Source organism: Janibacter sp. Y6 (genome assembly GCF_040900765.1).
Taxonomy (GTDB): Bacteria; Actinomycetota; Actinomycetes; order Actinomycetales; family Dermatophilaceae; genus Marihabitans; species Marihabitans melonis.
In genome coordinates this window covers 166,240-222,391 of record NZ_JAKLYZ010000006.1, presented here as the reverse complement: position 1 = coordinate 222,391, position 56,152 = coordinate 166,240, and the positions used below count along the sequence as shown (strand labels likewise).

Sequence of the window (56,152 nt, the reverse complement as noted above, 5' to 3'; positions counted from 1 at the left end):
CGGTCTCGTGCTCTCCGGTGACCTGCTGCTCGACCCCCTTCGCTCCGCGCTCGCCGCCCGCCTGCCCGGGCGGACCGACCTCGAGGTCGCCCCCGCCGCCCTGGGTGACCGCGCCGGGGCGCTCGGTGCCGCGTGCCTGGCCGCCGACCTCGTGAGGAGCGCCCCATGATCGTCACCGTCACGCCCAACCCCGCGCTCGACGTCACCGGCCACGTCGGTCGGGTCGTTGTCGGCGAGAGCCACCGCCTCACCCGGGTCACCGCCCGCGCAGGGGGCAAGGGGGTCAACGTCGCCGCGGTCGCCTCGGCGCTGGGCGTGCCCGCGACCGCCATCCTCGCGGTCGGTCCGGAGAGCGCCGCGACCTTCGAGGCCGATCTCGCCCGTCGTGGGGTGCCCGCCGTGCTCGTCCCCAGCCCGGTGCCGACACGACGGTCGATCGCCGCCGTCGACGCCGACGGCGAGGCGACGGTGCTCAACGAGGAGGGCGAGGCGCCGCCGTCGCAGACGTGGGACGCGCTCGTCGAGGCGCTCGCGCGGGCGTGCGACGGGTCCGACGCACTCGTCGTCTCGGGGTCCGTCGCGCCCGGGTCGCCCGACGGGGTCGTCACCCGGCTGCTGCGGACCGGCGCCGCCGCGGGCTGCGCGCTCGTCGCCGACGCCCGGGGCGAGGACCTGCTGGTGGCGCTGGAGACCGCGCGGAGGGAGGGCTGGCGGCTGCTCGCCAAGCCCAACCTCTCCGAGGCGCGCGAGAGCCTCGGCGACGACGCGCTCGACGCGGCGGCGTGCGCGGCCGCCCTGCTCGACCTCGGCGCGTGGTGCGCGGTCGTCTCCGACGGCGCACGGGGCCTCGTCCTCGCGGTCCGCGACGGGGACGGTGTCGCCAGCTGGTCCGCCCGTCTGCCCGAGCCGGTCCGGGGCAACCCCACCGGCGCGGGCGACGCGCTCACCGCCGCGCTCGCCGCGCACCTCGGCCCGCGGGAGCCGGACTGGGAGCGGGCGCTGCGTGCCGGCGTCACCTGGTCCGCCGCCGCCGTGCTGCGCCCGGTCGCCGGCGAGGTCGACCCCGCCGACGTCGCCCGTCTCGAGACACAGGTCGAGATCACGCGCCTCTGAGGGGCTCGCGCGTCGCTCCCCTCGCCCCTCGACCTGCCACCCTTCCCGCTGAGCACCGCTCCTTGTCCGTGGGGACCGCTCTTCGCGGGCCGGCGAGGACCGGGGCTCGCGGACTGCGAGCGGGGTTCGGCGAAGGGGGAGGGTCAGGGGCGCAGGGGGAGGGTCAGGGGCGCAGGGCGAGGAGGCGCAGGAGGCGCTCGGCCTCGGCGGCCACCGCGTCGCGGCCGGCGCCGAGGTAGGCGCGGGTGTCGACGGTCGGGCGCTCGGCGAGACGTGCCGACATCGCCTGCGTGAAGACGGAGTTGAGGTGCGTCGCGATGTTGATCTTCGTCATCCCCGCCCGGACCGCGCCGACGAGACCGTCGTCAGGGACCCCGCTCGAGCCGTGCAGGACGAGCGGCACGGGCACCTGGGCGGCGATCGCGGCCACGAGGTCCTCGTCGAGACGGGCGGTGCGCTCGGTCATCGCGTGCGAGCTGCCGACCGCCACGGCGAGGGCGTCGACGCCGGTGTCCTCGACGAAGCGGGCGGCATCGGCGGGGTCGGTGCGCGCCCCCGGGGCGTGCACGCCGTCCTTGCCGCCGACCTCGCCGAGCTCGGCCTCGAGGCTGGCACCCGCCGCCGCGCACCAGCCGGCCACCTGGCGGGTGGTCTCGCGGTTGGCCTCGTCGGGCAGGGTCGAGCCGTCGTACATCACCGAGGTGATGCCGAGGTCGAGCGCCTCACGGACGAGCTCGACGGAGACGGCGTGGTCGAGGTGGACGACGACGGGCTGGGCGCAGTCCTGGGCGATCGCGAGGGTCGCGAGCGCCAGCGGGCGCAACGACCCGTGGTAGCGCACGCAGTTCTCGCTGATCTGCATGACGACCGGCAGGCCCGCAGCCTCGGCGGCCGTCGCGTACGCCTCGGCGTGCTCGAGCTGGATGACGTTGAAGGCCGCGACACCGGTCCCGCCCTCGCGGGCCGGGCGCAGGACGGAGGCGAGGTCGACGGCACCCATCGCGGTGGTCAGCTCGCGTCGAGGACGATCGAGCGGGTGAGGTGGCGCGGCTGGTCGGGGTCGACGCCCAGGGCCTCGGCGCGCGCCATGCAGAGCCGGTGCACGCGCACGAGCTCGGCCATCGGGTCGAGGTCACGGTGCTCGACGTGGGCACCGGTCGCCGCGACCTGCTCGGCCAGGCCCTGCGGCAGGTCGCCGATGCCCCAGACGGCGCGCCCGTCCGTCGCGATGCTGATCGGGCCGTGGCGGTACTCCATGGCCGGGTAGGACTCGGCCCAGAACTGCGCGGACTCGCGCAGCTTCAGGGCGGCCTCGTGGGCCAGACCGACCGTCCAGCCCTGCCCGAGGAAGGTCACCTGCTCGGCGGTGAGCAGCGGGCCGAGGTCGGTGACGTCCTGGGCGAGCACCCCGCGGGCGTCGGAGACGGCGCGGGAGAGGTCGTCGCCGAGGCTCGCGCGCAGCAGGGCGAGGGTCGAGGTGGCGAAGCGGGTCTGCACGACGGACTGCTCGTCGACGTCGGCCATCGAGATCGTCGACTCCGAGCGCTCGAAGACGGGCGTGCCCGGCGTCGCGACGAGGCTGACGTGGGGGGTGCCGGCGGCGCGCAGCTGCTCGACGACCTCGGCCACCTCGGTTGTCGTGCCCGAGCGGCAGATGACGACGACCCGGTCGTACCCGCGGTCGAGACGGTGCTCGCTGGCCGCCCACGCGTCGGTGAGGCCCTGCCCGAGCTCCTCGCGCCGGGCGGCGTAGGCCTGGCCCATGAACCACGACGTGCCGCACCCGATCGTCGCGACGTGCTCGCCCGGGCGGGGGAGGAGGTCGGCCACCTCCGGCAGCCGAGCGGCGGTCCGCTCCCAGTCCTGCGGCTGCCCCTCGACCTCGCGGGCCAGATGGGTACGGGGATCGGTCATGGTGCAGCTCCTGAGGCGTCGGTCGGCGCGATCCACCGTGCTGATCGCTGATGCGCAGTTATCAGCCTAACCGCGCACAAGCGCGCACGTCCACTGCCGCTACCATCTGACCATGGCAGACGACGCAGTGCCGCGCCACCGTCCGGGCCCCGGCGCCGGCACCGCCCTGCCCGACGCGCCCTCGGCCACGCCGCCGGCCACCCGCTCGGGGCGCTGGTCGGCGATGCTCGACCTGCTCGCGACGACCGGCCGCCTCGGGGTGAGCGAGACCGCCGAGCGGCTCGGGGTGAGCGAGGCGACGGTGCGCCGCGACTTCGCCGAGCTCGCCCGACGCCAGCTCGTCACCCGCCAGCACGGCGGCGTCGTCGCCGCCTCGATCGCCTACGAGCTGCCCTACCGCTACCGCTCCAGCCAGGGCGACGAGTCCCTCGCCCGGATCGGGGCGAAGGTCGCCGAGCTCGTGCGGCCCGGCCAGGTCGTCGGCCTCAACGGCGGCACGACGACGACCGCGGTCGCCCGCGCCCTCACGGCGCGCGAGGAGCTGCTCGCCGCCCCGGGCCTGAGCATCGTCACCAACGCCCTCAACATCGCCGCCGAGGCGGTGCTCCGCCAGCACGTGCGGTGCGTGAGCCTGGGCGGGGTGGCCCGGCCGGAGTCCTTCGAGACGACCGGGCCGATCGCGATGCAGGCGCTCGAGCAGCTGTGGCTCGACACGGCCGTCGTCGGGGTCACCGGTCTCACCGTGCGCGAGGGGGCGACCTGCGACCTCGAGGACGAGGCCGCCCTCATCCGCGGCATGATCGCCCGGGCCGGCGAGGTCGTCGTCGTCACCACCGCCGCCAAGCTCGGCACGCGCGGCTTCGCGTCGATCTGCGGCGCCGCTCAGATCACCCACCTCGTGACGACCCGCCCGGAGGGTGAGGGTGCCGCGGTCGCGGAGAAGCAGCTGCAGGCGATGACGGCGGTCGGGGTGCAGGTCCACATCGTGTGATTGACCGTGCGCGTTTCGTGACACGAGCACGCACGAACGTCCTTGCGCAGAGTGCATGCCAGGCCTAGGTTGTCCCCCATAGCGCGACCGGCGAGGCGAGCACCACGCCCGCTCTGCCGCCCGCAGCCTCTCACCTGAGGGCGGGTCCGGCACGTCGGCCGCCGTCGACAAGGGAGAGTCATGACGAAGAAGTCACTGGTCCTGGCGGCGCTGACCGCCGGCACGCTCGGACTGGCCGCCTGCGGCGGCGGCACCGGTGCGGGGAGCGCCGACGGCGGCGGCGGGGACGGCGAGAAGGCGACGTCGATCAAGCTCGTCGCGGCCGAGTACTCGAAGGACAACACGAAGGCGTTCTGGGACGACTTCGCCAAGAAGTACAAGGACGAGACCGGCTACGACCTCGAGGTCCAGATCATCAGCTGGGACAACATCGACCAGCAGTCCTCGACGATGATCCAGAACAACCAGGCGCCCGACATCCTCAACCTCAACGCCTACGCGAGCTACGCGAAGGACGACCTGCTCTACAGCGCCGACGAGGTGCTCAGCGACGAGGTCCAGGGCGACATCCTCGACACCTTCGTCAAGTACGGGACCTACGAGGACAAGTTCTACGGCTTCCCGGACCTCTCCAGCGCCCGCGCGCTCTTCTACAACAAGGACCTCTTCGACAAGGCCGGCATCGACGCCCCGCCGAAGACGTGGGACGAGCTCGCCGAGGACGCGAAGAAGGTCTCCGCCCTGGGTGACGGCACCGCGGGCTACGCCCTGCCGCTCGGCCCGGAGGAGAGCCAGGGCGAGTTCTCCATGTGGCTGTTCAACAACGGCGGCACGTGGAAGGACGACTCCGGCTGGACGATCAACTCCGACAAGAACGTCGAGACGCTGAGCTTCCTCAAGAAGATGACCGACGACAAGGTCACCCAGAACAACCCCGGCAAGACCAACCGCGCGGACGCCTTCGACCTCTTCGCCTCCGGCAAGGCCGGCATGGTCGTCGGCTTCAGCCCGCTCGCCGCCCAGCTCGACGAGGAGGACAAGGTCGACTACGAGGCCGCGCCCTTCCCGAGCAACGACGGCACGGACTCGAAGACCTTCGGCGTCACCGACTACCTCATGGCCTTCAAGAAGGACGGCAACGAGGACGCGGTGAAGAAGTTCTACGAGCTGTACTACCAGCCCGACCAGGTCAACACCTTCATCGAGAAGGAGGGCTTCCTGCCCGTGACCAAGTCCGGCGTCGAGGAGTTCGCCGACGACGAGGACCTCAAGGTCTACCTCGACACCCTGCCCAACGCGCAGCTCACCCCGACCGACGACCCGACGTGGGACAAGGTCAAGCTCGCGGTCCAGCAGAACCTCGGCGGCGCCGTGTCCGCCGACGGCGACCCGAAGGCCGTGCTCGACGAGCTCCAGAAGACCGCCGAGTCCCAGCAGTGACCACCCGAGGACGGCGCCGTCGCCGGCAGGTCGGTCAGGTCAGCTCGGCGCAGGCCTGGCTCTGGCTGGCGCCGGCGACGGCGCTGATCCTCGGCATCGTGCTCTTCCCGGCGATCATGCTCGTGAGCGCCAGCCGCGGCGAGTACTCGATCACCGGTCTGCGCACCGGTGACGCCGGGTGGAGCAACTACACGAAGGTCCTCGACCACCCGGCCCTCGGCGTGGTGCTCAAGAACACCCTCGTCTGGGTCGTCGTCGTTGTCGCGCTGACGATCGTCATCTCGCTGGCGCTCGCGCAGCTGCTCGTCAAGGACTTCCCCGGGCGCCGCTTCGTGCGGTGGGCCGTCATCGTGCCGTGGGCGGCCTCGCTCGTCATCACCAGCCAGCTCTTCGTCCTGCTCTACGACTACAACTACGGGATGATCAACCACCTGCTGCGCTCGGTGGGGATCATCGACACCTCGATCGACTTCCTCGGCGACGACCGGCTCACGCTCGCGTCGATGATCGTCGTCGGCGTCTTCGTCTCGCTCCCCTTCACGATCTTCGTCTTCATCGCGGGCCTCAACGCGATCCCGGACGACGTCATGGAGGCAGCGACCGTCGACGGCGCGAGCCCGTGGCAGCGCTACCGCCATGTCACCCTGCCGCTGCTCAAGCCGGCGCTGCTCGTCGCGAGCGTCCTCAACGTCATCTACGTCTTCAACAGCTTCCCGATCGTCTACACGCTCAACGACCGCAACCCCGGGTACGCGCACGACACGACGATCACCTTCATGTACAAGCTCGCCTTCAAGAGCCAGGAGAAGGACGTGGGCATGTCCGCGGCCGCGGGCATCTTCAACGTCATCCTCATCCTCGTCGTCATCGCGATCTACATGAAGGTCGTCAGCTGGAAGGAGGAGACCCGATGAGAGTCCAGGCCACCACGCCGCGCCGTCGTCTCCCGCTCACCCTCGCGGGCGCCGCGGTCGCGATCGTCTTCCTCCTGCCCTACGTCGTCATGGTGCTCGACTCCTTGCGCACGAGCCGCGACGTCAAGACGACCCCGCCGAGCTTCCTGCCGCGGGTGTGGCAGTGGGACACCTACGCCCAGGTCCTCGGCGACGAGCGCTTCCGGGCGTGGCTGCAGACCAGCCTGGTCGTCGCGATCGGCTCGACGGTCCTCGTCGTCCTCGTCGCGGTGCCCGCGGCGTACATGACGGCCCGCTACCGCTTCCGCGGGCGGATGATCTTCCTCGTCGTCGTGCTCGTCACCCAGATGTTCAGCCCGACCGCGCTCGTCGTCGGCCTCTACCGCCAGTTCTTCGAGCTCAACATGGTCAACACCTACGGCGCGCTCATCCTCACCAACGCCGGCTTCAACCTCGCCTTCGCCGTGTGGATCCTCCACGGCTTCTTCTCCTCGATCCCGACCGAGGTCGAGGAGGCGGCGCTGCTCGACGGCGCGACCCGCATGCAGGTGCTGTGGCGCGTCATGCTCCCGCTCACCCGCCCGGGCCTGGTGACGGCGACGATCTTCACCTTCATCGCCGCGTGGAACGAGTACGTCGTGGCGCTCACCCTGATGATCGACGACGACAAGAAGCCGCTGACGGTCGGCATGCGCTCCTACATCACCGGCTACGAGCAGAACTGGGACCAGCTCTTCGCGGCCTCGGTCATCGCCGTCGTCCCGGTCGTCATCCTCTTCGCGATCATCGAGCGGCACCTCGTCGGCGGCCTCACCGCCGGCAGCGTGAAGTGAGCCCGCACGACGACGTGCTCGACATCCATGTCCACGGCGCCGTCGGGGAGCCCTTCGGCGGCACCGTGGAGGGCACCCTCGCCGCCGCCGCGCACCACGGCGGTGGGGTCGTCGCGAGCCTCGTCTCGGGCACGCCCGACGAGATGGCCCGCCAGGTGGGGGTCGTCGCCGCGGCGATGACGAAGGGGGATCCCCGCAGCTCGGCGATCCGCGGGATCCACTGCGAGGGCCCCTTCCTGTCAACCGTGCGCCGCGGGGCGCACGACCCGCACGTGCTCCGCGACGCCGACCCGGCGCTCGTCGAGCGGCTCGTCGGGGTCGCCGCAGACGCCGGCGCCCCCGGCGGGATCAAGCACTGGACCTTCGCCCCCGAGCGCACGAGCGGGGGGCTCGCCCCCTTCGTCCGCACCCTCGTCGAGCACGGCGTCGTGCCGGCGGTCGGTCACACCGACGCTCCCGCCGCGCAGGTGCGCGCGGCGCTCGGGCTCGTCGCCGACACGCTCGGCGCTCCCGGCCTGGTCACCCACCTCTTCAACGGCATGCCGGCCTTCCACCACCGCTCCGGCGGACCGGTGGCCGCCGCGATGTCCGCGGCGGCCGCCGGCGAGTGCCTCGTCGAGGTCATCGCCGACGGCGTGCACGTCGCGCCCGAGGTCGTGCGGATGGTCTTCGAGACCCTCGGGCCGGACCGGGTCGTGCTCGTCAGCGACGCGATGTCGGCGACGGGTCTGGGCGACGGCGACCACCTCCTCGGCACGCTGCCGGTGCGGGTGCGCGACGGCGTCGCGCGTCTCGTCGTCGAGGAGGGGGAGGGGTCGATCGCGGGCAGCACCTCGACCCTCGAGCGCTGCGTGCGCTGGGCGGTCGACGTCGCCGGGGTCGACGAGCAGGACGCGCGCACGAGCGCGACCCGCACCCCCGCGGCCGCGCTGCGCCTCTGAGCCGCCGCCCGACCGGTCGCAGCGCGGGCTCAGCCCACCCGGTCGAGCATCCCCTGCGCGACGTCGTGGAGCAGCGCGCCCGGGTCGTCGACGTCACCGCGGTGCACGACGACGAGCAGGGTGTGGCCCGAGCGCACGAGGAGGCGCTGCTCGGGTCGTCCGCCGGTGGTCGTCGTCAGCCCGAGGGACTGGTCGCCGACCTCGTCGACCGGCAGACCGCTGACCGCCACGTCCGACGGTCCGTCGCCGAGGTCGACCGTGTGCGTGCTGCACGGGCCGACGACCTGTCCGGCCTGCTCGAGCACCGTCTGCGGGACGACCTCGTCGAAGGTGAGCAGCGAGACCTCGAGCCGACGCTCACCACGGGTGAAGGCGGCCGCGCTCGCGACGCCCAGGTGGTCGTCCCGCAGCCCTTGAGCCGCCTCGCCCCGCAGGTAGAGGTCGCGGCACTCCGGCGGCTCGGCGGTGAGCCGGCTCGTGTCGCGCACGTCGACCTCGCGCCAGCTGCCGGGCAGGTCCTGCACCTGCGGCAGCACGACGCGCACCTGCTGGGCGGTGAGCTCGCGCTGCTGGGGGGAGAGCTCGGTCGTCGCGCTGCTCGTGCTCGACGTCGGGGCGGGGGTCGTCGACGGCGCCGCGACGGGCTCGTCCTGGCCGGAGCACCCGGCGAGCGCGACGAGCACCAGCGCGGCGACGGCCACGCGCGAGCGGTGGGTCACCGGGCCGCCTCGGGCACCGCGGCGATGACCTCCTGGGCCGTCGTGCGCAGCGGCGACAGGTCGGTGCCGGGGTCGGTGTGGGTGAGCGTGACGACGACGAGGGTGTTGCCGTCGCGCACCGCGAGCGTGTCGAGGTAGTACGTCTTCTGCTCGCCGCCGGCGGCGCTGGACTGCAGGCTCTTGCGGATCCCCAGGGACTGCTGGCCGACCGGCTCGACCTCCAGCGGCTCGGCCGAGATCCTCTCGTCGAGCTGGGCACCGGCCTGCTCGCCGTAGAAGGCGAAGGCCGAGCACTGCGGCAGCGCCTGCTCCGCCCGGTCGAGCAGCGCCGGGTCGAGCGGCTGCTCGTGGCTCTCGACGGTGATGCCGAGGACGCGCAGCGACTCGCCGGACCCCGTCGTCGCCCCCGCCTCGGCGCGCCCGCTCTGCATCGCCTTCGCGTCGCGGCGGGGCTGCCCGAGCAGGAGGACGTCGATGCACTCGGCCGGGTCGGTCTTGCGCCACCGCGTCGGGGTGTCGTCGACCTGGCTGCGGTCCCACCCGGGCAGCGGCTCGGGGATCGTCCGCGCCGCCTGCTCGTCGTCGAGGACGTAGGGCTCGACCTGCCGGGGCGGGGTCGTCGTCGGCGAGGGTGAGTCCTCGCCGCCACCGACGAAGGGGAGGGACCCGCACCCGGCGAGCAGGAACGAGGCGACGGCGATCGCGGCGGTGCCGCGCACGGCTCGGGTGGTCATGACGTCTCCTCGAGCGAGGTGAGGATCGAGCGGGCGCCCTGGCGCAGCGCCTCGGTGTCGGGCGTGCTCGGGTCGGTCGAGGACGCCGCGACGACGACGTAGGTGTGACCGACGGAGAAGCGCAGGGTGTCGATGTAGGAGTCGGGCCGGCCGGAGACGCCGGTGATGTGGTGGCGCACGGCGAAGGACCGGTCGCCGAAGGTCTCCATCGTCAGCGGCGTCGTCTCGTAGTCGGCGCCGTCGTAGGTCCACGTCGCGCAGCGCCCGAGCGCGGCGCCGGCCTCGTCGAAGGGACCCGAGGGGAAGGGCTGCTCGAAGCTGCGCAGCTCGACGAAGGCGAGCTCGTCCCCCTTCGTGTAGTTCTCGCTCGTCCGTCCGGCGACAGAGCCCTGCGCCTCCCGCCACGCGGGTCCGCGCAGGATCATCGCGGCGCACTCGGGAGGGTCGACGTTCTCGACGTCGTCGATCTCGCCGATCGTCGCGTCCCCGCGCGGCCCCCACCCCTGCCCGAGGTCCTCCGGGGCGGGCCGGGCGGCCTCGAGCTCGCCGCGCGAGTACACCTGGTGCAGGCGGTCCTGCGGGGTGCTCGAGGACGCGGCGGAGGTGGTCGGCGCGCTCGTCGGGTCGTCGGAGGCGAAGGGGGAGCACCCCGCCGCCACGAGGGCGGCGGCGGTGACCACGAGCGCTCGACGAGACATGTCAGCCCTGCGTGAGGTTGCGGTCGACGATGCCGGCGAGGGTGCTCGTCAGCCCGTCGACCCGCTCCGAGGAGGGTGCGACGTAGTAGACGACGGTGACGAGGGTGTGGCCGCGCTTGAAGGCGAGGTAGTCCGCGACCCCGCCCTTGCTCGGCGCCTCGGTGCTGTCGGTGATGGAGAAGCGGGTCGAGTACGTGCGCTCGCCGACCTGGGGCACCCCGAGGCCCTCGATCGTCACGGTGTCGACGACCTCCTCCTCGTCGTCGCCCTCGAAGGTCGAGAAGCGCTTCATCGGCGAGCACCGCCCGACGGCGCTGCCGGCCGCGGTGAAGAGCGAGCCGGGCACCCCGGTGTCGTAGCTGCGGATTGTCACGCTCGCGGAGCCGAACTTCGTCGCGTGGGTGTAGGAGCGGGTCACGTCGACGACCTCGCGCTCGTCGAGGGCCTTGCGCGCCGGGCCGGCGAAGTTGGCGTCGAGGCACCCGTCGGGCTCGGTGCGCTGCTCGGCCACCTCGAAGGCGGGTCGGCTGTCGATGGTGATCTCGGGCGGCAGGTCGCCGACGATGGGCAGCGCGAGCTCGGCCGCAGCCTCGTCGAGCTGACGGCCGCCGGGGTCCTGAGTCGTGCTCGGCGCCTCGGGCTCGGGGGCGAAGGGGCCCACGCACCCGCTCGCCGCGAGGACGAGCGCGGCGGTGCCCAGTGCCAGAGAGGCGCGACAGCTCATCAGAAGCCCGGCGAGACGCTCGAGGACTCCTGCGAGCCGCTCGCCTCGCGCGGGCCGTCGCGCAGGTTGGACTCGGTGGCCTCGGCGGCCATCTCCAGACCCGTCGTCTTCACCTCGTCTCCCTCGGTGTGCATCTCGAGCACCTGCACGAGCGCACCGTCGACGCTGAAGACGAGCCGCTCGAAGACCGTGTCGCCACCCTTCTCCCGCGTGCGGAAACGGAAGGTCCGGTCGCCGTAGGACGGCCCGGTCGTCGCCTCGGACAGGTAGGTGGTGGTGCCCTCCTTGTTGATCTGCTGGTACTCGCCGCACTCGTCGAGCGCCGCGCCCATGGCCTCGAAGACACCGTCGGGCACGCTCTGCTCGTAGCTGGTGATCTTCACCCCGACGGCGCTGCCCTTCGCGTTGGCCGGGATGTAGGTGCGCCGTGCCGAGCCGGTACGACCCTCGGCGAGGTCCTCACCCGCGCGGCCGGAGATCAGCAGATCGCTGCACGTCTTGGGGTAGGTCGCCTGCTCGCCGTCACCAGCGCCCTCACCCTCGTACTGACCCCAGCTGGGTGGCATCTGCCCCTCGCCGGGCAGGTAGCGCTGGACCTGCTCGTCGTCGAGCGAGGACAGGGTGGGCGTCGAGCTCGTCGGCTCCGGGGTGGGGGAGTCCTCGCCGCCGCAGGCGGTCGTGAGCAGGAGCAGGGCGGCGGTGGCCGCGACGACGGGTGTCCTCATGACGACATCCTCTTCAGGGTGGTCCGGGCGACGTCCCGCAGGAGCGGGCCGGGGTCGGATCGGTCGCCGACGTAGTTGACGACGACATAGCTGTGGCCGGAGAGCACGGTGACCCGGTTGAGCGTCGAGCCGCTGCCGCTCACGGTGGCCAGCCCCATGCTGCGGTCGCCGATGGCGGGCACCTGCAGCCCGCGGGTCTCCTGGCTCTGGGTCTGGCCGTCGCTGTAGACGAGGTCGTAGGTCGAGCAGCGGCCCATCGCGTCGCCGGCGACGGTGAGCAGCGAGACGGGCACCGGCTCGTCGAAGGAGTAGACGAAGACGGCGAGGTAGTCGGCGTCGGTCCCGTCGGTGACGTAGTCGTGCTTGGCCTCGGCGACGCGGTGCTCCTTCGCGAAGGCCTTGGCCTGCTCGCCCTGGAGGAAGAGGTCGCCGCAGCTCGTCGGGTCGTAGGAGATCGTGGCGGGCACGACGCGGTTGTCGACCCACCCGTCGCCGATCTCCTTCGCCGGCGGCAGGGCCTTGCGCACCTGGGCGGGGGTGAGCTCGCGCTGCTCGGGCTTGGTGATCTCGGGCTGGACATCGGCGGCGGAGGAGGTCGCGGGCGGCGGTGCCGCGCTCGTCGAGCTCGACGACGAGCCGCCCCCGGGCATGCAGGCGGGTACGGACAGGACGGCTGCCGCGCTCACCCCTGCCCGCACGAGACCCCGTGCCGTTGCGCTCATCGCGGCCCACGATACGTGGCTCCGGGCGACGGGGGCCGAGCGCGTGCCTATCCTGCGGGGAGGACGAGACGACGAAGGGGGACGAGCCGGCATGCGCGAGCGCACCACGACGTGGGACCGACGCTCCCTCCTGCTCGCCGGCGCGCTCGCGCCGCTCGCCGCGTGCGCGGGCGAGCCGGAGCCGCTGGAGCGCTCCGGCAGCGCGTCCACCCCCACGCCGTCGGGCCCTGGGCCGGCGTCCTCGAGCAGTACGACGCCGAGCTCGTCGAGCTCCTCGGCGATCACCGGGTCGGCCTCGGGCCGGCTCGAGCGGGTGGACCTGCCGGCGCTCGACGACCTCGCCGGCCGCTGGGCCGCCTACGCCGCGGTGTGGGTCGGTGGCGAGTTCTCCTCCGACGGGGGCCCGTCGGCTGACGACGGCGACTGGCTCTACGAGGACATGTTCGGGCAGTGGGGCTTCCTCACCCGCTTCGCCGACGGGCGGGCGGTGATGGTCGGCTCGGCGCAGCCGGAGCGGGTGCGGCCCGCGGCGGAGGAGCGCGAGGCCCGCGCCGCGATGCTCGCCGGTGCCCCGTCGTGGTGGGCCGTCGGGCTGCAGCCGATCGACCCCGCGACCGCGGTCCACTACGTCTGCGGGTTCGAGGACGGCCGGTGGCGTCAGGTCGCGGGGGCCTCCGAGCGCGCGAGCGGCATCACCTCGCTCAACTTCGTGCTGCGCACCGAGCGCCAGCTCGTCGACGAGATGGTCCTCATGGCCAACACCGGCGTCGCCGACCGCCCGGCTACCGCGAAGTCTGCCGCCCGCGCGCTCGTGCGCGCTGGCAGCAAGGCCACCGCCGCCCAGGTGGACGCCGTGGGGTCCGACATCCGTGACGCGAGGGCCGGCGCTGCCGCTGCCGCCCTCTTCGCCGCCCCCGGCCGCCACTAGCTCCCGCCCCCGTCGGCTCCCGGTGAGCGCGAATCGCCGCTACGTCGGCGACGTCACGGCGATTCGCGCTCACCCTGTGCGGGTCAGGACCTCTTCGTCAGCGCGCTGCCCTTGTGCGCGGCGGTGGCGCCGGTCTTGTCGGACTTCACGACGTAGGCCGGCTCGTCCGCGCTCGCGGTGAACTTCTGCCCGTCGTGTTGGAAGTCCTTCGTCTTCTTCTCCACGACGGTGCCGTGGGTGGTGCCCTGCGAGGTCTTCCAGCTGACCTCGTCGCCTGTCGAGTAGTCGCTCATGGGCTCATCGTGCCCATCGACGACGCCGAAGGGGGCGACCCGGGTACCCCCCCGGGTCCGCCCCCTTCGCGACGGCCTCACATCCGGTCGATGGTCACCCCGTAGTAGCTCGCCGCGTCGACGACGGGCTGGTAGAAGCTGTACGACCCGGCGCTGTAGCCGCGGTTGTAGCCGCAGTCCACCCCGACGGGGCCGCCGGAGGTCATGCCCTGGGCGAGGTTGCCGACGCCGATGTAGGCGCCGCCGGAGTCGCCGCCCTCGGTGCACACGCTGGCCTCGGCGAGGCCGGAGGTCACGGTGCCGCCGTAGTTGACGGTGCGGTTGTAGGCCTTGATCGTCCCGCAGGTCCAGCCGGTGGTGTTGCCCGCCTTGCAGATCTCGGTGCCGACGGCGTTCTTGCTCATGCCCTTGACGGCGTAGTAGCCCGAGTGCCCGCGGCTGTCGACCTGCGGCACACCGCGGTCCTCGGAGTCGATGTCCATGAGGCCCATGTCGACGCTGGAGGAGCCGGTGCGGAAGCGCGAGCTCGTGCCCTTGCCGATGTGGGTGCCGTTGACGTCGTAGATGTCGGGCAGGCCCTCGACGCAGTGACCGGCCGTGAGCAGCACGTTGTTGCCGCTCGCGGTCTTGCCCGGGTAGCCCAGCGAGCAGTTCGTGCCCGGCGCGAGATCCATGATCCGGCCGGGGTAGACGTCGGCCTGGGTCGACAGGGTGTCGCCCTGGGTGACGGTCACGCCGGGCGTCGCGGCCAGCTGGCGGCGCACCGCAGCGCTCGCGCCGGGGGCCAGGCGCACCGAGACCGTGCCCGTCGTGACGTCCGAGCCGATGCTCGAGATCTCGTCCTTGGCCGAGCCGAGACCGCGCAGGATCGTCGCGGCGCGGGCGTCGAGCTCGCTCTGGCCGGCGGCCCGCGAGGGGACGAGCCCCGCCGTGCGGGCGGCCGAGGCGTCCGCGTCGGAGCCCACGACGACGACGAGCCGCTCGCCCTTGAAGTACGCGCCGTCGACGTCGACGCCCAGCTTCTCCAGCGCCCGCATCGCGGCCTGACGCTCGTGCTTGGCGTCGAGGTAGGACTGCGCCTTCGCGCGGCTCACGCCGTCGCGGGCCATGACGAAGTCGACGAGGACGTCCTCCTCGGCGCCGGGGGAGGGGGCGGACGGCGCGGTGGGTGCCTCGACGGCCGTGGGGGCGGCCTGGGTCGTGGGCAGCGCGGTCAGACCCAGGGCCGCGGTGGCGGCGAGGGCGAGAGCGGCGCGGCCCAGCGGGCGGGGGGTGTGCGACAGGCGGATCGACATCGGTGGTTCTCCTGGTGTCGTGGCCGGGTCCCGGCCGGGAGCCGCGGACGAAGGGGGTGCCGCGGCGCCCCGAACTCTGGCGGCCCCCCGGGCCCGGCGGTAGTGCGCCTGACCCGATCCGTACCTGGCGGAACAGGTCTTGACCTGGGGCAGCACCTGCCGTGGTCTGACGGGGGTGTCCACGGGGTGGGCACCTGACCACCCCCTGACTTGCACCGCCCGAGACAAATCACCTAGTCTGGAACCGTTCCAAAGAAGGAACGGATCCGGACAGGGTCCACCCCCTCACCCCCCATCGTCAGGAGCACATTCGCATGTCGCTGATCAACACCCAGGTCAAGCCCTTCGAGGCCACCGGCTACGTCAACGGTGAGTTCAAGGACTTCTCCAGCCAGGACATCGCTGGCAAGTGGGCGATCTTCTTCTTCTACCCGGCTGACTTCACCTTCGTGTGCCCGACCGAGCTCGGCGACCTCGCGGACTACTACGACGAGCTGAAGGGCCTCGGGGTCGAGGTCTTCTCGGTCTCCACCGACACGCACTTCACGCACAAGGCGTGGCACGAGACCTCCGAGACCATCGGCAAGATCGGCTACCCGATGCTCGGCGACCCGACCGGCCGCATCTCCCGCGGCTTCGAGATCCTCCGCGAGGACGAGGGCCTGGCCAACCGTGGCACCTTCCTCGTCGACCCGGACGGCGTCATCCAGTTCGCCGAGGTCACCGCCGAGGGCATCGGCCGCAACGCCTCCGAGCTCGTCCGCAAGGTCAAGGCCGCCCAGTACGTGCGCAACAACCCGGGCCAGGTCTGCCCCGCCAAGTGGGAGGAGGGTGCTGACACCCTCACCCCGGGCCTGGACCTCGTCGGCAAGATCTGATCCACCCCTCCTGACGCCGTGCCCCGGCCCGGGGACCACCCCTGAGGTCCCCGGGCCGTGGCCACGGCGCCGCTGCACCCCCCTTCGCACCACCCGCACCGCTACCGCCCGAGGAGTCCCCACCTATGGCGCTCGACGCCCCCCTGGCCACCCAGCTGAAGTCCCTGCTCGACAACCTCCGCGAGCCCGTCGAGCTCGTCGCCGCGTACGACGAGCGACCCAAGTCGGGCGAGCTGCGCGAGCTCCTCACGCAGATCGCGGGCATGCACGACCTGCTCACCCTGCGCGAGGCCGAGGGCGACGAGATCGACGAGCGCCGCCCCGCCTTCCGGATCCAGCGCGTCTCCGCGCCCGAGGTCGCGGTGACCTTCGCGGGCCTGCCCCTCGGCCACGAGTTCTCCTCGCTCGTCCTCGCGCTGCTGCAGGTCGGCGGCCACCCGGTCAAGGAGGACGAGGCCACCCTCGCCGCCGCCCGTGCCGTGCAGGGCGAGCACCACTTCGTGACGTACATGTCGCTCACCTGCCAGAACTGCCCGACGGTCGTCCAGGCGCTCAACGCCCTGGCCGTCCTCAACCCGGGCGTCTCCCACACGGTCGTCGAGGGCTCCCTCTTCCAGGACGAGGTCGAGCGCGAAGGGGTCATGGCCGTCCCGTCGATGCGTCTGGACGGCGAGAGCTTCGGCTCCGGCCGCATGGAGCTCTCCGAGATCCTCGCCAAGCTCGACGACATCACCGGCGGCACCGGCTCGCTCGAGGCCGCCGCGGCGCTCTCCGAGCGCGAGCCCTACGACGTCCTCGTCCTCGGCGGTGGCCCCGCCGGCGCCTCGGCCGCGATCTACGCCGCCCGCAAGGGGATCCGCACCGGTCTCGTCGCCGACCGCTTCGGCGGGCAGGTCAACGACACGATGTCGATCGAGAACCTCGTGGGCACCCCGCGCACCGACGGCCCGACCCTCGCGGCCGACCTCGAGCGCCACGTCCACGAGTACGACGTCGACCTCGTCAAGGGCCAGACCGCGTCGGGCATCACCGAGGCCGGCGAGGACGGTCTCGTCACCGTCGACCTCGCCTCGGGCGCCGGCCTGCGCGCCCGCTCGGTGATCATCGCGACCGGTGCGCGCTGGCGCACCATGGACGTGCCGGGCGAGGACGAGTACCGCAACAAGGGCGTCACCTTCTGCCCGCACTGCGACGGCCCGCTCTTCAAGGGCAAGGACGTCGCGGTCATCGGCGGCGGCAACTCCGGCGTCGAGGCCGCGATCGACCTCGCCGGCGTCGTGCGCCACGTCACCGTCGTCGAGTACCTCGACGAGATGCGCGCCGACGAGGTGCTCCAGCGCAAGCTGCGCTCGCTGCCCAACGTCGACGTCGAGCTCGGCCGCCGGACCACCGAGGTCGGGGGCGACGGGGCGAAGGTCACCGGTCTCGTCCACGAGCCGCGGGACGGCGGCGACGCCCTGACGACCGCGGTCGACGGCGTCTTCGTCCAGATCGGTCTGCTCCCGAGCACCGAGTGGCTCATCGGCAGCGGCGTCGAGCTGAGCGAGCGCGGCGAGGTCGTCGTCGACGACCGCGGCGCGACGAGCCTGCCGGGCGTCTTCGCCGCCGGCGACGTCACGACGACCCCGTACAAGCAGATCGTCGTCGCCCTGGGCGACGGCTCGACGGCCGCGCTGTCGGCCTTCGACCACCTCATCCGCACGAGCGCCCCGGCGGGTGCGGACACGACGGCGGCGACGAAGGTCGCCGACGGCGACCCGGTGGACAGCGACCCGACCGACGTGCCCGACATCGCCCGCGTCTGAGCGACCCGGGCATCACCAGCACCCATCTCCACGACCGAGGAGGACCACCATGACCGTCTCGTCCGAGCCGACCGACCAGGGCCCCAAGCCCTTCGTCGTCAACATCGAGCGCGCCACGCTCGAGAACTCCAACTTCCGCACGACGCTGTGGACCGGCGCCAACCTCCAGCTCACGGTGATGTCGATCGCCCCCGGTGACGACATCGGGCTCGAGGTGCACGACGACCACGACCAGTTCCTGCGGGTCGAGTCCGGCGAGGGGCGCGTGCAGATGGGCCCCGCGCAGGACGACCTGTCCTTCGACCGTCAGGTGGGTGACGACGACGTCGTCCTCGTGCCCGCCGGGTCGTGGCACAACATCACCAACACCGGGGTCGAGCCGCTCCAGGTGTACTCGCTGTACGGCCCGCCCGACCACGTGCACGGCACCGTCCACGCGACGAAGGCCGACGAGGCCGCGGACCCGACCGAGCACTGAGCTCATCGAGCACTGAGGAGCACGAAGGGGGCGGACCCGCCACGGCGGGTCCGCCCCCTTCGTCATGCCCGGCGAGAGGTCACCAGACGGCGGCGACCGCCTCGATCACCGTCGGCAGGTTGCGCTCGTCGAGCGCAGCGACGCAGATGCGGCCGGAGTCGAGCCCGTAGACGCCATGCTCCTCGCGCAGCGCGCGCATCTGCTCGGCGCTCAGGCCCGTGTAGGAGAACATGCCGTTCTGCACGACGAAGTGCTCGACGTCGGCGCCCGGGATCGCCGCGGCGAGCCCGTCGCGCAGACGGGTGCGCATCGCCCGGATCCGTTCGCGCATGGAGCCGAGCTCGTCCTCCCAGGTCTGGCGCAGCTCGGCGTCCCCGAGCACGGTGCTCACGACGAGCGCGCCGTGGCTGGGCGGGTTCGAGTACGTCGTGCGGATGATGACCTTGAGCTGGCTCTGCACCCGGGCGGCCTCGTCGGCGTCGGCGCACACGACGCTCAGCGCGCCGACCCGCTCGCCGTAGAGGCTGAAGGACTTCGAGAAGGACGTGGCGACGAGCATCGCGACGCCGGTGCGCGCGAAGAGGCGCACGGCCGCGCCGTCCTCCTCGATGCCGTGCGCGAAGCCCTGGTAGGCCATGTCGAGCAGCGGCACGAGCCCGCGCTCGACGACGACGTCGCGCACCTGCTCCCACTGCTGCGGGGTGAGGTCGTAGCCCGTGGGGTTGTGGCAGCAGGCGTGCAGCACGACGACGGTGCCGGCCTCGGCGGCGCGCAGCGCGTCGAGCATGCCGTCGACGTCGACCGAGCGGGTCTGCGCGTCGTAGTACGGGTAGCTGTCGACGGTGAGCCCGGCGCGGGTGAAGATCGCGCGGTGGTTCTCCCAGCTCGGGTCCGAGATGAGGACGCGGGCGTCAGGGGTGGTCTGGTGGACGAGGTCGGCGGCGATCTTCAGCCCGCCGGTGCCGCCCACGCCCTGGACGACGGCGACCCGCTCGTGCGCCAGCTCGTCGCCGAAGACGAGCCCGGCGACCGCGGAGCGGTAGGCCGGGAGGCCGTCGATCGGCAGGTAGGACCACGGGCGGGTGCCGTCGACGACGCGCTCGTCGGCGTGCTCGACGCAGCGCAGCAGGGGCACGCGGCCGTTCTCGTCGGTGTAGACCCCGACGCCGAGGTTGACCTTCGTCTCGCGCGGGTCGGCGAGGAAGGCCTCGGTGAGGCCGATGATCGGGTCACGGGGGGCCAGGGGGAGATCAGTCAGGAGGCTCACGGGACGATCCTGTCAGGGCCGCGCGGACCGTGGGGATGTCGTCCGGATCACGGCACGCCCGGCTACCGGTCGGTAACGTCTCGGTCATGGCCACCATCGAGCACACCCGGCTGCGCGGCGACGGCGAGCCCGTCGTCCTCGTCCACGGCATCGGTCACCGGCGCGAGGCCTGGGGGCGGCTGCCCGCGCTGCTGCACGCGGCAGGCCACGACGTCGTCGTCGTCGACCTGCCCGGCTTCGGGCGGTCCGGCCCGCCGAGCGCCCCGGACGGCTGGTCGATGACGAGCACCGCCGAGCAGGTCGAGAGGCTCGCCGCCGAGCTCGGTCTCGAGCGCCCGCACGTCGTCGGCAACTCGCTCGGCGGTCTCGTGGCCCTCGAGCTGGCCGGGCGCGGGTCGGTCCGCTCCGCCGTCGCGCTCGCCCCCGCGGGCTTCGCCTCTCGCCGCCATCTCGCCGTCGCCGCGTCGACCCTGCTCGCGCTCAAGGCCGGCTCCTACCTGCCGCAGCGGGTGCACCGGGCGGTGCACCGCTCGCCCCGGCTGCACGCGATCGCCTTCTGGCCGCTGTACACGCGCCCCGAGCACGTCGACCCCGAGGTCTCCCTCGGCGACACGCTCGCGCTGCGCACCGGGCGCGGCTTCTGGCCGCACCTGCTCGGGTCACGTCACCACCGCGTGCCCCGTGAGCTCGCCGTGCCGACGACCATCGCCTGGGGCGAGCGCGACCGCCTGCTCCTGCCCGCGCAGGCGCAGACCGCGCGCGAGCGGCTGCCGCAGGCCGAGCACGTCCTGCTCGCCGGGTGCGGGCACTGCCCCCAGGTCGACGACCCGGAGGCCGTGCTCGCCGTGGCGACCTCGACCTTCGCCCGGGCCGCCGACCCGGCCCCGTCGACGAGCTGACGCCCCCCTTCGCGCTGCCGTCGCGCCGGTCTCAGCGCCGGTCTGTGACCTCGAAGACCCCGTGCGCGCCCCGCTCGGCGTCGGCCATGACGTGGCTGACGAAGGGGTAGCGCCCGGCCTGGACGAAGCGCGTCTCGACGAAACCGCCCTGCGCCGGCAGCAGTCCTAGGGCCTGCGCTCCACCGGCACCCGCGTCGCGCCGGTCGAGCGTGGAGGTGCCCTCGAGCCACGTCGTGTCGAGCTGGCCGCCGACGACATGGAAGGAGGTCGGGCGGCTCGGTCCTGCGGCGAGCAGCCAGATGCGCACGCGCTCGCCGACCCGGGCCGGCAGCGGCTGCGCGTCGTACTGGAAGGCGGCGCCGTTGAAGGTCATCAGGCTCGGCCGGTCGTCCGCGGCGGCCTCTGCGTCGACCGGACGGACCCCGCCGGCGTCCGGAGCCCCGAGGTGCATCTCCGAGGCGACGAGGACGTAGCTGCGGTCGACCTCGGGCAGGTCCTCGGGCTCGATGACGACCGCGCCGTGCATGCCGGCCCCGATGTGGGTCGACATCGGCATCGTCGAGCAGTGGTACATCCACATCCCGGCCCGCGTCGCCGTGAAGGTGTAGGTGAGCCGCTCGCCGGGCGCGATGGTGCGCATCGGCCGGTCGGGGGCGAGCTCGCCGGCGTGCAGGTCCACCGAGTGCCCCATGGAGCCGTCGTTGACGAGGGTGATGACGAAGCGGTCGCCGACCCGCCCGTGGAGCACCGGCCCAGGACCGGTGCGGCCGGACCCGTCGTCGAAGGTCCACCGCGTCGCCCGGACCCCGGGCGCGACCTCCGCGGTCGTCTCGCGCACGGTGAGCGTCACGCGGTGCACCCGGTCGTCGTCGAGCGGCGGGAGGACGGCGTCGGCGGCCTCGAAGCCGTCGGACCAGCGCGCGGTCGGGTCGAGGGCGAAGGGGGACCCTTGCGAGCCGGCCGTGCCCGGACCGGCCGCTCCCGCGGCGCCGTCGTGGCCGGTGTGCCCGCCGCCGTCGGACCCCTGTGTGCCACCTGCGGGCTCGCCGCGGACCGCGACGGTGAAGGTCATCCCCATGAGCCGGTGCCCGGTGACCGAGCAGAAGCCCTCGCGGGTGCTGCCGACGACGCCGAGGTCGAGCGTCGAGCTCTCGCCCTCGCCGATGCGCTCGGAGCGGTGCTCGTCGTCGAAGACGAGGTCGTGCCGGGTCGAGGCGTCGGTGCTGCGCACGGTGATGACGACGCGGTCGCCGGGGTCGACGTCGACCCGGCTGGGCTCGAAGGTCATGTCTCCGGTGGCCGTGACCTCGATGTCGCGGGTGACGCCGGTCGGGGCCACCTGCTCGCTCGCGGCCGCCGGCACGTCCGCGCCGAGCACCGGGGCCGTCGCCGGGCCGGCCGCGACGGCGAGCGCGAGCGCAGCCAGCCCGGCGCCGAGCTGGTGCACCGGGACCGGTGCGTCGAGCACGGCGGCGACCTCCGCGCGGCCCTGGGAGGGCGAGGGCGGGGGCTCCCCCTTCGCCGTGCGCTCGGCGATCGCACGACGCTGCGCGATGCACGCCCGGATGGCCCGGAGGAGCAGCGGGACGAAGACGACCAGTGCGAGGAGCACGAGGACCGAGCACAGGACGCGCGCGCCGGAGGGCACGGGGAGCAGGCAGAGGGCGAGCCCGCCGTTGACGACGACGAGGCGCAGGACCCACCACCGGTCCATCTCGCGCATGCCCGCACGCACGACCGACGGGCCGCCGCCGATGACCGACGGCACGAGGTGGCTCAGCGCGCCGAGCAGCACCTGGAGCATGAAGCCGACGACGAAGACCGCCGCGACGGCGTCGTACCCGGTGGCGGCATCGGCCCAGGTGGGTGCGGTGGCCACCCGCCACGCGACGGCGAGGACCCCGGCGACGAGCCAGAGCAGCCCGGCGGCCACGGATGCCGGGGCGTGGTGGCGCGGCGGCCGAGCACGGGCCGGGCCGGCCATCGAGGACGCCGACCGGGCGAGGCCGGCGAGGTAGACGAGCAGCCCGACCGCGAGGAGCGGCCGGCTGCCGACCAGCGCGGCGGTGACGGCGAGGGCCAGCCCGCCGACGAGGACCGGCAGGGCGGTGCGTGCCCGCCGCTCGGCGTCGGCGTCCATCGGGGCGCGCAGCATCGTCGGCCACAGCGTGACGACGGTCGCGACGACCGTGATCCCCAGCCAGCCGAGGACGTTGACGAGGGAGTGCGCGACGACGAGGCGCGCGTGCATCTCGTCGTCCGGCCCGCGGGCGAGCAGGGTGCCGAGGAGCGCCCCGACCGGCAGGCAGGCCGCGGCGGCGAGGTAGGAGCGCACCGTGACCCGGAAGCGGCCCGGCAGCGCGTGGCGCAGCCGTCGCCACAGGGCGACCGCGTGCCAGGCCACCGCCGCGACGACGAGGGTGGCGCCGACGACCGTCGCGGGCCACAGGCTCGTCGGCACGCCGACGAGCACGAGGACGGCCCCGGCGTGCAGCAGGAGCAGCCGCCGCCCCTGCGCGGCCCGGGGGTCGAGATCGGGCGCGGTCTTGAGCAGCGTCGTCGCGAAGTGGGTGCTCCACACCATGACCGAGTGGCTCATCGCGCCGAGCGCGACCATGTGCACCATGAGCCACGTCGACCCCGGGACGAAGGGGTGGACGAGCGCCGTCGCCGCGGCGAGGACGAGCCAGACGAGCCCGGGCCGGTCGCGCAGGCCCCACGTGCCACGTGTCGGGCGGCCGGGGGCGCCAGGCGACGCCGAGGGGCGGGCCGTCGTGCCCCCGGCGGTGCTCACCGGTGGGCCCGGTGACGCGGTGCGGGCGTGAGCGCGTCGACCCGCTCCCAGTCCTGCGCGGAGAGGCCGACGGCGGCGGCGGGGAGGAGGCCGTTCTCCTCCTTGTGGATGTGCTCGCGCAGGTCGGCGGAGAGGCGGTCGACGACCGAGTGGTCACCCGCGCGCAGCGCGTTCAGCTGTGCGTCCAGCTGCTCGTGCTCGGCGCACAGCCCCTCGACGTGGTCGGCGAAGGTCTCGTCCTCGCGCAGCACGGCGAAGAGGCCGACCTCCTCGTCCCGGGTGTGCGGGTCGAGCAGGCCGCGGACGAGGTCGACGAGCGCGACGACCTGCTCCCGGGGGACGCCGTCGTGCACAGCCCGCCGCAGCAGCCCGGCCGTGTTGATGACCTCGACGTGCTCGGCGGTGAAGCGCCCGACGACCTCGAAGGTCTCGCACCCGCAGTACGTGCACATGGCGTCTGCCTCCTCGTGCGGTCAGGCCCGCGTGAGGCGCAGGGTCCAGACCTCGGGGCCGCGCTCCAGGTAGGTGACCGACCAGGTGCCCGGCTCGCGGGCGTCGACCTGCGCGAGGAGGGGCACCGGGTCGTGGTGCGCGACGAGGTCGATCGAGCCGCCCGACGGGATCGCGCCGAGCGCGCCGATGACGGCGGCGTGCCGGACGGCGTGGGGGATCGACCGCACGTCGAGCGCGGGCACCCCCTCGTCCGTGCAGCCGCAGGCGCACTCGTGCTGGGCGGCTGCCAGGGGCAGGGTGCGGGTCGGCTCGGTCATGGGTCCTCCTGCGTCGTGGGCAGGGGTAGACCCTCCGCCCGATATTTAAGACGGTGTCTTCGTGAAAAATACTCCTCCGCTCGGACCGGCGCCAGCTCGGGGTGCGCCGGGGGAGTCCGGGCTCACGACGGCGCAGCGCCGCACCCTCCTCGCGCTCCAGGAGGCCGGCGGCCCGCGCTCGGTCGTGGAGGTCGCCGCGGCCACGGGAGTGCACCCGAACACCGTGCGCGCGCACCTCGAGGCGCTCGTCGCGTCCGGCCACGTCGAGCGAGCCCGGCGCCATGCGGGTGGCCGTGGGCGGCCCAGCGCCGTCTACGTCGCCGAGCCCTCCGACCACTCGGTGCGCGAGTACCGCGCGCTCGCGACGGCCTTCGTCGAGCAGCTCGCGTCCGGCCCGGGGACGGGGGAGCGGCTGCGCGACATCTCGCACGCGGTGGGTCGTGCGTGGAGCGAGCGCCGCGACGTCGAGCCGGTCGAGGGCGGCGACGCGCGCCCGTCGGTGGTCGGCGCGCTGCGTGGGCTGGGCTTCGCGCCCGACGACACCGACCCCGACCACGTGCGGCTGCGCACGTGCCCCCTGCTCGACGTGGCCCAGGTCCACCCCGACGTCGTGTGCCAGGTCCATCTCGGGCTCGTCGACGGGCTCCTGCGTCGTGCCGGTGACGACGCGACGCAGGCCGGGCTCGCCCCCTTCGCCGAGCCGGGGGCCTGCGTCCTGAACCTCGAGCGGCCCTGACCGGGCTCCCGGCTGCCGGGGCCGGCGATCTGCCGGGCGGTGATCGGCGGCAGCGCCCAGGTCGGTGGGGCAGAGTGGTCCCATGAGTGTTACTCGTGAGTACGACCAGGCTGCTGCCGCGGTGCGGCGCGGCCCGGCCGACCTGCCCGACGAGCTCGACGTCCTCGTCGTCGGTGCCGGCATCTCCGGCATCGGGGCCGCCTACCGCCTGCTCGAGCGCGACCCCGACCTCGACCTCGCCGTCCTCGAGGCGCGCGACAGCAGCGGCGGCACGTGGGACCTCTTCCGCTACCCGGGCGTGCGCTCGGACTCCGACATGTACTCGCTGTCCTTCCCCTTCCGCCCGTGGGACCGGGAGCAGTCGATCGCCGACGGCGCCTCGATCCTCGAGTACCTGCGCGAGACCGCCGCCGACAGCGGCATCGCCGAGCGGACCTACCTCGGGTGCTCGGTCGTCGCCGCCAGCTGGTCGAGCCAGGCGCAGCGGTGGTCCGTCGAGGTCGAGGGAGCCGATGGGTCGGCCCGCGTGGTGCGGGCCCGGTACGTGCACCTGGGGTCGGGCTACTACGACTACGACAGCCCGCACGACCCGGGCTTCGTCGGGGTCGAGGACTTCGGCGGCGAGGTCGTGCACCCGCAGCACTGGCCGCAGGACCTCGACCTCGCCGGGCGGCGCGTCGTCGTCATCGGTTCGGGGGCGACCGCGGTCTCGCTCGTCCCCGCAGCGGCGCAGACGGCCGCGTCGGTGACGATGCTGCAGCGCACCCCGAGCTACGTCATCGCCGTCCCGGCGAGCGACCGGCTCGTCGAGCGCCTGCGCCGCGTGCTGCCCCCCGGTCCGGTGCAGCAGGTGGCCCGCACGAAGAACGTCCTCGTCCAGCGCTTCCTCTACGTCCTGTCCCGGGTGCGCCCCTCGGCGGCGCGGGGGATCGTGCTCGGCGCGCTGCGGCGGGTGCTGCCCCAGGAGGTCGTCGACGAGCACTTCACCCCGCCGTACGACGTGTGGGACCAGCGGCTGTGCGCCGTGCGCGACGGCGACCTCTTCACCGCGATCCGTTCCGGCTCGGTCGAGGTCGTCACCGGGCACGTCGACCGCTTCGAGCACGGCGGGATCCGTCTGCAGGACGGGCGGCTCGTCGAGGCCGACGTCGTCGTCACCGCGACCGGCCTGCGGCTCAAGGCGCTCGGCGGCATCCGCCTCACGGTGGACGACCGCGCGGTCGACATCGGGCGCACCTTCGCCTACCGCGGGCTCATGCTCAGCGGGGTGCCGAACATGTCGATGACCGTCGGCTACGTCAACGCGTCGTGGACGCTGCGCGCCGACCTCGTGTCGGGCTTCGTCGCCCGGCTCGTGCACCACATGCGCGAGCACGGCATCGGCGCCGCCGTGCCCGTCGCGCCCGAGGGGATGACCCCCGCCCCGATCCTCGACCTCACCTCCGGGTACGTGCAGCGCGCCGTCGGCGCCTTCCCGAAGGTGGGCGACCGTGACCCCTGGACGATGGAGCAGAGCTACATGAAGGACCGCCGCGCGTTCCGCGCCGCCGACGTCACCCAGGACATGCACCTCGTGCCGCTCGGCGCGGTGGGCGTGCACCTGCCCACCGGGGCTGCCGCCCCGGCGACCGTCGACCTCCCGGGGTCGTCGAGCAACACCGACGACTCGGTCGGCGACCTCGTCGAGGTGAGGGCATGAGCCGCCCGGCCCTCCGGCGCCCCTCCCGGCCCCCGCTCGACGTCGCCGGTGCGACCGCCGTCGTCACCGGGGCTGCCGGCGGGATGGGCGAGCACATCGCACGGGGTCTCGGCCGTCGCGGGGCGCACCTGGCGCTCGTCGACCGCGACGCCGACGGGCTCGAGCGGGTCGCCGGGCTCGTCGGTGACGAGTCGCCCGGGGTGAGGGTGAGCACCTACGTCGCCGACCTCTCCGACCGCGACGCGGTGACCCCGCTCGCCGCGCGCCTGCGCGATGCGCACCCCGACGTGCGGGTGCTCGTCAACAACGCCGGCGTCGCCCTCGGCGGGCGTTTCGTGCAGACGAGCGAGGCCGACTTCGACTGGCTGCTCGAGGTCAACCTCCACACCCCGATCCGGCTCACCCGGGCGCTGCTGCCGCTGATGATCGAGAACGGTCAGGGCCAGGTCGTCGGCCTGTCGAGCCTCTTCGGTCTCGTCGGCCCGGCCGGCCAGACCGCGTACTCGACGAGCAAGTTCGGGCTGCGGGGCTTCAACGAGTCGCTCGCCAGCGAGCTCGACGCCGAGGACCAGCCCGTCGGTGTCACCTCGGTGCACCCGGGCGGCATCGCGACGAACATCGCCCGCAACGCGCGCACCGCGTCGGGTGTCGACCCCGACGAGGCGGCCCGCGGGCGGCGGGCCTTCGACAAGGCGCTGCGCTACCCGGCGGACAAGGCCGCCGAGGAGATCGTCGAGGCGCTCGTCGCGCGCCGCCGGCGCCTGCTCGTCGGCAACGACGCCCGGGCCCTCGACGCGCTCGCCCGGGTCGCCCCGTCCGGCTACTGGTCGGTGATGCAGCGCGGCCTCGAGCTCGCCGCCCGCCGCTCCCGCTGACCCCGCACCCCGCCCCCCCTCGCCGAGGTATGGCAATCGGTCGGATCTCACGGCGGATCCCGCCCGATCTCCATACCTCGGCGAAGGGGGGAGGCGTGGGGCGAGGGGGGAGGCGGGCGGTGTGACACATGCCGCGCGACTGGTGCATCTCGGCCGATCTCGGAGAGAGTGAGCCCATGACCCTCCCCGCACAGCTGCAGGGCCGGCTCCGCCTGCCGGTCGTCGCCTCGCCGATGTTCCTCGCCTCCGGGCCCGAGCTAGTCATCGGCACGTGCCGAGCCGGGGTGCTCGGCACCTTCCCGGCGCTCAACCAGCGCACGACCGCAGGCTTCGACGAGTGGCTGGGCGAGATCGAGGAGGGGCTCGCCGCCCCCGCGGCGCCGGACGCCCCCGAGCCCGCCCCCTTCGGCGTCAACCTCATCGTCCACCGGACGAACGCGCGCATCGAGGCCGATCTCGAGCGGATCGTCGAGCACGAGGTGCCCCTCGTCATCACCAGCCTCGGCGCCGTCCAGGAGGTCGTCGACGCGGTCCACTCCTACGGCGGGCTCGTCTTCCACGACGTGACCGGTGCGGTGCACGCCCAGAAGGCCGCCGACGCGGGCGTCGACGGGATCATCCTCGTGAGCGCCGGTGCCGGCGGTCACGCGGGCGGGATCAACCCCTTCGCCCTCATCGCCGACGTGCGCCGCGTGTGGGACGGCACGCTGCTCCTCGCCGGGGCCCTGTCGAGCGGTCAGGACGTCCTCGCCGCGCAGGCGGCCGGCGCCGATCTCGCGTACATGGGCACGCGCTTCCTCGCGACGCAGGAGGCGACCGTCGCCGAGGAGTACAAGGCGATGATCACCGACCACACCGCGCAGCAGATCGTCTACACGCCCTCGATCTCCTCGATCCCGGCGAACTTCCTGCGCGGCAGCATCGAGGCCGCGGGGCTCGACCCCGAGCACCTCGCCTCGCCCGAGCGGGTCGACCTGCACCACGTGACCAACCCGCACGACGAGCACGCGAAGGAGAGCAAGGCCTGGCGCGACATCTGGTCCGCCGGCCAGGGCGTCGCCGGCATCGAGGACGTCCTGCCCGTCGCCGAGCTCGTCGACCAGCTCGCCCGTGAGTACGACGAGGCGACGCAGCGGCTCCTCGCCGCGCTGCCCACCAGGGAGGGCGCACCGGCATGAGGCTCGCGACGATCCGCACGGCGGGTGGCACGCGCGCCGTGCGCCGTGAGGGGGACACCCTCGTCGAGACCGGTCACGCCGACGTCGGCGCGTTGCTCGCGGACCCGGGCTGGCGCACGGCGGCCCTCGCGGACGGCCCGACCCACCCGGTCGACCGGGCCGACTTCGCCACGCTCGTCACGGCCCCGAGCAAGGTCGTGTGCGTCGGTCTGAACTACACGAACCACATCGTCGAGATGGGGCACGACCTGCCGACCCACCCGACGCTCTTCGCGAAGTTCGCCGACGCGCTCGTCGGCGCGCACGACGACATCCCGCTCCCGCCCGAGACCGAGGCGCTCGACTGGGAGGTCGAGCTCGGCGTGGTCGTCGGGCAGCGCGTGCGCCGGGCGAAGGGGGAGAGCGCCGAGGCGGCGATCGCGGGCTTCACCGTCGTCGACGACATCAGCTGCCGCGACTGGCAGATGCGCACCGGCGAGTGGCTCCAGGGCAAGACGTGGGACTCCTCGACACCGGTCGGGCCCTACCTCGTCACCCCTGACGAGCTGCCCGGCGGGGTGCGCCCCGAGCTCGAGGTCTCGCTCCACGTCGACGGCGTCCTGCGTCAGCGCGACAGCACCGCAGACCTGCTCTTCGACCCCGTCGCGCTCGTCGAGCACATCTCGACGGTCGTGCGCCTCAACCCCGGTGACATCATCGCGACGGGGACCCCGGGCGGGGTCGGCCACGGCATGACGCCACCGACCTACCTCGCGCAGGGCCAGGTCGTCGTCGCCGAGGTCGAGGGCATCGGCGCCCTGACCAACCGCGTCGTCGCCGACCCGACCGCCTGACCAGCCCGCAGCACCACCCATCAGCCCGAGGCCACGGCCCGGGGCGCGAGAGGACGACGATGACCGAGCGCACGTACGAGACCCTCACCTACGAGGTGGACGACGAGGGGATCGCGACGATCACCCTGAGCCGGCCGGAGGCGATGAACGCCTTCACCGTCCAGATGCACGAGGAGCTCGTCGACGTCTTCGGGCACGTGAGCGGTGACGACGACGCGAAGGTGGTCATCGTCACCGGGGCCGGGCGGGCCTTCTGCGCGGGCATGGACCTCTCGCGCGAGGGCAACGTCTTCGGCATCGACGAGGAGCAGGTCGTCACGCCGGCCGACATCCAGGAGCGCCCCGACGACCCCGAGCTCGTCGACGGCATCCGCGACACCGGCGGCAAGGTTTCGCTCGCGATCTTCCGCTGCACCAAGCCGGTCATCGCGGCGATCAACGGCGCGGCGGTCGGCATCGGCGCGACGATGCCGTGCGCGATGGACTTCCGGCTCGCGTCGAGCAGCGCGCGGATCGGCTTCGTCTTCGGCCGGCTCGGCATCGTGCCCGAGGCCGCGAGCAGCTGGTTCCTCCCGCGCGTCGTGGGCCTGGAGTCGGCGCTCGAGCTCTTCTACACCGCCGAGATCCGCACGGCGCAGGAGATGCACGACATCGGCTACCTGCGCTCGGTGCACGAGCCCGACGAGCTCATGCCGGCCGCGCGCGAGCTCGCCCGACGTCTCGTCGCCGGCCGCTCCCCGGTGAGCACCGCGCTCATGCGCTGGATGGTCTACCGGGGCTCCGCCGCCACCCACCCCTTCGACGCCCACGCCGTGGAGTCGATCGCGATGCAGCAGACCTCGATGGGCGACGGCAAGGAGGGTGTCGCGGCCTTCCTCGCCAAGCGCGAGCCCGACTTCACCGCCCGCGCCTCGCAGATGCCGGACTTCGTGCCGTGGGACAGCCGCGACGAGATCGTCCCCTGACCTCTCTGGGCGGTGGTCTCGAGGCTCCTGCGTCGCACCTCGACCAGCGAGCGTCTCGACCAGCGAGGCCTTCGCCGGTCGAGGTGCGAAGGCCCTCCGGGGCCTGAGCCTCGCGACCACCGCCGGGGTGGCGCGGGTAGCGTGCGAGACATGAGCGTCGCACCCACCCGCACCCTGTCGACCGACCCCGGCACCGAGGTCCCCGTCATCGGCTTCGGCACCTACCCGCTGCGCGGCAGCGAGGGTGTCGCGGCGATCGCCTCGGCCCTCGAGGTCGGCTACCGCTTCGTCGACACGGCGGTCAACTACCGCAACGAGCGCGAGGTCGCCGAGGCCGTGAAGGCCAGCAGCATCGCCCGCGAGGACGTCTGGCTGCAGACGAAGGTCCCCGGCCGCGACCACACCGGCGCGCGCCGCTGCGTCGAGACCTCCCTGCAGGTCATGGACCTCGACTACCTCGACAGCGTCGTCATCCACTGGCCCAACCCCTCGCGCGACGAGTACCTCACCGCGTGGGAGCAGCTCGTCGAGGCCCGCGAGGCCGGCCTCGTGCGTCACATCGGCGTCAGCAACTTCACCGCCGCCCACCTCGACCGTGTCGTCGAGGCCACGGGTGTCACCCCCTTCGCCAACCAGGTCGAGCTGCACCCCTACTTCCCGCAGGAGCAGATGCGCGCGGTCGACGCCGAGCGCGGCATCCTCACCCAGTCGTGGTCGCCGATCGCCCGCGGCGGAGACCTCTTCGAGGAGCAGGCGGTCGTCGCGGCCGCCGAGGCGCACGACCTCACCCCCGGCCAGGTCGTCCTCGCGTGGCACGTCGCCCTCGGCGCGATGCCCCTGCCGAAGTCTGCCGACGCCCAGCGCCAGCGCGACAACCTCGCGGCCGCCTCCGTGCAGCTCGGCGAGGACGAGGTCGCTGCGATCACCGCCCTCGGACGCGCCGACGGACGTCTCTTCGACGCAGACCCCGACCACCACGAGGAGCTGTGACTAGCCTGCGGTCATGAGCGATCTGCCGCAGCTGTCCGCCGAGAGGGTCCACGAGCTCGACCGCGCCCACGTCTTCCACTCCTGGTCGGCGCAGGCGCAGATCGACCCCCTGCCGATCGCCTCGGCGTCAGGGGTGCGCTTCACCGACTACGACGGTCGCGAGTTCCTCGACTTCTCGAGCCAGCTCGTCAACGTCAACATCGGCTACCAGCACCCCCGGCTCGTCGCGGCGATCCAGGAGCAGGTCGCCCGGATGGCTACTCTCGCGCCGGGATTCGCCTACGACATGCGGTCCGAGGCGGCGCGGATGATCGCCGAGCGCGCCCCCGGCGACCTCGACCACGTCTTCTTCACCAACGGCGGGGCCGAGGCCAACGAGAACGCCCTGCGGATGGCGCGCGTGCACACCGGCCGGCACAAGGTGCTCGCCGCCTACCGCAGCTATCACGGGGCCACCGCGGGGGCGATCGCCCTCACCGGTGACCCGCGCCGGTGGGCGAGCGAGCCGGGCATGCCCGGCGTCGTGCGCTACTGGGGACCGCACCTCTACCGCAGCGCCTTCCACGCGAGCACCCCGCAGGAGGAGTGCGAGCGCGCGCTCCAGCACCTGCGCGACCTCGTCGCGGTCGAGGGCCCGGGCACGATCGCCGCGATCATCCTCGAGAGCGTCGTCGGCACGAACGGCGTCCTCGTGCCGCCGGACGGCTACCTCGCCGGCGTGCGCGAGATCTGCGACGAGCACGGCATCGTCATGATCGCCGACGAGGTGATGAGCGGCTTCGCCCGCTGCGGCGAGTGGTTCGCCATCCAGCGCTGGGGCGTGACGCCCGACCTCATCACCTTCGCGAAGGGGGTGAACTCCGGGTACGTCCCCCTCGGCGGGGTGGTCGTCTCGCAGCGCATCCGCGACACCTTCGCCGACCGCCCCTACCCGGGTGGCCTGACCTACCAGGGCCACCCGCTCGCGTGCGCGAGCGCAGTCGCGTCGATGCGCATCTTCGAGGACGAAGGGGTGATCGAGCACAGCCGTCGGGTCGGCGAGGAGGTCATCGGGCCGGAGCTCGCCCGCATCGCCGAGCGCCACCCGAGCGTCGGCGAGATCCGGGGCATGGCGACCTTCTGGGCGCTCGAGCTCGTCCGCGACCCGAGCACCCGCGAGCCGCTCGTGCCCTACAACGCGACGGGCGACGCCGCGAAGCCGATGGCGGCCTTCGCCGCGGCCTGCAAGGAGCGGGGGCTGTGGCCCTTCGTGCACATGAACCGCACGCACGTCGTGCCGCCGTGCGTCATCTCCGACGAGGACGCACGGACCGGGCTGGCGATCCTCGACGAGGCGCTCGAGGTGGCGGACTCCTTCGTCGTCTGACGCACAGGTGGTGCCGGGTCAGGGCAGCAGGTGGGCCAGGACCCGGCGCACGGGTCCGGGCTCGTCGTGGTCGGTGACCGTCCAGGAGTGCCCGTCCGGGCAGGTGAGCGTGAGCTTCTCGTGGGCGCCGCTGGCGTCGAAGCGGCTGTCCGCGACGACGGACGCAGCATCGCCACCACAGGTGGGGCAGGGGCCGGCTGCGAGGATGTCCATCTCTCGACCGTGCCACGCAGGCCGCCGGGACCTCTCCACCCCTAGGGGTTGGTCCCGACCCGACGGCGCGGGTCCCCCTTCGCCGCCTCAGGCTGCGGCGACCTCGCGGTCCCCGTCCACCGCGCGGCGCGGGATCGTCCAGCACACGGCGGCGGCGAGCAGGCAGAGGACGGCAGCGGTCACCCACGCGTTCGCGTAGGTGCCGGTCGCCGTGCGGATCGCGCCCGCCACCCACGCGCCGGCGCCCGCCCCGACCATGTGGGCGGCGAAGACCCACCCGAAGACGACGCCCGAGCGCTGCAGCCCGAAGTGGGTGCGGCACAGCGCGACCGTGGGCGGCACGGTGGCCACCCAGTCGAGGCCGTAGAAGACGATGAAGACCCACATCCCCGGCTGCACGTGGGGAGCGAGGAGCGCGTCGATGGTCAGCAGGCTGAGGCCGCGCAGGGCGTAGTAGGCGCACAGGAGCAGGCGCGGGTCGACCTTGTCGGTGAGGTAGCCCGAGGCGATCGTGCCGACGACGTCGAAGATGCCGACGAGCGCGAGCAGCCCGGCGGCGGCCGTCGCGGGCATCCCGTGGTCGTGCGCGGCGGGCACGAGGTGGGTCTGGACGAGGCCGTTCGTCGACCACCCGCACACCCAGAAGGTCAGGGCCAGCGCCCAGAAGGCCCAGTGCCGAGAGGCCTGGCGCAGCACGCGCAGCGCGGTGACCGCGGGGTTCTCGCTCGGCGGGCCCGGGTCGGTGACGGCGTAGCCCTCGGCGACCCCGTAGGGCATGAGCCCGCGGTCGGACGGGCGGTCGGTGAGGAAGAGCCCGACGAGCACGGCGACGACGAGCGAGAGCGCCGCGACGATCCCCGCGGCAGCGCGCCACCCGAGCTCGGTCGCCGTCCACGCGATGACCGGCAGGAAGAGCAGCTGACCGGTCGCGTTGGCGGCGGAGAAGAGGCCGGTGACGAGCCCCCGGTGCGCGACGAACCACCGGTTGGCGACGATCGCGCCGAAGACGAGCGCCATGGCCCCCGTGCCCAGCCCGATGACGAAGCCCCACAGCAGCCACAGGTGCCACGGCGAGGTCATGACGAGGGTGGCGCCGCTGGCGAGGCCGACGACGACGAGCGCGGTCGTCACGGTCCGCCGGATGCCGAAACGCTCCATCACGGCAGCGGCGAAGGGGGCGGCGAGGCCGTAGAGGACGAGGTTGAGGCTCACCGCCCCGGAGGTCGTCGCGCGGTCCCAGCCGAACTCGCGCTCGATCGGCTCCATGAGCACACCGGTGCTCGAGCGGAAGGTCGCGGCCGCGACGAGGGCGAGCAGGGTCACGGCGGCGACCACCCAGGCGGGGTGGATCCGGCTGCGGGTCGCCGCTCGCTGCTGGGTCGTCACCCGGTCATGATGCCGCTCCTCCACGCTTCGTGCGACGGGGTGACCGCGGCTCGGTCCGCGCTCCCCTCCAGGTTGACATATGGTAATGCTACTGACAATCATTCTCAACTATGAGACGCCCCCTGACCCCCCTCGCCCCCACCCGACCGCTCCTCGCCAGCTCCGCCGCGCTCGCCGTCCTGCTCACCGCGGCGTGCGGCAGCAGCACCACGGGCAGCGCCGACGCCGAGCCCGCTGCCACTCCCTCCGCCTCCCCGGTCCCGCGGGCCGAGGAGGTCTCGACCGCCGTCGGCACGCCCTCGGGCGAGACGACCGAGGAGGGGCGGCGCGCCTCACGCATCGCCGTCACCCACGACGGAGGGGTCGTCGTGCTCGACGCGACGGACCTCACCCTGCTCGGCGAGTTCCCCGTCGAGGGCTACGCCCGGCTCAACCCCGCCGGCGACGAGCGCCACCTCTTCGTCACCGAGGGCGACGGCTTCCGCCTCCTCGACCTCGGCGGGTACTCGCTGCCGCACGGCGACCACGACCACCACCACGCGACGACCCCGACGTTGACCGACCTGCGCTACCCGGCGAAGCACCCCGGCCACGTCGTCGTGCACGACGGCCGCACGGTCCTCTACGGCGACGGTGACGGCCAGGTGCGGTCGATCGACCCGGAGGACCTGCGCGACGGGCCGACCGCCCTGCCGAAGGGGCGCATGTGGACCGAGCGCAGCCCCCACCACGGCGTCGCGGTCGAGCGCGAGGACGGCTCGGTGATCACGACCGTCGGCGACGAGGAGTCGCGATCTGGTGCGGCGATCCGCGACGCGAAGGGGCGCACCGTCGCCTCGTCGGACGAGTGCCCCGGCGTCCACGGCGAGGCCGCGGCGCAGGACGGGGTCGTCGTCCTCGGTTGCGAGGACGGCCTGCTCGTCGTCGACGGCGACGAGATCACGAAGGTCGACTCGCCCGACGACTACGGCCGGATCGGCAACCAGGCCGGTCACGACGAGTCCCCCTTCGTCCTCGGCGACTACAAGTCCGACCCCGACGCCGAGCTCGAGCGGCCGACGAAGGTCAGCATCACCGACACCCGGGACGCGTCGCTGCGTCTCGTCGACCTGCCGGCGAGCTACTCCTTCCGCTCGCTGGGTCGTGGGCCGCAGGGCGAGGCGCTCGTTCTCGGCACCGACGGCAAGCTGCACGTCATCGACCCCGAGTCGGGCGAGATCACCCGCTCGACGCAGGTGGTCGACGCGTGGGAGGAGCCGACGGAGTGGCAGGAGGCCCGCCCGACCCTGCACGTCCAGGACGAGACGGCCTACGTCACAGACCCGGGCTCGAAGACCCTGCACATGGTCGACATCGCCAGCGGCGAGGTGATCCGCTCCGGTGTCCTGCCGGTCGTGCCGGACGAGGTCGACGGGACCCGGGGCTGAGCATGACCGGTCGGGCTCGTGGGAGGATGCGGCCATGAGTCACGCCAAGCTCTCCGCACGCCCCACCGGTCCCCACGCGGCCGAGGACCTCGGTCACGGCTACAACATCGCCACCTGGGCCGCCGTCGCGGTCTGCCTCGTGGGCTTCACCATCGGCACCATCGGTGTGGTGCTCCTCGAGTGGTGGCTGCTCGTCGTCGGCCTCGTCATCGCCGTGCTCTCGCTGGCCGTCGGCCGCGTGCTCTCGCTGATGGGCTTCGGCTCGTACTCCCGCGGGGAGGGCGACTCGCCCGAGGGCAAGGACGCGCTCGGCATCAAGTAGCCGACCCGCACCTCTGCTCGACGAGACCCCCAGCACGCCGCGCGCGCCGGGGGTTCGTCGTGCCGTGGTGCGGCAGGTCAGGAGTGCGGCACGCCGTCCTCGACGTCGGCGAGCCACCGCCGGGCCTCGCTGTCGCTCGGCATCCGCCAGTCACCGCGCGGCGAGAGCGTGCCGCCGGGCACGACCTTCGGGCCGTTGGGCAGCGCCGAGCGCTTGAACTGGTTGTCGAAGAAGCGCTGGACGAAGACGAGCAGCCACCGTCGGATCGTCGCGAGCTCGTAGGCGACCCGCTCGGCCTCGGGCACCGAGCTCGGCCACTCGCCGCGCCCGGCGTCGGCCCACGCGTGCTCGGCGAGGAAGGCGATCTTGCTCGGCCGGTAGCCGCGGCGCAGCACGTGGTAGAGCGTGAAGTCCTGCAGCGAGTACGGCCCGATCTTGTCCTGGGTCGACTGCGGGCGCTCGCCGTCCTTGCTCGGCACCAGCTCGGGGGAGATCTCGGTGTCGAGCACGGACAGCAGCGTCTCCGAGGCGGACTCCTCGAGCTGGCCGGAGCCGGCGACCCAGCGCACGAGGTGCTGCATGAGGGTCTTGGGCACCCCGGCGTTGACGCCGTAGTGCGACATCTGGTCGCCGACGCCGTAGGTGCACCACCCGAGCGCGAGCTCGGAGAGGTCGCCCGTGCCGAGGACGAGCCCGCCGCGCTGGTTGGCGATGCGGAAGAGGTAGTCGGTGCGCAGCCCCGCCTGGACGTTCTCGAAGGTGACGTCGAAGACCTCGTCGTCCATCTCCTCGACGGGCGTGCCGGCCTGCGCGGCCTCGCCGAAGGGGTGGCCCATCCCCTCGAGCATCTGCGTCGCCGCCGGGCGGATGTCGAGCTCCTCCCACGTGATGCCGAGGGTCTCCATGAGCGCGATGGCGTTGGTCTTCGTGCGGTCCGAGGTCGCGAAGCCTGGCATCGTGATGCCGATGACGTCGGTGCGCGGCCGCTCGAGGCGGTCCATCGCCTTGACCGCGACGATGAGCGCGTGGGTCGAGTCGAGCCCGCCGCTGACGCCGATGACGATCTTCGGCGCCCAGGTCTGGCTCGTCATCGAGCGCAGCCGCTGCTCGAGCCCGCTCACCTGGATGTTGTAGGCCTCGTAGCAGTCGAGGGCGAGGCGCTCCTCGTCGTCGGGGACGAAGGGGTAGCGGTCCAGCGGGCGCAGCAGCCCGAGGTCGCCGGCCGGCGGGTCCAGGGTGACGTGCAGCTCGCGGTACTGGCGCGGCGAGACGCCGAGCGCGACGGCGTTGTCGTCGAAGGAGCCCTGGCGCATCCGCTCCTGGCGCAGCCGGTCGACGTCGACGTCGACCGTGGTGCGCCTGGGTCCGGCGGGGAAGCGCTCGGACTGGCCGAGCAGCTCGCCCATCTCGTAGACCATCGTCTGCCCGTCCCACGACAGGTCGGTGCTCGACTCCCCTTCGCTCGCCGCCGCGTAGAGGTAGGCGGCGGTGCAGCGCATCGAGGCCGACCGGGCGAGGAGGTGACGGTCCTCTGCGCGGGCCACGGTGATCGGCGAGGCGGAGAGGTTGAGCAGCACCGTCGCCCCGGCGAGCGAGGCCTCGTGGCTCGGCGCGATCGGCACCCAGAGGTCCTCGCACACCTCGACGTGGACGACGAGGCCGGGCACGTCGTCGACGTGGACCATGAGGTCGGTGCCGAAGGGGGCGTCGCGCAGCGCGTCGGCCCCGGGCCACGTCGGGCGGAAGGTCTCGCCGACGACGCCCGCGCCCTGTGCGAACCACCGCTTCTCGTAGAACTCGCGGTAGTTGGGCAGGTAGGACTTCGGGGCGATGCCGAGGACCTCGCCGTCGTGGAGGACGACGGCGCAGTTGTAGACCCGGTTGCCGTGGCGAAGGGGGGCGCCGACCGCGAAGACCGGACGCAGGCCCGCGGTGGCCCGGGCGAGCTGGTCGATCGCGGCCTCGGTGTCGCGCAGGAGGACGTCCTGGAGAAAGAGGTCGTCGAGCGAGTACGCGGTGAGCCCGAGCTCGGGGAAGACCGCGACGGCGACGCCCTCGTCGTGCAGCTCGCGCACGATCGCGCCGACCGCGTCGGCGTTGGCGAAGGGGTCGGCCTGCGTCACCGGCATCGTGCACGCCGCCACCCGAGCGAACCCGTGCGTGTAGATGTTGCGGAAGTCGCGAGTCATGGCCTCACCCTATGGCTCGCGCCCTCGGTGGTTGAGGTGCGAGGAGCTCTGCGACGAGCCTCGAAACACGTCCCCCTGATGGTCGAGGTGCGACGCAAAAGCCTAGAACCACGAACACCAACAGCGACGGCGTCACCGGGGTGATCAACGCGTAGTAATCGACTCGATCTGCCCCACCTGCAGGTCCTGATACCACGAGTGCGCCCACCCGCCGCTGACAAGCCCGATGACGACGGCCGCGAGCAGGGTTGCAGCAACGGTGCCTTTGCCCACGTCCTTGAACCGGGAGGTGCGCTCGATGAGCTTCCCGTTGGTCGGGCCCTTCGGGAAGTTGTGGAGAGCGATCCACCCGGAGAGCTCTCGTGCGCGCTGCCACACGAGGAGCGCAGCGAGGACGACGGCAGCGATCTGCAGGGTGACGAAGATGAAACCCTCCCAGCCAAGGATCTGGAGGATCTCCCCACGGTGGGCCAGCAGGACGTTCCAACGCTCCGACATGCCGGTGGTGAAGTTCGGGTAGCGGCTGGCGACGTCACCGTCGATCCGGGCGAAGCTGATGTCGCTCCCCGGCCCGCCATCGAGCGTCCACCAGGCGGCGACCAGCAGTGCGGCGGACGAGATGAGGACGGCGATCGTCGTGGCCACGCGCGGGCCGGGGGCGCCTCGAGTCATGGAGCCCGTCCAGATGGCCATGACCATCAGTCCGACGGCCGAGCCCACGAAGGCCCAGACGACGAAGGGCCAGACGAAGATGTACGCCAGCACGAGAACCGCGACTGCCATGAGGACCCCGGCTACGGGGACCCACCACTCGTCCTCCGGCCCCGGCTCCGACGACGACTGCTGAGCGCGATGCGGAGCGGGCAGGTGCTGGTAGATGACCTCGAGCTGGGTCGTCGACTGGTCGAGCGTCTGCCGGATGGTGTTGTGGCTCCCGTGGACCGCCATCTGCTGCACGGCCGGGGGAGATCCCCCACCCATGCGACGCACGATGAAGGGCGCGAGCACGGCGCTGATGAGGCTGACGGCCAGGCTGACGATGTGATCTGACATGGTCTACCCCTGCGGGTCGGAGCGCTGTCTGGTGCAGCGCAGCCGGACAACCTACGACTCGCGACCGACAGCGCGAGGCACCCTTGCGACGCGGCTACCCTGGCGCGGTGATCACCGGTGAGCTCAAGAGCAAGGTCGACACCCTTTGGAACGCCTTCTGGTCGGGTGGCATCTCCAACCCGCTCGAGGTGATCGAGCAGATCACCTACCTGCTCTTCATCAGGCGCCTCGACGACCTGCAGACCCTCAAGGAGGGACAGGCCCGCTTCAACGGCGGGGTGATCGACGAGCCGATCTTCAAGCCCGGCCAGGCCCACCTGCGCTGGACGCGTCTCAAGAACGCCTCGGCGACAGATGCGCATGCGACGATGTCGCGCGAGGTCTTTCCCTTCCTCCAGAACCTCGGTGGAGAGGGCTCGACCTACTCCGGTCACATGAGGGACGCCCGGTATACGATCCCGACCCCGGCGCTGCTGTCGAAGGTCGTGGACCTCATCGACGCAATCCCGATGGAGAAGCGGGACACGAACGGTGATCTCTACGAGTACCTGCTGTCGAAGATTGCCTCGGCCGGCACGAATGGTCAGTTCCGCACCCCGCGTCACATCATCGATCTCATGGTCGCCATGCTCGCCCCGACGCCGGCGGACGAGATCTGCGACCCGGCATGCGGCACGGGCGGCTTCCTCGTCGCGGCGTCCGAGTACATCCGGGAGCATCACTCGTCCGCACTGACCGACGCGAGACAACGTGAGCACTTCCACCGCAGCATGTTCCACGGATACGACTTCGACTCGACGATGCTGCGCATCGGGAGCATGAACATGCTCATGCACGGCATCGAGGCGCCGGACATCCGGTACAGGGACTCACTGTCCGACGGCGCGAGTGGTGACGCCGAAAAATACACGATGATCCTCGCGAACCCTCCCTTTGCCGGCTCGCTCGACTACGAGGCTATGGCGCCGGATCTCAAGAAGGTCGTGACGACGAAGAAGACGGAGCTGCTCTTCCTCGCGCTCTTCCTCCGTCTTCTCAAGACCGGTGGGCGCGCCGCGGTCATCGTCCCTGACGGTGTGCTCTTCGGGTCGACGAAGGCGCACAAGTCGCTTCGAAAGATGCTCGTCGAGGACCAGAAGCTCGACGCCGTCGTCAAGCTCCCATCCGGTGTCTTCAAGCCGTACGCGGGTGTCTCTACCGCGATCCTCTTCTTCACCAAGACCGAGTCCGGCGGCACGGACGACGTGTGGTTCTACGACGTGCAGGCCGACGGCTTCACTCTGGACGACAAGCGCAACCCCACACAGGCAAACGACCTCCCCGACGTCCTTGCCCGCTGGGCGAATGTGGTTGCTGAGCGAGTCGCCAGGCCGGCCGTGGTGGATGAAGAGAGCTCTCCCTCGGTGGTTAAGGTGCGAGGAACGGGCCTCGAGACCACCATCACCGAGCACTCGCGGGCGAGGACCGATCAGTCCTTCCTCGTCCCGAAGGCTGACATCGTCGCCCAGGACTACGACCTCTCGATCAACCGGTACAAGGAGGTCGTCCACGACGACGTCGAGCACCGGGATCCGCTGACGATCATCGCGGACATCGAGGCTCTCGATGACGAGATCCGCCGGGGTCATGAGGAGCTCAAGGCGATGCTGACGTGAAAACAGCCGCGTTTGGTGACGTCTTGAGGCTTTCGTATGGGAAGGCCCTGAAGCAAGCAGATCGATCTGGTGGTGGTCCAATTCCGGTCGTGGGCTCCGGTGGAATTGTCGGGTGGCATGAGACGGGCCTCACTCCAGGGCCAACGGTCGTAGTCGGTCGTAAGGGGAGTATTGGCAGCGTCACCTGGGTCGACGGCCCAGCCTGGCCGATTGACACGGCCTACTTCGTCGAGTCGATCGGCGAAGGGGTGCACCTGCGGTGGACGTACTGGTTGCTCCAATCGCTGGGCCTGAACGGCATGAACAAGTCAGCGGCCGTGCCGGGTCTGAACCGTGAGGACGTCTATCGGCTGACGATCCCCCTCCCTCCTCTGGAAGAGCAGCGGCGGATCGCGGCAATCCTCGACCACGCCGACGCTCTGCGCGCGAAGCGCCGTCAGATTCTTGCCCATCTCGACTCGCTCCCCTTTGCTATTTTAAGAAGCGCATTGGGCCAGCTGGCGGGCCGGAGTGTCACTCCTCGACCTGCTGCAGGTCAGCCAGCTGGATTCACCTGGGTGAAGCTGACGGACGTGGCTAGATTGGCCACGGGACACACTCCCGATCGGAAGCGTCCCGAGTACTGGTCGGGAGACATCTCTTGGTTGTCCCTGCCCGAGATTCGCGCACTGGACGGACAGGTCGTGGAGCGGACTGCGTTCCAAGTAGCGCAGGCCGGGATAGATGCCTCCTCGGCGGTGGTCCTACCCGCGGGGACCGTTTGCTTCTCACGCACCGCGTCACTCGGATTCGTGACGCTTATGGGCGCCCCCATGGCAACTTCTCAAGATTTTCACAATTGGGTACCTGGTCCTAGATTGCATCCCGAGTATCTCATGGCGGCCCTGCGATCTTCTCGGAACCACCTTATTGCGGGCAGCGACGGGTCAACGCATCGTACGATCTATCAGCGTGCTGCGCAGAAGTTTCACATCCTCTTGCCATCTCGAGAGACTCAAAATGAAATCGCCGTCTTCTCGAAGTGTCTGCGCGAACAGCGCACGCAGGCTCAGCAATCGGTGGCCGCACACGACGAGCTATTCGCTTCCCTGCAGGCCCGTGCGTTCCGCGGGGAGCTCTGATGGTCGCCATGCCCGCATGGGACCACTTCATGGTCCCGATGCTTGATCTGCTTTCCGACGGCCAGGCCCGCCCGCTACGCGAGATCCGAGATCGACTCATGGAGTCCACCCTCACCGACGACCAAGGGGCCGAGAGGCTCCCTTCGGGCCAGCCGAAGGCGGACAACCGGATCGGGTGGGCCGCTTCATACCTCTCCCGCGTCGGTGCGGTCGAGCGGCCCACCCGCGGGCAGTACACGATCTCCGACGTCGGTCAAAGAATGCTCCATGAGCACCCGACCGGGATCAGTGAGCGCGAGCTGCGCGCGTACGCCCAGCCCGGCGATACGTGGTGGGCTAGCACGTCAGCCGGACCAACCCCTTCGCCCAGCCCTATCCTCGTCATCGAGGAGAGCGAGCCGCTGGACCCGATCGAGCAGATCGAGACAGGCATCGCTCGTGTCCACGAGACCGTTGCCGCTGATTTGCTCAGGCGACTTCACGGGAACCAGCCGGCCTTCTTCGAGCAGGCTGTCCTCGACCTGCTCATGGCGATGGGCTACGGCGGCACGGAGGGGCGCGCCACTCGCACCCAGCTCGTCGGCGACGGTGGCATCGACGGGATCGTCGACCAGGACGCGCTCGGGCTGAGCCGCATCTACGTCCAGGCCAAGCGATATGCGCTCGACTCCGCCGTGGGGCGTCCAGAGATCCAGGGTTTCGTCGGTGCGCTCCACGGCAATCAGGCCAATCAAGGCGTCTTCATCACCACGGGGCGCTTCAGCTCGGGCGCTCGGAGCTACGCCGAGACCATCCCGACGCGTGTCGTCCTCATAGGCGGCGCCAGGCTCGCAACGCTGATGATCCGATACGGCGTCGGCGTCCAGGTGCGTCGGACCGTCCAGATCGTCGAGGTGGACGAGGACTTCTTCGAGTGAGCCATTACCGGAGCGGTCATTGGCGACGGGGGCGAAATGGCAAGCGCCACTGGGTCTCGGGTCACAGCGTCAATCGCTACGGGGGGACGGGATCAAGGTTCGTCCGTCCTTCGTGGACGTACCGCACGAACGTCAGCGCCTGGGCCGCCCCGAACGCCACGTGTCCGGTATGCGGCGCCAGGGTCTTCTACTACCGCGATCCGAGGACGGGCGGCGGTGCCTACTTCGATCGGATGGGCGTCCCGTGGCCCAAGCACCCGTGCATGGACGCTGCGCAACAGGTGACCCCTCCACGTATTCCGCCGGCTGCGACTGCTCCACGGATGACCTGGTCGAGCTCGAGTCCGGCATACCCGCCGCCGGCGTGGGCTCCGGCTCCGCTGCACGGGACGACCCAACGGCTGGGGCAGCGACGGCTCTCCGAGATCGGTCCATCGACCACGGCTGCGTTGCAAACACTGCGTCCGTGGGTGCTGTGGGCGATAGTGACAGCGACCTTCGAGCTCGTGGCCCTCTTCCTCCTGATGGTGGCAGTGGTCGGGCCTGACACGCCTCGTGCGGAGATCGTCGCCTTCATCTGGCTGTGGGTCCTCCCGATAGCGAGTCTCGCCGTTGCGGCGGTGGCGACCGTGGCGACGCGTTGGCGAGCCCTGATGGACCTGAGGCTGCTCGACGTGGCGATCGCCTTCGCCGCCGCTCAGGGGTTTGCTGTTGCCGGGCTCGTGGGTCACGGTCTCAGCTGCGGCCTCGGGCTGAATGTGCTCGGAGTCGTATGGATCGGGGTGCTCCTGCACATCGTCCGGTCCCCGCAGACTCGAAGTTGATCAGTTCAATTGGGTACCCGTATGGGTGATCAACTGACACACTTTGTTCAGTTCAATTGACCTTCGGTATCGGTGATCAACTGTGCGGGGTGAGCGGTCATGGCGAGAGGGCGGCCCAGCAGGGCGACGGTCTACGCGCGGCTGGACACCGCCGTCGCCGAGCTCCGCGACAGGCTCGGCGGTCTCCCTTCGCCGAAGGAGGCGGAGTACGTCTGGGCCGACATCTGGCACCTAGAGGCTCACCACTCGACGGCGATCGAGGGCAACACCCTCGTCCTGCGCGAGGTCGAGACCTTGCTCGAGAGCGGCCGTACTGTCGGCGCCAAGCCACTCAAGGAGTACTTGGAGGTCCAGGGATACGGCGACGCCTCCCGCTGGGTCTACGGCCAGGCCATCGAGCCGGGGGACTGGAGCACCGGCGCTCTCATCTCGATCGCCGAGGTGCGCCGGATCCACGAGATGGTCATGGCGCCGGTGTGGCAGGTCTCGCCCCACGAAGAGGCAACTGGTCGCGAGGGCCCCGGCATGTTCCGCGAGCACGACATCCACCCTTTCGACGGAGGCATGACTCCGCCCGCGTGGCCGCTCGTACCCGCGAAGGTCCAGGACTGGATAGACCTCGTATCTGCGCGCAGTGGAGGGCTGATCGGGCCTTCCCACGACGGAGCTCCCCTGCCCGAGACAATCGCAGAGATTCACAGCGCCTTCGAGGGTGTCCATCCCTTCATCGACGGCAACGGACGCACGGGTCGACTCGTGCTCAACCTCCTGCTCGTGCGCATCGGGCTGCCACCCGTCGTCATCCTCAAGCAGCAGCGTCCGGCCTACCTGACCGCCTTGCAGAAGAGCGACGACGGTGACCATGGACCGCTAGGGGAGATCCTGGCCAGGGGGATGTACGACAACCTCAACCGCTTCATCCTTCCCAACATCGCAGGACCGGCGCGGATGGTGCCCCTGCCGGCACTGGTCGACGAGCAGTTCACGCTCCCCGCCCTGCGACAGGCCGCACGACGTGGTCGACTTGACGCCATACAGGCATCCGACGGGACGTGGCGAACCAGCCGCAAGGCCGTCGAGGAGTACGCCCGGTCGCGCGGGCGCAGGGGGCAAGGGGACCGTTGAGCAACTTCAACTTCGTCAAGGCCGAGTGGCCGAGCATCTACGCCGACTGCGCGCGTGCTGAGTCCTACCTCGTCGGCGACCCTCGGACCGCGTGCTTCTACTCCCGGCGGGCCGTCGAAGGGGTCGTGGGCCATCTCTACGACCTGCTCGACCTCACCACGCCGTACAAGGATGACCTTGCGGCCCGGACGAACGACCCCGCCTTCAAGGCGACAACCGGCCCGGCGATCACGCAGAAGCTCAACCTCATCCGCAAGCTCGGCAACGCCGCCGTCCACGACACCGTGGACATCCCCCCGCACGCCGCGCTGACCTCCCTTCGCGAGCTGCATCACGTGGTTGTCTGGGCCGCGTTCCGCTACTCGACCGTCCCCGACGCCGTCCCGACCGGCACCGAGTTCGACCCCGCCGTCGCGCAGAGGCTCGCACCCCTCTCGCGAGACGAGCTCGTCCAGCTCGCCGCGAAGGTCAGGGCCGAGGACGAGGCGCATGCTGCTGCCCTGGAGGCGAAGGACGAGCTCGCCGCGGCCAAGGACGCGGAGATCGAGCGGCTCAAGGTGCAGATCGCGACTGCCCAGGCTGCCAAGGCCAAGACGGTCGACGACCACGACTACGACGAGGCCCAGACCCGGACCGACATCATCGACGTGATGCTTCGCGAGGCGGGGTGGCCCCTCGCCGACCCTCAGGACCGCGAGTACGAGGTCAGCGGCATGCCCAACGCCTCCGGCCAGGGCTTCGTGGACTACGTCCTGTGGGGTCGCGACGGCCTCCCTCTCGCCGTGGTCGAGGCCAAGCGCACGACCGAGGCTGCCGAGATCGGCCAGCAGCAGGCCAAGCTCTACGCCGACTGCCTGGAGGCCACCTTCGGGCGGCGCCCGGTGATCTTCTACACGAATGGCCATCAGCAGTGGCTGTGGGACGACGCCGCCGGCTACCCACCGCGCAAGGTCAACGGCTTCTTCACGCGTGACGAGCTGGAGCTCATGGTCCAGCGGCGCATCAGCCGTCGGCCGCTGACTTCCGAGCCGGTGAGCTCTGAGGTCGCTGGGCGGCCCTACCAGGTCCGCGCGATCAAGGCGGTCGGCGACGCCTTCGACCGCAAGCAGCGCGAGGCGCTGCTCGTCATGGCTACCGGCTCGGGCAAGACCCGCACGGTCATCGCTCTCGCCCAGCAGCTCATGGCCGCGGGCTGGGTCAAGAGGGTCCTCTTCCTGGCCGACCGCACCGCCCTGGTCAACCAGGCGGCGCGCGCCTTCACCGAGCACCTCCCCGAGGTCGCGACGGTCAACCTCGTGACCGAGCGAAGAGGGGAGGGTCGCGTCTACGTCTCGACGTACCCGACGATGATGAATCTCATCAACGAGCTGAGCGACGACCCCGACCCGTCGGTCGTCAAGCGGAAGTTCGGGCCCGGGTACTTCGACCTCGTCGTCATCGACGAGGCGCATCGCTCGGTATATGCCAAGTACGGAGCGATCTTCGACTGGTTCGACGGGCTGCTCGTCGGTCTCACCGCGACACCGAAGGACGAGGTCGACCACAACACCTATCGGCTTTTCCAGCTGGAGGACGGAGTGCCGACCGACGCCTACAGCCTGGACGAGGCCGTCGCCGACGGCCATCTCGTCCCGCCGAAGGGGGTCTCCGTCGGCACGAAGTTCCTCCGTCAGGGGATCAGGTACGACGACCTGAGCGAGGAGGAGAAGGACCAGTGGGACCTCCTCGACTGGGGCGACGACGGCGCGCCGACAGAGGTGGGGGCTGAGGAGATCAACCGCTTCCTCTTCAACGAGGACACCGTCGACAAGGTGCTCGCCACCCTCATGCAGGACGGGTACAAGGTGGCGGGCGGTGACCGGCTAGGCAAGACGATCGTCTTCGCGAAGAGCCAGGCTCACGCCGACTTCATCCAGCAGCGCTTCGACATCGCCTGGCCCGAGCACGGCGGGCAGTTCGCCCGGACGATCACGCACGGCAACGCATACGCGCAGAGCCTCATCGACGACTTCTCGACCGCCGGCAAGGCGCCGCACATCGCGATCTCGGTCGACATGCTCGACACGGGCATCGACGTCCCCGAGGTCGTCAACCTCGTCTTCTTCAAGGTCGTCCGCTCCAAGAGCAAGTTCTGGCAGATGATCGGTCGCGGCACCCGCCTGTGCCCCGACCTCTACGGTCCGGGACAGGACAAGCAGGACTTCCTCGTCTTCGATTTCTGCGGCAACCTCGAGTTCTTCGGCCAGGACCTGCCGTCGAGCGAGGGCTCGACCCAGAAGTCCCTGGCTCAGCGGCTGTTCGAGCACCGGGTCGCCCTGATCACCGCCCTCGACACGGCGAAGGGGGACGACTCCCTTCGCGCCTCGGCCGCTGACGTGCTGCACGGCGTGGTGGCCGGGATGAACCTCGACAACTTCCTCGTCCGCCCGCACCGGGAGTGGGTGGAGCGGTACGGTGGCCGCTCAACATGGGACTCTCTCACCCCCGTGGAGGCCGGTGACGTCGTTGAGCAGCTCGCCGGTCTCCCCTCGTCGGTCCGCGACGACGACGAAGGGGCCAAGCGCTTCGACCTCGTCGTCCTCAGGCGTCAGCTCGCCCAGCTCGAGGGGAATTCGGTGCTCGCAGAGCGCATGCGCGAGGCGGTGCAAGAGATCGCGCTGGCCCTGCTCGGCAAGACGGCTGTCCCGTCCGTCGCCGCTCGGGCGGAGCTCCTCGAGGAGGTCGCCGGCGACGAGTGGTGGGTCGACGTGACGCTGCAGAGGCTCGAGCAGGCGCGGGTCAAGCTGCGCGGCCTTGTACGTCTGGTCGAGAGGTCAAGGCGCAACCCCGTGTACACGGACTTCGAGGACGAGCTGGGGGAGGCGTCCGAGGTGCCCCTGCCCGGGACCTCGCCGGGCACGAACCCGGAGCGCTTCAGAGCGAAGGCTGCTGCGTACCTGCGTGAGCACGAAAGCCACGTCGCGCTCCAGCGGCTCCGACGCAACCGGCAGCTGACCGAGGACGACCTCTCGGCGCTCGAGGAGATGCTGCTGGCTAGCGGGGCCGGGGCTGCGGCAGATGTGGAGCGCGCGGCCGAGGAGGCTCGCGGGCTAGGCCTCTTCGTACGCTCGCTCGTCGGACTCGACCGGGAGGCGGCAATGGAGGCGTTCGGGGCCTACCTGGACGCGTCGCGGTTCGACATCCACCAGGTGCGCTTCGTACAGCTCATCGTCGAGGAGCTGACGGCCAACGGCGTGATGACGCCGGGTCGTCTCTTCGAGTCGCCATACACCGACCACGCACCGACCGGCCCCGACGGCCTCTTCGATGGTGGGGATGTCGACGAGATCGTCGAGATTCTTCGCGCGGTCGAGTCGAGGGCGCAACCGGTCGGAGCGTAGGCCGCTCGCGCGCGGGGTTCGATGGTCTCGAGGCTCGGGCGCTGCGCGCCCGTCGCACCTCGACCAGCGAAGGGGGCCTGCACGCCCGTCGCACCTCGACCAGCGAGCGGAAGGCTGGACGCGAGGAGCCTCGGTGACGGCGGGCGGCCGTAGCGTGGCGGGGTGAGCACCTCGATCCTCTGGCTGCGCCGCGACCTCCGTCTGCACGACCACCCGGCGCTCGCCGCGGCGCACGCCGACGGGGGAGAGGTCATGCCGGTCTTCGTGCTCGACCCCGACCTCCTGGCGAAGGCCGGCGAGGTCCGCACCGCCGCCCTCGTCGAGGTCCTCCGCGCGACCGACGAGTCCTACGACGGTCATCTCGTCCTCCAGGAGGGTGACCCGGCGGAGGTCCTGCGCCGCCTGGCCACGAAGGTCGGGGCGACGCGCGTGCACATCTCGCGTGAGACCGAGCCGTGGGGCGCCGAGCGTGACGAGCGCGTCCGCGAGGCCCTGGCGCAGGACGACGTCGAGCTCGTCGAGACCGGCACCCCCTACGTCCTGGGTCCCGGCACCGTCCTCAACGGCAGCGGCAATCCCTACAAGGTCTTCACCCCCTTCGCCAAGGCCTGGCGCGACCACGACCACCCCAAGCCCTGCCCCGTCCCCGACGACCTCCGGCTCACCCGGGGCGGCGTCGACTCGGTCGACCCGCCGCAGGTCGAGGCGCCCGTCGAGCTGCCCCCTCTCGGCGAGGAGGCCGCGATGCAGCGGTGGGCAGACTTCCTCGACGAGGACGTCGCCGGCTACGACGACGGCCGCGACCAGCCGGCGCTCGACTCGACCTCACGCATGTCGGTGCACCTCAAGTGGGGCGTGGTCCACCCGCGCACCCTGCTCGCCGACCTCGCCCCCCGGCGGGGCGAGGGCGTGCACACGTACGTCACCGAGCTCGCGTGGCGCGAGTTCTACGGCGACGTCCTGCACCACAACCCGCACTCGGCGACCCGCGACCTCACCGACTCCCTCGCCGGGCTGCGCTACGACGACCTCGACGACGAGACCTTCTCGGCCTGGGCGGAGGGGCGCACGGGCTACCCCTTCGTCGACGCCGGGATGCGCCAGCTCCTCGAGCAGGGGTGGATGCACAACCGGCTGCGGATGGTCACGGCGAGCTTCCTCACCAAGGACCTCCACTGCTGGTGGCCACGGGGTGCCGCGTGGTTCATGGACCACCTCGTCGACGGCGACGTCGCGAGCAACCAGCACGGCTGGCAGTGGGTGGCCGGCACCGGCACCGACGCCTCGCCGTACTTCCGGGTCTTCAACCCGGTGACCCAGGGCGAGCGCTTCGACCCGAAGGGGGACTACGTGCGGCGGTGGGTGCCCGAGCTCGCGCACATCCCGGGCAAGGCCGTCCACCAGCCGTGGTCTCACGACGAGGGCTACGACCACGACTACCCGAAGCGGCTCGTCGACCACGCCGAGGAGCGCAAGGAGGCCCTCGACCGGCTCGAGGAGACTCGCTGACCGGTGTCGTCAGCCGCGGGGCGCGGGCTTCGTCGCGATCTCGCGCAGCAGCTCGACGGCCCGCGCAGCCGCGGGGTTGGCGCGGGCGACCGGTGCGGTGAGCGCGACGATGTCGCGCGTCGGGACCGGTCGGGTCAGGCGCACCCGCCGGACACCCGTGGGCAGACGCGTGCGGCTCGCGAGGTCCGGGATCACGGCGATCCCGACGCCCGCGGCGACGAAGGCTGCCGCCGTGTAGTGGTCCTGCGCCTCGACGGTGTACCGCGGGCGGAAGCCGGCCGCCGCGCACGCCCGGGCGATGAGCGACTCGGTGACACCGGCGGAGATGTCGCTGCTGATCCACGACTCCTCGGCGAGCTCGATCATCGGCACGCTGCGGCGACGCGCGAGACGGTGGTCCTGGGGGAGCAGGGCGACGAAGGGGTCGGACGTCAGCGGGGTGATCGAGTAGCCGGGCCGCAGCGTCTCGCGCGGGTCGTCGGGCACGACGTCGATGTCGACGGGCGGGGACTCCCCGGTGGGGTAGCCCTCGGTGAGGATCATCTCGAGGACGAGGTCGGGCATCTCCGACTGCAGCCGACGGGCGATCCTCGGCAGCCACAGCGACCCGACCGAGGCGAAGTAGCCGATCGACAGCGACCCGGTGTTGCCCTCGCGCAGGTCGGTGATGACCGACTCGAGCCGCTTGACCTCCGACATGAGCGGCTCGCTCTCGGCGGCGAGGGTGCGGCCGGCCGCCGTCGGCTCGACCCCGCGGCCCACGCGCTCGAGCAGCGAGAGCCCGGTCTGCTTCTGCAGGGCGGTCATGTGCTGGCTCACGGCGCTGCCCGTCATGCCGAGCAGGTCGGCCGCGGCGCTGATCGACCCGTTGGCGACGACGGAGCGGAAGATGCGCAGCCGGTGGACGTCGATCACGCCGCTCAACTTATCAGTGATGCTTAACGATCGAGTAGCGGAAGCAACTTGTGGTTAGTAGATGACGGCGCAACCATAGATCCATGACCAACTGGCTGAGCACCGTCCTGACCCGCCGTCCCTCCTCCTCGCGCCACGTCGGCGCCGGCTTCGACGCCGACATGATGCGCATGGCCCACGAGCTGTCCCTCATGGCCCAGCAGAGCCCGAAGTCCGGCTCGCACTCCCGCACCTCCTCGGACCGGATCGCGACCTCCCGCGAGGGCGTCACCGAGTCCTACAAGGTCTACCCGAGCGCCGTGCGCCGGATGCCGGACCGCTACCACCCCACCCTCTCCACGCGCTGACCTCGACCGCCAGCCCGGTCGCACGCCGAAGGGCCCGCCCCCAGCAGGGGGCGGGCCCTTCGTCATGCGCCTCGCGGCGCCCAGGTCACGCGGTGCTCGACCCGACGCCGTTCATCGCCGCGGCACGGCCGGCCTCGAGCCGGGCGACGGGGACGCGGAAGGGCGAGCAGCTGACGTAGTCGAGGCCCACCTCGTGGAAGAAGTGGATCGACTCCGGGTCACCGCCGTGCTCGCCGCAGACACCGGTCTTCAGGCTCGGCTTCGTCTTGCGACCGCCCGCGACGCCCTGCCGGACGAGCTCGCCGACGCCGATGCCGTCGAGGGTCTCGAAGGGGGAGACCGCGAGCACGCCGTTCTCCATGTACGTCGTGAAGAACTCCGTCTCCACGTCGTCGCGCGAGAAGCCCCACGTCGTCTGGGTGAGGTCGTTGGTGCCGAAGGAGAAGAAGTCCGCCTCGTGGGCGATCCGCTCCGCCGTGAGCGCCGCGCGCGGCAGCTCGATCATGCAGCCGATCGGCAGGTCGAGGGTCACGCCCGCGGCCTCCCCGACCTCCTGGAGGATCTCCAGGCCCTGCTCGCGCACGAGGTGCAGCTCACGACGCGAGCCGATGAGCGGCACCATGATCTCGGGCTGCGGGTCCTTGCCCTGGCCGCGCAGCTCGACGACCGCCTCGGCGATCGCGCGGATCTGCAGGGCGAAGAGGCCGGGGTACTTCAGGCCCAGGCGCACGCCGCGCAGGCCGAGCATCGGGTTCTGCTCGTGGGTCGCGCGGACCGCCTCGAGCAGGACCTTGTCGCGCTCGAGCTCGGGGCCCTCCTCGCCACGGGCCTTCGCGAGCTCGACCTTGACGGTGAGCTCGGTGAGGTCGGGGAGGAACTCGTGCAGCGGCGGGTCGATGAGCCGGATCGTCGCGGGCAGGCCGTCCATGACGGTGAGCAGCTCGACGAAGTCGGCCCGCTGGAGCGGAAGCAGCTCGGCCATGACGCTCGCGCGGGCCTCGTCGTCCTCGGCGAGGATGACGCGCTCGATGTACTCGCGGCGCTCGCCGAGGAACTGGTGCTCCGTGCGGCACAGGCCGATGCCCTCGGCGCCGCGGTCGCGGGCGCGCTGGGCGTCCTCGCCGGTGTCGGCGTTGGTGCGCACGCGCAGCCGGCGACGGGCATCGGCGTGCCGGAGCAGACGGTCGACGGCCGCGACGAGCTCGCGGGTGTCGTCGTCCTCGGCCTTGGCCTGGGCAGCCTCGAGGCCGTCGGCGATGTAGGTCATCACCGGCGAGTCGATGACGTCGACCGCGCCGAGGTAGATCTGGCCGGTCTTGCCGTCGATGGAGATGACGTCGCCCTCGGAGACGACGGTCTCGCCGACCGTGATCGTCTTCTTCGCGACGTCGATCTGCAGGTCCTCGGCGCCGACGACGGCGCACATGCCCATGCCGCGGGCGACGACCGCGGCATGCGAGGTCTTGCCGCCACGGGCGGTGAGCACGCCCTGCGCGGCGATCATGCCGGGCAGGTCCTCGGGCGAGGTCTCGCGACGCACGAGGACGACGTCCACGCCTTCGGCCGCCTTGGCCGTGGCCGAGGCGTTGTCGAAGGCGACGGCACCGACCGCGGCGCCGGGGGAGGCCCCCATGCCGGTCGCGAGGAGCTGGCGCACCGCGTCCTTGTCGAACTGCGGGAAGAGCAGGTTGGTCAGCTGCTCACCGGTGACCCGCTCGAGCGCCTCGTCCATGGTGATGAGCTGCTCGTCGACGAGCTGGGTGGCGACGCGGAAGGCGGCGGCCGCCGTGCGCTTGCCGACACGGGTCTGCAGCATCCACAGCTTGCCGCGCTCGATGGTGAACTCGATGTCGCACAGGTCGCGGTAGTGCGTCTCGAGGCGGCGCATCGCCGAGCGCAGCTCGCGGTAGGCGTCGCGGTCGCGCTCCTTGAGGTCCGACAGGGCCAGGGTGTTGCGGATGCCGGCGACGACGTCCTCGCCCTGGGCGTTCGGCAGGTAGTCGCCGTACACGCCGGAGTGGCCGGAGGAGGGGTCGCGGGTGAAGCACACGCCCGTGCCGGAGGTCTCGCCGAGGTTGCCGAAGACCATGGCCTGGACGTTGACCGCGGTGCCGAGGTCGTCCGGGATGCGCTCACGACGGCGGTAGAGCATCGCGCGCTCGGTGTTCCAGCTGCGGAAGACGGCCTCGATGGCCATGTCGAGCTGCTTGCGCGGGGTCTGCGGGAAGGGCTTGCCCGTCGCGTCCTCGACGATCGCCTTGTACTCCTTGACGAGGGTGCGCAGCTGCTCGACGTCGAGCTCGACGTCGGAGGTCACCCCGGCCTCGGACTTGCGGGCGTCGAGCGCCTCGGAGAAGAGCTCGGAGTCGATGTCGAGCACCGTCTTGCCGAACATCTGGATGAGGCGGCGGTAGGAGTCCCAGGCGAAGCGCTCGTCACCGGCGAAGTCGGCGAGCGCGTGCACGGTGTCGTCGTTGAGACCGACGTTGAGGACGGTCTCCATCATCCCCGGCATGGAGAACTTCGCGCCCGAGCGCACGGAGAGCAGGAGCGGCTCCTCGCTGTCGCCGAGGGTGCGGTCGATGTGGTCCTCGACCTCGCGCAGCCGTCGGGTCACCTCGACCCGGACCTCCGGCGGGACCTTGCCCTCGCTGAGGTAGGCGCGGCACGCATCCGTGGAGATGGTGAAGCCGGGCGGGACGGGCAGACCGAGCTTGACCATCTCGGCGAGGTTGGCACCCTTGCCGCCGAGGAGGTCCTTCTGGTCCTTGTCGCCGTCGCTGAACATGTACACGTACTGCGTCATCGCTGCTCCTCGCCGTCCGGGCGCGTCGACGCGCCCGAGGATCCCTGGGGTTGGCTCATGGTGGCAGACACGAGCGGCAGTGCCGCCTCGGGGTTCCGACTGGCGGGACGGACAGGTGTGCGAAGGGGGACAGCCGGTTCCCCGGCAGCGCGAGGGTCAGGTGCCGCGCACCCGGTCCACCGCGCCGCGCACGGCGTCGGCGGAGCGGGCGAGGACAGAGGCGTCGGTGTCGCCCCCGGACGACCAGGACGGGTCCTGCGGCAGCGGTCCCATCGGGTCGGCCTGCTCCGGGTCGTCGGCGGACTCGACGCGCGGGTCGGCGAGGGAGCGACGGATCGCGTCGTCCAGCGGCACGAGCTCGTACCCCGCGGGGAGGAGGTCCCGGCGGACGTCGTCCTCGGCGGCGACCATGTCGTGGTGCAGGCTCTGGACGAGCGCCTTGACCGTCGGGGAGGGCACGTCGGTCAGGGCCGCGACGAGCGAGCCGACGAGATCGGTGGGCAGCAGCGGGACCTCGACCTGGGGTCGGGAGAGCCCGGCGATCGCGGCGTAGCGGTCGAGCAGACCGGCGTAGGACAGCGCCTCAGGGCCGCCGACGTCGTAGTGCCGGCTGGGTCCGGGGGCGTCCAGCGCGCCGACGAGCGCCTCGATGACGTCGACGACGGCGACGGGCTGGACCTGCGTGTCCATCCAGCTCGGCACGGTCTGCACCGGCACCCTCTCGCTCACCTGGCGGATGATCTCGAAGGACGTCGAGGCGCTGCCGACGAGCACGGCGGCCCGCAGGGTGATGACGACCGCCGAGCTGCGCCCGAGGATCTCCTCCACCTCGAGGCGAGAGGACACGTGGGCGCTGAGGTCGTCGTGGTCGACCTCGGGCACGATCCCGGACAGGTAGACGACCCGCTGGACGCCGTGGGCGTCGACCGCCGTCGCGACGTGCTGCGCGGCCGCACGGTCCGTGTCCTCGAAGTCGCCGCCGTCCATGCCGTGCACGAGGTAGTAGACGGCCTCGACCCCGCGGACCGCCGCGTCGACGGAGCGCTCGTCGGCGATGTCCATCTCGACGACCTCGACGCGGTCGCCCCACCACGGCGCGGGCCTGTCGAGGTCTCGGGTCGTCGTGCGCACCTCGTGCCCCTCTGCGAGGAGCCGGGGGACGAGTCGCCCTCCGACGTAGCCGGTGGCGCCGGTGACCAGGACCTTCACAGATGTGCTCCTCGCAGGGCCCGGTGGGGCCACGTCGTCGAGAGGTCGACGCTACCCGCGTCAGCCCTCCGCGAGGCCGGCGAGCGCGTCGCCGGTGAGACGCTGCGTCGTCCACTCGTCCTGCGGGAGTGCACCGACCGCGCGGTAGAAGGCGATCGACGGCTCGTTCCAGTCCAGGACGGTCCACTCCAGGCGGGGGTAGCCGCGCTCGCGGCAGACCTGGGCGAGCGTGCGCAGCAGCGCCAGGCCGAGGCCCGACCCGCGCTGGTCGGGCTCGACGTAGAGGTCCTCGAGCCAGATGCCGTTGCGGCCGGTCCACGTCGAGAAGGTGAGGAACCACAGGGCCATGCCGACCACCCTTCGCCCCTGCGGCCCGTCGACCTCGGCGACGTGGCAGAAGGCGGTGGGTGCCCCGTCGGCGGGGAAGAGAGCCGCGGAGAGGGACTCGACGGTTGCCTCGACGGCGTCCGGCTCGCGCTCGTAGACGGCGAGCTCGGTGATGAGCCGCAGGATGTCGGGGACGTCGGCGACGGTCGCCTCTCGGACGGGGGCGCTGGTCGAGGTGCTCATGGGCTCAGCCTGCCGTGCGGGGCGCGACCTGCGCGCGGGTGTCCCGGCGGTGGGCGAGCAGGGACAGGCCGAGGACGAGCAGGCCCGCGGTGGCGAGCAGGGCGCCGACGGCGCTCGGGGCGCGCCAGCCGTAGCCCGCTGCGACGACGAGACCGCCGAGCCAGGCGCCGAGCGCGTTGGCGGTGTTGAGGGCGGCGTGGTTGCCCGCGGCGCCGAGGGTGCGCGCCGACCCGGCGACGGCCATGAGCCGCAGCTGCAGCGAGAGGACGAAGACCGAGGCGCTCGCGGAGGCGAGGAAGACCGCGCACGCGACGAGCACGACGGAGCCGGCCGACAGCGCCACGAGGAGCAGGGCGACGGCGAGGGAGAGGGCCGACCCGGCGACGGTGCGCAGCACCGAGCGGTCCGCGAGCCGTCCGCCGGCGATCGTGCCGATGACCCCGGCGACACCGAAGACGAGGAGGTAGAGCGGCACGCTCGACGCGCTCACGCCGGTCTCCTCGCGCAGCATCGGCGAGATGTAGCTGTACATCGAGAACATGCCGCCGAAGCCGATGGCGCCGACGAGGAGCGTGAGCCACACCTGCAGCGAGCGGAAGGCGCGCAGCTCGGTCCGCACGCTCGCCCCCTCCTCGGGGGCGAAGTAGGGCAGCGTGAGCAGGACGAG

At 71.7% G+C, this 56,152-nt stretch carries 53 protein-coding genes (2 of these 53 running past the window's edge); 30 read left to right on the top strand and 23 right to left on the bottom strand.

The window, feature by feature from the left end; all coding sequences use genetic code 11:
• Nucleotides 1-169, top strand: partial view of an ROK family protein gene (locus L6241_RS14430; protein ID WP_368246830.1) — the 3' portion only. 752 nt of this gene lie to the left of the window's left edge; only the last 169 of its 921 coding nucleotides appear in the window; its start codon lies off the left edge, out of view; it ends in the stop codon at nucleotides 167-169.
• Nucleotides 166-1,113 (top strand): 1-phosphofructokinase family hexose kinase, encoded by a 948-nt coding sequence (locus L6241_RS14425; protein ID WP_368246829.1) that lies wholly within the window; start codon nucleotides 166-168, stop codon nucleotides 1,111-1,113. Before L6241_RS14430 ends, L6241_RS14425 begins: the two co-directional genes overlap by 4 nt.
• Nucleotides 1,114-1,276: 163 nt before the next feature.
• On the opposite strand, the gene L6241_RS14420 is transcribed toward L6241_RS14425, so the two are convergent.
• Both L6241_RS14420 and L6241_RS14415 read right to left on the bottom strand, forming a co-directional pair.
• Entirely contained in the window at nucleotides 1,277-2,113 is an 837-nt protein-coding gene (locus tag L6241_RS14420) for a class II fructose-bisphosphate aldolase (protein WP_368246828.1), read from the bottom strand.
• 8 nt (nucleotides 2,114-2,121) lie between these two features.
• Entirely contained in the window at nucleotides 2,122-3,027 is a 906-nt protein-coding gene (locus L6241_RS14415; RefSeq protein ID WP_251720541.1) for an SIS domain-containing protein, read from the bottom strand.
• A 112-nt stretch (nucleotides 3,028-3,139) separates the two neighbouring features.
• On the opposite strand from L6241_RS14415, the gene L6241_RS14410 reads away from it, so the two are divergent.
• From L6241_RS14410 to L6241_RS14390, 5 genes are all read left to right on the top strand, one after another.
• Nucleotides 3,140-4,018 (top strand): DeoR/GlpR family DNA-binding transcription regulator, encoded by an 879-nt coding sequence (locus L6241_RS14410; protein WP_368246827.1) that lies wholly within the window; start codon nucleotides 3,140-3,142, stop codon nucleotides 4,016-4,018.
• 180 nt (nucleotides 4,019-4,198) lie between these two features.
• Entirely contained in the window at nucleotides 4,199-5,458 is a 1,260-nt protein-coding gene (locus L6241_RS14405; protein ID WP_224766997.1) for an extracellular solute-binding protein, read from the top strand.
• Complete coding sequence (locus tag L6241_RS14400; RefSeq protein ID WP_123092560.1) at nucleotides 5,455-6,372, top strand: carbohydrate ABC transporter permease; 918 nt, start codon at nucleotides 5,455-5,457, stop codon at nucleotides 6,370-6,372. Before L6241_RS14405 ends, L6241_RS14400 begins: the two co-directional genes overlap by 4 nt.
• Nucleotides 6,369-7,205 (top strand): carbohydrate ABC transporter permease, encoded by an 837-nt coding sequence (locus tag L6241_RS14395; protein ID WP_368246826.1) that lies wholly within the window; start codon nucleotides 6,369-6,371, stop codon nucleotides 7,203-7,205. Before L6241_RS14400 ends, L6241_RS14395 begins: the two co-directional genes overlap by 4 nt.
• A complete protein-coding gene (locus tag L6241_RS14390) occupies nucleotides 7,202-8,146 on the top strand; it encodes an N-acetylglucosamine-6-phosphate deacetylase (RefSeq protein ID WP_368246825.1) in 945 nt (314 codons plus the stop codon). The genes L6241_RS14395 and L6241_RS14390 overlap by 4 nt, the downstream gene beginning before the upstream one ends.
• A 29-nt stretch (nucleotides 8,147-8,175) precedes the next feature.
• Here L6241_RS14390 and L6241_RS14385 read toward each other — a convergent pair whose 3' ends face one another.
• Genes L6241_RS14385 through L6241_RS14360 form a run of 6 tightly spaced genes read right to left on the bottom strand, consistent with a single transcriptional unit; the run spans nucleotide 8,176 to nucleotide 12,468 of the window.
• On the bottom strand, nucleotides 8,176-8,865 hold the full coding sequence (locus L6241_RS14385; RefSeq protein WP_368246824.1) for a hypothetical protein: 690 nt from the start codon (nucleotides 8,863-8,865) through the stop codon (nucleotides 8,176-8,178).
• The gene (locus L6241_RS14380) at nucleotides 8,862-9,599 is read right to left on the bottom strand and encodes a hypothetical protein (protein ID WP_368246823.1); all 738 of its coding nucleotides are present in this window, start codon (nucleotides 9,597-9,599) and stop codon (nucleotides 8,862-8,864) included. The genes L6241_RS14385 and L6241_RS14380 overlap by 4 nt, the downstream gene beginning before the upstream one ends.
• A complete protein-coding gene (locus L6241_RS14375; RefSeq protein ID WP_368246822.1) occupies nucleotides 9,596-10,297 on the bottom strand; it encodes a hypothetical protein in 702 nt (233 codons plus the stop codon). The genes L6241_RS14380 and L6241_RS14375 overlap by 4 nt, the downstream gene beginning before the upstream one ends.
• Nucleotide 10,298: 1 nt before the next feature.
• On the bottom strand, nucleotides 10,299-11,021 hold the full coding sequence (locus L6241_RS14370; RefSeq protein WP_368246821.1) for a hypothetical protein: 723 nt from the start codon (nucleotides 11,019-11,021) through the stop codon (nucleotides 10,299-10,301).
• On the bottom strand, nucleotides 11,021-11,746 hold the full coding sequence (locus L6241_RS14365) for a hypothetical protein (protein WP_368246820.1): 726 nt from the start codon (nucleotides 11,744-11,746) through the stop codon (nucleotides 11,021-11,023). The genes L6241_RS14370 and L6241_RS14365 overlap by 1 nt, the downstream gene beginning before the upstream one ends.
• Nucleotides 11,743-12,468 carry a hypothetical protein gene (locus tag L6241_RS14360; protein WP_368246819.1) on the bottom strand — a complete coding sequence of 242 codons (726 nt, stop codon included), beginning with the start codon at nucleotides 12,466-12,468 and terminating at the stop codon, nucleotides 11,743-11,745. Before L6241_RS14360 ends, L6241_RS14365 begins: the two co-directional genes overlap by 4 nt.
• Nucleotides 12,469-12,559: 91 nt before the next feature.
• Between L6241_RS14360 and L6241_RS14355 the strand changes: the two genes are divergently transcribed.
• Nucleotides 12,560-13,396: a hypothetical protein gene (locus tag L6241_RS14355; protein ID WP_368246818.1), complete on the top strand. Its 837-nt coding sequence runs from the start codon at nucleotides 12,560-12,562 to the stop codon at nucleotides 13,394-13,396.
• 83 nt (nucleotides 13,397-13,479) lie between these two features.
• Here L6241_RS14355 and L6241_RS14350 read toward each other — a convergent pair whose 3' ends face one another.
• The gene (locus tag L6241_RS14350) at nucleotides 13,480-13,689 is read right to left on the bottom strand and encodes a DUF2945 domain-containing protein (RefSeq protein WP_251720529.1); all 210 of its coding nucleotides are present in this window, start codon (nucleotides 13,687-13,689) and stop codon (nucleotides 13,480-13,482) included.
• A gap of 77 nt (nucleotides 13,690-13,766) precedes the next feature.
• Nucleotides 13,767-14,984, bottom strand: coding sequence for a trypsin-like serine protease (locus L6241_RS14345; RefSeq protein ID WP_368246817.1), 1,218 nt, complete (start codon nucleotides 14,982-14,984; stop codon nucleotides 13,767-13,769).
• A 314-nt stretch (nucleotides 14,985-15,298) separates the two neighbouring features.
• Between L6241_RS14345 and ahpC the strand changes: the two genes are divergently transcribed.
• The 3 genes from ahpC to L6241_RS14330 all read left to right on the top strand — a co-directional run bounded on the left by ahpC (nucleotide 15,299) and on the right by L6241_RS14330 (nucleotide 18,145).
• Nucleotides 15,299-15,862, top strand: a complete 564-nt coding sequence (gene ahpC / locus L6241_RS14340; RefSeq protein WP_068271642.1) for an alkyl hydroperoxide reductase subunit C — start codon at nucleotides 15,299-15,301, stop codon at nucleotides 15,860-15,862.
• A 125-nt stretch (nucleotides 15,863-15,987) separates the two neighbouring features.
• Complete coding sequence (ahpF, locus tag L6241_RS14335; RefSeq protein WP_368246816.1) at nucleotides 15,988-17,667, top strand: alkyl hydroperoxide reductase subunit F; 1,680 nt, start codon at nucleotides 15,988-15,990, stop codon at nucleotides 17,665-17,667.
• Nucleotides 17,668-17,716: 49 nt separating this feature from the next.
• The gene (locus L6241_RS14330; protein ID WP_068271649.1) at nucleotides 17,717-18,145 is read left to right on the top strand and encodes a cupin domain-containing protein; all 429 of its coding nucleotides are present in this window, start codon (nucleotides 17,717-17,719) and stop codon (nucleotides 18,143-18,145) included.
• A gap of 79 nt (nucleotides 18,146-18,224) precedes the next feature.
• On the opposite strand, the gene L6241_RS14325 is transcribed toward L6241_RS14330, so the two are convergent.
• Nucleotides 18,225-19,412 (bottom strand): aromatic amino acid transaminase, encoded by a 1,188-nt coding sequence (locus L6241_RS14325; protein WP_368246815.1) that lies wholly within the window; start codon nucleotides 19,410-19,412, stop codon nucleotides 18,225-18,227.
• An 86-nt stretch (nucleotides 19,413-19,498) separates the two neighbouring features.
• Here L6241_RS14325 and L6241_RS14320 point away from each other — a divergent pair, with 86 nt between their 5' ends.
• Nucleotides 19,499-20,311 carry an alpha/beta fold hydrolase gene (locus L6241_RS14320; protein WP_368246814.1) on the top strand — a complete coding sequence of 271 codons (813 nt, stop codon included), beginning with the start codon at nucleotides 19,499-19,501 and terminating at the stop codon, nucleotides 20,309-20,311.
• 31 nt (nucleotides 20,312-20,342) lie between these two features.
• On the opposite strand, the gene L6241_RS14315 is transcribed toward L6241_RS14320, so the two are convergent.
• The 3 genes from L6241_RS14315 to L6241_RS14305 are packed head-to-tail and all read right to left on the bottom strand — an operon-like array spanning nucleotide 20,343 to nucleotide 23,875.
• Nucleotides 20,343-23,105 (bottom strand): multicopper oxidase domain-containing protein, encoded by a 2,763-nt coding sequence (locus L6241_RS14315; protein WP_368246813.1) that lies wholly within the window; start codon nucleotides 23,103-23,105, stop codon nucleotides 20,343-20,345.
• Complete coding sequence (locus L6241_RS14310; RefSeq protein ID WP_368246812.1) at nucleotides 23,102-23,557, bottom strand: hemerythrin domain-containing protein; 456 nt, start codon at nucleotides 23,555-23,557, stop codon at nucleotides 23,102-23,104. The genes L6241_RS14315 and L6241_RS14310 overlap by 4 nt, the downstream gene beginning before the upstream one ends.
• Before the next feature lie 21 nt (nucleotides 23,558-23,578).
• Entirely contained in the window at nucleotides 23,579-23,875 is a 297-nt protein-coding gene (locus L6241_RS14305) for a DUF2249 domain-containing protein (RefSeq protein ID WP_068271660.1), read from the bottom strand.
• Between the two features lie 61 nt (nucleotides 23,876-23,936).
• Between L6241_RS14305 and L6241_RS14300 the strand changes: the two genes are divergently transcribed.
• The 8 genes from L6241_RS14300 (at nucleotide 23,937) to L6241_RS14265 (ending at nucleotide 32,517) form a co-directional block, all read left to right on the top strand.
• Nucleotides 23,937-24,611, top strand: a complete 675-nt coding sequence (locus L6241_RS14300; RefSeq protein WP_368246811.1) for a helix-turn-helix transcriptional regulator — start codon at nucleotides 23,937-23,939, stop codon at nucleotides 24,609-24,611.
• An 82-nt stretch (nucleotides 24,612-24,693) separates the two neighbouring features.
• Nucleotides 24,694-26,310 carry a flavin-containing monooxygenase gene (locus L6241_RS14295; RefSeq protein WP_368246810.1) on the top strand — a complete coding sequence of 539 codons (1,617 nt, stop codon included), beginning with the start codon at nucleotides 24,694-24,696 and terminating at the stop codon, nucleotides 26,308-26,310.
• Complete coding sequence (locus tag L6241_RS14290) at nucleotides 26,307-27,185, top strand: SDR family NAD(P)-dependent oxidoreductase (RefSeq protein ID WP_368246809.1); 879 nt, start codon at nucleotides 26,307-26,309, stop codon at nucleotides 27,183-27,185. Before L6241_RS14295 ends, L6241_RS14290 begins: the two co-directional genes overlap by 4 nt.
• A 176-nt stretch (nucleotides 27,186-27,361) precedes the next feature.
• Entirely contained in the window at nucleotides 27,362-28,363 is a 1,002-nt protein-coding gene (locus L6241_RS14285) for an NAD(P)H-dependent flavin oxidoreductase (protein ID WP_368246808.1), read from the top strand.
• Entirely contained in the window at nucleotides 28,360-29,196 is an 837-nt protein-coding gene (locus tag L6241_RS14280) for a fumarylacetoacetate hydrolase family protein (RefSeq protein ID WP_368246807.1), read from the top strand. The genes L6241_RS14285 and L6241_RS14280 overlap by 4 nt, the downstream gene beginning before the upstream one ends.
• A gap of 59 nt (nucleotides 29,197-29,255) precedes the next feature.
• The gene (locus L6241_RS14275) at nucleotides 29,256-30,161 is read left to right on the top strand and encodes a crotonase/enoyl-CoA hydratase family protein (protein ID WP_368246806.1); all 906 of its coding nucleotides are present in this window, start codon (nucleotides 29,256-29,258) and stop codon (nucleotides 30,159-30,161) included.
• A 150-nt stretch (nucleotides 30,162-30,311) separates the two neighbouring features.
• Nucleotides 30,312-31,151, top strand: coding sequence for an aldo/keto reductase (locus L6241_RS14270; RefSeq protein WP_368246805.1), 840 nt, complete (start codon nucleotides 30,312-30,314; stop codon nucleotides 31,149-31,151).
• A 13-nt stretch (nucleotides 31,152-31,164) separates the two neighbouring features.
• Nucleotides 31,165-32,517: an aspartate aminotransferase family protein gene (locus tag L6241_RS14265; RefSeq protein WP_201464850.1), complete on the top strand. Its 1,353-nt coding sequence runs from the start codon at nucleotides 31,165-31,167 to the stop codon at nucleotides 32,515-32,517.
• An 18-nt stretch (nucleotides 32,518-32,535) separates the two neighbouring features.
• On the opposite strand, the gene L6241_RS14260 is transcribed toward L6241_RS14265, so the two are convergent.
• A complete protein-coding gene (locus L6241_RS14260) occupies nucleotides 32,536-32,730 on the bottom strand; it encodes a hypothetical protein (protein WP_252975789.1) in 195 nt (64 codons plus the stop codon).
• Between the two features lie 87 nt (nucleotides 32,731-32,817).
• On the bottom strand, nucleotides 32,818-34,116 hold the full coding sequence (locus L6241_RS14255; RefSeq protein ID WP_368246804.1) for an MFS transporter: 1,299 nt from the start codon (nucleotides 34,114-34,116) through the stop codon (nucleotides 32,818-32,820).
• A 110-nt stretch (nucleotides 34,117-34,226) separates the two neighbouring features.
• Here L6241_RS14255 and aztD point away from each other — a divergent pair, with 110 nt between their 5' ends.
• Nucleotides 34,227-35,543: a zinc metallochaperone AztD gene (gene aztD / locus L6241_RS14250; RefSeq protein ID WP_368246803.1), complete on the top strand. Its 1,317-nt coding sequence runs from the start codon at nucleotides 34,227-34,229 to the stop codon at nucleotides 35,541-35,543.
• 34 nt (nucleotides 35,544-35,577) lie between these two features.
• Entirely contained in the window at nucleotides 35,578-35,865 is a 288-nt protein-coding gene (locus L6241_RS14245; RefSeq protein ID WP_068271697.1) for an HGxxPAAW family protein, read from the top strand.
• Between the two features lie 77 nt (nucleotides 35,866-35,942).
• Here L6241_RS14245 and L6241_RS14240 read toward each other — a convergent pair whose 3' ends face one another.
• On the bottom strand, nucleotides 35,943-38,054 hold the full coding sequence (locus tag L6241_RS14240) for an NAD(+) synthase (protein ID WP_368246802.1): 2,112 nt from the start codon (nucleotides 38,052-38,054) through the stop codon (nucleotides 35,943-35,945).
• A 144-nt stretch (nucleotides 38,055-38,198) separates the two neighbouring features.
• A complete protein-coding gene (locus L6241_RS14235; RefSeq protein WP_368246801.1) occupies nucleotides 38,199-39,107 on the bottom strand; it encodes a hypothetical protein in 909 nt (302 codons plus the stop codon).
• 107 nt (nucleotides 39,108-39,214) lie between these two features.
• Between L6241_RS14235 and L6241_RS14230 the strand changes: the two genes are divergently transcribed.
• The 7 genes from L6241_RS14230 (at nucleotide 39,215) to L6241_RS14200 (ending at nucleotide 49,638) form a co-directional block, all read left to right on the top strand.
• Nucleotides 39,215-40,762: an N-6 DNA methylase gene (locus L6241_RS14230; RefSeq protein WP_368246800.1), complete on the top strand. Its 1,548-nt coding sequence runs from the start codon at nucleotides 39,215-39,217 to the stop codon at nucleotides 40,760-40,762.
• Complete coding sequence (locus L6241_RS14225; protein ID WP_368246799.1) at nucleotides 40,759-41,883, top strand: restriction endonuclease subunit S; 1,125 nt, start codon at nucleotides 40,759-40,761, stop codon at nucleotides 41,881-41,883. The genes L6241_RS14230 and L6241_RS14225 overlap by 4 nt, the downstream gene beginning before the upstream one ends.
• Nucleotides 41,883-42,800, top strand: a complete 918-nt coding sequence (locus tag L6241_RS14220) for a restriction endonuclease (protein WP_368246798.1) — start codon at nucleotides 41,883-41,885, stop codon at nucleotides 42,798-42,800. Before L6241_RS14225 ends, L6241_RS14220 begins: the two co-directional genes overlap by 1 nt.
• A gap of 506 nt (nucleotides 42,801-43,306) precedes the next feature.
• Complete coding sequence (locus L6241_RS14215) at nucleotides 43,307-43,624, top strand: hypothetical protein (RefSeq protein WP_368246797.1); 318 nt, start codon at nucleotides 43,307-43,309, stop codon at nucleotides 43,622-43,624.
• A gap of 99 nt (nucleotides 43,625-43,723) precedes the next feature.
• A complete protein-coding gene (locus L6241_RS14210) occupies nucleotides 43,724-44,749 on the top strand; it encodes a Fic family protein (protein ID WP_368246796.1) in 1,026 nt (341 codons plus the stop codon).
• Complete coding sequence (locus tag L6241_RS14205; protein WP_368246795.1) at nucleotides 44,746-48,129, top strand: DEAD/DEAH box helicase family protein; 3,384 nt, start codon at nucleotides 44,746-44,748, stop codon at nucleotides 48,127-48,129. Before L6241_RS14210 ends, L6241_RS14205 begins: the two co-directional genes overlap by 4 nt.
• 162 nt (nucleotides 48,130-48,291) lie before the next feature.
• Nucleotides 48,292-49,638 (top strand): deoxyribodipyrimidine photo-lyase, encoded by a 1,347-nt coding sequence (locus L6241_RS14200; RefSeq protein ID WP_368246794.1) that lies wholly within the window; start codon nucleotides 48,292-48,294, stop codon nucleotides 49,636-49,638.
• 9 nt (nucleotides 49,639-49,647) lie between these two features.
• On the opposite strand, the gene L6241_RS14195 is transcribed toward L6241_RS14200, so the two are convergent.
• On the bottom strand, nucleotides 49,648-50,553 hold the full coding sequence (locus L6241_RS14195; protein ID WP_354588768.1) for a LysR family transcriptional regulator: 906 nt from the start codon (nucleotides 50,551-50,553) through the stop codon (nucleotides 49,648-49,650).
• Nucleotides 50,554-50,636: 83 nt separating this feature from the next.
• On the opposite strand from L6241_RS14195, the gene L6241_RS14190 reads away from it, so the two are divergent.
• Nucleotides 50,637-50,900: a hypothetical protein gene (locus L6241_RS14190; protein WP_068271709.1), complete on the top strand. Its 264-nt coding sequence runs from the start codon at nucleotides 50,637-50,639 to the stop codon at nucleotides 50,898-50,900.
• Nucleotides 50,901-50,985: 85 nt separating this feature from the next.
• Here L6241_RS14190 and ppdK read toward each other — a convergent pair whose 3' ends face one another.
• The 4 genes from ppdK to L6241_RS14170 form a co-directional block, all read right to left on the bottom strand.
• Nucleotides 50,986-53,706, bottom strand: a complete 2,721-nt coding sequence (gene ppdK / locus L6241_RS14185) for a pyruvate, phosphate dikinase (RefSeq protein ID WP_229300224.1) — start codon at nucleotides 53,704-53,706, stop codon at nucleotides 50,986-50,988.
• A 156-nt stretch (nucleotides 53,707-53,862) separates the two neighbouring features.
• Entirely contained in the window at nucleotides 53,863-54,915 is a 1,053-nt protein-coding gene (locus tag L6241_RS14180) for an NAD(P)H-binding protein (RefSeq protein ID WP_368246793.1), read from the bottom strand.
• Between the two features lie 60 nt (nucleotides 54,916-54,975).
• Complete coding sequence (locus tag L6241_RS14175; RefSeq protein ID WP_229300225.1) at nucleotides 54,976-55,485, bottom strand: GNAT family N-acetyltransferase; 510 nt, start codon at nucleotides 55,483-55,485, stop codon at nucleotides 54,976-54,978.
• 4 nt (nucleotides 55,486-55,489) lie between these two features.
• Nucleotides 55,490-56,152, bottom strand: partial view of an MFS transporter gene (locus L6241_RS14170; protein WP_368246792.1) — the 3' portion only. 573 nt of this gene lie beyond the right edge of the window; the window shows 663 of its 1,236 coding nt (coding positions 574-1,236); its start codon lies off the right edge, out of view; it ends in the stop codon at nucleotides 55,490-55,492.

Coding starts and splice junctions, on each gene's coding strand:
- L6241_RS14280 (WP_368246807.1), top strand. CDS start 28,360: ATGAGGCTCGCGACGATCCGCACGGCGGGTGGCACGCGCGCCGTGCGC.
- L6241_RS14420 (WP_368246828.1), bottom strand. CDS start 2,113: ATGGGTGCCGTCGACCTCGCCTCCGTCCTGCGCCCGGCCCGCGAGGGC.
- L6241_RS14295 (WP_368246810.1), top strand. CDS start 24,694: ATGAGTGTTACTCGTGAGTACGACCAGGCTGCTGCCGCGGTGCGGCGC.
- L6241_RS14370 (WP_368246821.1), bottom strand. CDS start 11,021: ATGAGCTGTCGCGCCTCTCTGGCACTGGGCACCGCCGCGCTCGTCCTC.
- L6241_RS14260 (WP_252975789.1), bottom strand. CDS start 32,730: ATGGACATCCTCGCAGCCGGCCCCTGCCCCACCTGTGGTGGCGATGCT.
- L6241_RS14175 (WP_229300225.1), bottom strand. CDS start 55,485: ATGAGCACCTCGACCAGCGCCCCCGTCCGAGAGGCGACCGTCGCCGAC.
- L6241_RS14375 (WP_368246822.1), bottom strand. CDS start 10,297: ATGTCTCGTCGAGCGCTCGTGGTCACCGCCGCCGCCCTCGTGGCGGCG.
- L6241_RS14210 (WP_368246796.1), top strand. CDS start 43,724: ATGGCGAGAGGGCGGCCCAGCAGGGCGACGGTCTACGCGCGGCTGGAC.
- L6241_RS14270 (WP_368246805.1), top strand. CDS start 30,312: ATGAGCGTCGCACCCACCCGCACCCTGTCGACCGACCCCGGCACCGAG.
- L6241_RS14305 (WP_068271660.1), bottom strand. CDS start 23,875: ATGACCGAGCCGACCCGCACCCTGCCCCTGGCAGCCGCCCAGCACGAG.
- L6241_RS14290 (WP_368246809.1), top strand. CDS start 26,307: ATGAGCCGCCCGGCCCTCCGGCGCCCCTCCCGGCCCCCGCTCGACGTC.
- aztD (WP_368246803.1), top strand. CDS start 34,227: ATGAGACGCCCCCTGACCCCCCTCGCCCCCACCCGACCGCTCCTCGCC.
- L6241_RS14380 (WP_368246823.1), bottom strand. CDS start 9,599: ATGACCACCCGAGCCGTGCGCGGCACCGCCGCGATCGCCGTCGCCTCG.
- L6241_RS14190 (WP_068271709.1), top strand. CDS start 50,637: ATGACCAACTGGCTGAGCACCGTCCTGACCCGCCGTCCCTCCTCCTCG.
- L6241_RS14275 (WP_368246806.1), top strand. CDS start 29,256: ATGACCGAGCGCACGTACGAGACCCTCACCTACGAGGTGGACGACGAG.
- L6241_RS14395 (WP_368246826.1), top strand. CDS start 6,369: ATGAGAGTCCAGGCCACCACGCCGCGCCGTCGTCTCCCGCTCACCCTC.
- L6241_RS14415 (WP_251720541.1), bottom strand. CDS start 3,027: ATGACCGATCCCCGTACCCATCTGGCCCGCGAGGTCGAGGGGCAGCCG.
- L6241_RS14410 (WP_368246827.1), top strand. CDS start 3,140: ATGGCAGACGACGCAGTGCCGCGCCACCGTCCGGGCCCCGGCGCCGGC.
- L6241_RS14240 (WP_368246802.1), bottom strand. CDS start 38,054: ATGACTCGCGACTTCCGCAACATCTACACGCACGGGTTCGCTCGGGTG.
- L6241_RS14245 (WP_068271697.1), top strand. CDS start 35,578: ATGAGTCACGCCAAGCTCTCCGCACGCCCCACCGGTCCCCACGCGGCC.
- L6241_RS14405 (WP_224766997.1), top strand. CDS start 4,199: ATGACGAAGAAGTCACTGGTCCTGGCGGCGCTGACCGCCGGCACGCTC.
- L6241_RS14220 (WP_368246798.1), top strand. CDS start 41,883: ATGGTCGCCATGCCCGCATGGGACCACTTCATGGTCCCGATGCTTGAT.
- L6241_RS14350 (WP_251720529.1), bottom strand. CDS start 13,689: ATGAGCGACTACTCGACAGGCGACGAGGTCAGCTGGAAGACCTCGCAG.
- ahpF (WP_368246816.1), top strand. CDS start 15,988: ATGGCGCTCGACGCCCCCCTGGCCACCCAGCTGAAGTCCCTGCTCGAC.
- L6241_RS14345 (WP_368246817.1), bottom strand. CDS start 14,984: ATGTCGATCCGCCTGTCGCACACCCCCCGCCCGCTGGGCCGCGCCGCT.
- L6241_RS14320 (WP_368246814.1), top strand. CDS start 19,499: ATGGCCACCATCGAGCACACCCGGCTGCGCGGCGACGGCGAGCCCGTC.
- L6241_RS14285 (WP_368246808.1), top strand. CDS start 27,362: ATGACCCTCCCCGCACAGCTGCAGGGCCGGCTCCGCCTGCCGGTCGTC.
- L6241_RS14425 (WP_368246829.1), top strand. CDS start 166: ATGATCGTCACCGTCACGCCCAACCCCGCGCTCGACGTCACCGGCCAC.
- L6241_RS14265 (WP_201464850.1), top strand. CDS start 31,165: ATGAGCGATCTGCCGCAGCTGTCCGCCGAGAGGGTCCACGAGCTCGAC.
- L6241_RS14355 (WP_368246818.1), top strand. CDS start 12,560: ATGCGCGAGCGCACCACGACGTGGGACCGACGCTCCCTCCTGCTCGCC.
- L6241_RS14310 (WP_368246812.1), bottom strand. CDS start 23,557: ATGTGCACGTACTGCGGGTGCGAGACCTTCGAGGTCGTCGGGCGCTTC.
- L6241_RS14235 (WP_368246801.1), bottom strand. CDS start 39,107: ATGTCAGATCACATCGTCAGCCTGGCCGTCAGCCTCATCAGCGCCGTG.
- ppdK (WP_229300224.1), bottom strand. CDS start 53,706: ATGACGCAGTACGTGTACATGTTCAGCGACGGCGACAAGGACCAGAAG.
- ahpC (WP_068271642.1), top strand. CDS start 15,299: ATGTCGCTGATCAACACCCAGGTCAAGCCCTTCGAGGCCACCGGCTAC.
- L6241_RS14360 (WP_368246819.1), bottom strand. CDS start 12,468: ATGAGCGCAACGGCACGGGGTCTCGTGCGGGCAGGGGTGAGCGCGGCA.
- L6241_RS14365 (WP_368246820.1), bottom strand. CDS start 11,746: ATGAGGACACCCGTCGTCGCGGCCACCGCCGCCCTGCTCCTGCTCACG.
- L6241_RS14330 (WP_068271649.1), top strand. CDS start 17,717: ATGACCGTCTCGTCCGAGCCGACCGACCAGGGCCCCAAGCCCTTCGTC.